The organism is Clostridium sp. (assembly GCF_050717535.1).
GTDB lineage: Bacteria > Bacillota > Clostridia > Clostridiales > Clostridiaceae > Clostridium_AD.
In genome coordinates this window covers 1-57,671 of the sequence record NZ_JBOITM010000084.1, presented here as the reverse complement: position 1 = coordinate 57,671, position 57,671 = coordinate 1, and the positions used below count along the sequence as shown (strand labels likewise).

55 protein-coding genes and 2 tRNA genes (1 of these 57 running past the window's edge) are annotated in these 57,671 nt (G+C 30.9%); 22 read left to right on the top strand and 35 right to left on the bottom strand.

What is annotated here, in order from left to right; genetic code table 11:
- From ACREVU_RS17980 to ACREVU_RS17965, 4 genes are all read left to right on the top strand, one after another.
- Positions 1-172: the end of a DMT family transporter gene (locus tag ACREVU_RS17980; protein WP_431552973.1), read on the top strand. The gene continues 257 nt to the left of window position 1, outside the view; 172 of the gene's 429 nt are visible here — the last part of the coding sequence; its start codon lies beyond the left edge, outside the window; its stop codon occupies positions 170-172.
- Positions 173-330: 158 nt separating this feature from the next.
- Positions 331-1,236: a selenium metabolism-associated LysR family transcriptional regulator gene (locus ACREVU_RS17975; RefSeq protein ID WP_431552972.1), complete on the top strand. Its 906-nt coding sequence runs from the start codon at positions 331-333 to the stop codon at positions 1,234-1,236.
- A gap of 200 nt (positions 1,237-1,436) precedes the next feature.
- Positions 1,437-2,630 carry a S8 family serine peptidase gene (locus tag ACREVU_RS17970; RefSeq protein ID WP_431552971.1) on the top strand — a complete coding sequence of 398 codons (1,194 nt, stop codon included), beginning with the start codon at positions 1,437-1,439 and terminating at the stop codon, positions 2,628-2,630.
- A gap of 220 nt (positions 2,631-2,850) precedes the next feature.
- Entirely contained in the window at positions 2,851-3,363 is a 513-nt protein-coding gene (locus tag ACREVU_RS17965; RefSeq protein ID WP_431552970.1) for a ferritin, read from the top strand.
- A 90-nt stretch (positions 3,364-3,453) separates the two neighbouring features.
- Here the strand turns inward: ACREVU_RS17965 and ACREVU_RS17960 are convergent, their stop codons facing one another.
- The 7 genes from ACREVU_RS17960 to ACREVU_RS17930 all read right to left on the bottom strand — a co-directional run bounded on the left by ACREVU_RS17960 (position 3,454) and on the right by ACREVU_RS17930 (position 18,510).
- A complete protein-coding gene (locus ACREVU_RS17960) occupies positions 3,454-4,491 on the bottom strand; it encodes a hypothetical protein (protein WP_431552969.1) in 1,038 nt (345 codons plus the stop codon).
- Between the two features lie 58 nt (positions 4,492-4,549).
- Positions 4,550-5,779, bottom strand: coding sequence for a competence/damage-inducible protein A (locus tag ACREVU_RS17955; protein ID WP_431552968.1), 1,230 nt, complete (start codon positions 5,777-5,779; stop codon positions 4,550-4,552).
- A gap of 75 nt (positions 5,780-5,854) precedes the next feature.
- Positions 5,855-6,802: a phosphoglycerate dehydrogenase gene (locus ACREVU_RS17950; protein ID WP_431552967.1), complete on the bottom strand. Its 948-nt coding sequence runs from the start codon at positions 6,800-6,802 to the stop codon at positions 5,855-5,857.
- Between the two features lie 152 nt (positions 6,803-6,954).
- Positions 6,955-9,885, bottom strand: coding sequence for an insulinase family protein (locus ACREVU_RS17945; protein WP_431552966.1), 2,931 nt, complete (start codon positions 9,883-9,885; stop codon positions 6,955-6,957).
- A gap of 201 nt (positions 9,886-10,086) precedes the next feature.
- Positions 10,087-15,537 (bottom strand): diguanylate cyclase, encoded by a 5,451-nt coding sequence (locus tag ACREVU_RS17940; protein WP_431552965.1) that lies wholly within the window; start codon positions 15,535-15,537, stop codon positions 10,087-10,089.
- 534 nt (positions 15,538-16,071) lie between these two features.
- Positions 16,072-16,935, bottom strand: coding sequence for a methionyl aminopeptidase (locus ACREVU_RS17935; RefSeq protein ID WP_431552964.1), 864 nt, complete (start codon positions 16,933-16,935; stop codon positions 16,072-16,074).
- Positions 16,936-17,205: 270 nt separating this feature from the next.
- A complete protein-coding gene (locus tag ACREVU_RS17930; protein ID WP_431552963.1) occupies positions 17,206-18,510 on the bottom strand; it encodes a CapA family protein in 1,305 nt (434 codons plus the stop codon).
- Positions 18,511-18,776: 266 nt separating this feature from the next.
- Here ACREVU_RS17930 and ACREVU_RS17925 point away from each other — a divergent pair, with 266 nt between their 5' ends.
- A complete protein-coding gene (locus ACREVU_RS17925) occupies positions 18,777-19,895 on the top strand; it encodes an HD-GYP domain-containing protein (protein ID WP_431552962.1) in 1,119 nt (372 codons plus the stop codon).
- A gap of 124 nt (positions 19,896-20,019) precedes the next feature.
- Here ACREVU_RS17925 and ACREVU_RS17920 read toward each other — a convergent pair whose 3' ends face one another.
- From ACREVU_RS17920 to ACREVU_RS17895, 6 genes are all read right to left on the bottom strand, one after another.
- The gene (locus ACREVU_RS17920) at positions 20,020-20,277 is read right to left on the bottom strand and encodes a hypothetical protein (RefSeq protein WP_431552961.1); all 258 of its coding nucleotides are present in this window, start codon (positions 20,275-20,277) and stop codon (positions 20,020-20,022) included.
- A 236-nt stretch (positions 20,278-20,513) separates the two neighbouring features.
- Positions 20,514-21,209 (bottom strand): response regulator transcription factor, encoded by a 696-nt coding sequence (locus ACREVU_RS17915; protein WP_431552960.1) that lies wholly within the window; start codon positions 21,207-21,209, stop codon positions 20,514-20,516.
- A gap of 9 nt (positions 21,210-21,218) precedes the next feature.
- Positions 21,219-22,661 (bottom strand): sensor histidine kinase, encoded by a 1,443-nt coding sequence (locus ACREVU_RS17910; protein WP_431552959.1) that lies wholly within the window; start codon positions 22,659-22,661, stop codon positions 21,219-21,221.
- Positions 22,662-22,704: 43 nt separating this feature from the next.
- A complete protein-coding gene (locus ACREVU_RS17905; RefSeq protein ID WP_431552958.1) occupies positions 22,705-23,457 on the bottom strand; it encodes an ABC transporter permease in 753 nt (250 codons plus the stop codon).
- On the bottom strand, positions 23,444-24,169 hold the full coding sequence (locus ACREVU_RS17900) for an ABC transporter ATP-binding protein (protein ID WP_431552957.1): 726 nt from the start codon (positions 24,167-24,169) through the stop codon (positions 23,444-23,446). Before ACREVU_RS17900 ends, ACREVU_RS17905 begins: the two co-directional genes overlap by 14 nt.
- A 98-nt stretch (positions 24,170-24,267) precedes the next feature.
- Positions 24,268-25,515 carry a hypothetical protein gene (locus ACREVU_RS17895; RefSeq protein WP_431552956.1) on the bottom strand — a complete coding sequence of 416 codons (1,248 nt, stop codon included), beginning with the start codon at positions 25,513-25,515 and terminating at the stop codon, positions 24,268-24,270.
- 290 nt (positions 25,516-25,805) lie between these two features.
- Here ACREVU_RS17895 and ACREVU_RS17890 point away from each other — a divergent pair, with 290 nt between their 5' ends.
- On the top strand, positions 25,806-26,189 hold the full coding sequence (locus ACREVU_RS17890) for a BlaI/MecI/CopY family transcriptional regulator (protein ID WP_431552990.1): 384 nt from the start codon (positions 25,806-25,808) through the stop codon (positions 26,187-26,189).
- Positions 26,190-26,194: 5 nt separating this feature from the next.
- Positions 26,195-27,955 (top strand): M56 family metallopeptidase, encoded by a 1,761-nt coding sequence (locus ACREVU_RS17885; protein WP_431552955.1) that lies wholly within the window; start codon positions 26,195-26,197, stop codon positions 27,953-27,955.
- A gap of 159 nt (positions 27,956-28,114) precedes the next feature.
- On the opposite strand, the gene proC is transcribed toward ACREVU_RS17885, so the two are convergent.
- Positions 28,115-28,924: a pyrroline-5-carboxylate reductase gene (proC, locus tag ACREVU_RS17880; RefSeq protein ID WP_431552954.1), complete on the bottom strand. Its 810-nt coding sequence runs from the start codon at positions 28,922-28,924 to the stop codon at positions 28,115-28,117.
- Between the two features lie 233 nt (positions 28,925-29,157).
- Here proC and ACREVU_RS17875 point away from each other — a divergent pair, with 233 nt between their 5' ends.
- Positions 29,158-29,304 carry a small, acid-soluble spore protein, alpha/beta type gene (locus ACREVU_RS17875; protein ID WP_216161130.1) on the top strand — a complete coding sequence of 49 codons (147 nt, stop codon included), beginning with the start codon at positions 29,158-29,160 and terminating at the stop codon, positions 29,302-29,304.
- Positions 29,305-29,393: 89 nt separating this feature from the next.
- Here the strand turns inward: ACREVU_RS17875 and ACREVU_RS17870 are convergent, their stop codons facing one another.
- The 14 genes from ACREVU_RS17870 to ACREVU_RS17805 form a co-directional block, all read right to left on the bottom strand.
- Positions 29,394-30,275, bottom strand: a complete 882-nt coding sequence (locus tag ACREVU_RS17870) for a DegV family protein (protein ID WP_431552953.1) — start codon at positions 30,273-30,275, stop codon at positions 29,394-29,396.
- A 155-nt stretch (positions 30,276-30,430) separates the two neighbouring features.
- On the bottom strand, positions 30,431-31,381 hold the full coding sequence (locus ACREVU_RS17865) for an acetyl-CoA carboxylase carboxyltransferase subunit alpha (RefSeq protein WP_431552952.1): 951 nt from the start codon (positions 31,379-31,381) through the stop codon (positions 30,431-30,433).
- Between the two features lie 30 nt (positions 31,382-31,411).
- Positions 31,412-32,272, bottom strand: a complete 861-nt coding sequence (gene accD / locus ACREVU_RS17860; RefSeq protein WP_431552951.1) for an acetyl-CoA carboxylase, carboxyltransferase subunit beta — start codon at positions 32,270-32,272, stop codon at positions 31,412-31,414.
- 64 nt (positions 32,273-32,336) lie between these two features.
- The gene (locus ACREVU_RS17855) at positions 32,337-33,683 is read right to left on the bottom strand and encodes an acetyl-CoA carboxylase biotin carboxylase subunit (protein WP_431552950.1); all 1,347 of its coding nucleotides are present in this window, start codon (positions 33,681-33,683) and stop codon (positions 32,337-32,339) included.
- Between the two features lie 29 nt (positions 33,684-33,712).
- Positions 33,713-34,162, bottom strand: coding sequence for a 3-hydroxyacyl-ACP dehydratase FabZ (fabZ, locus tag ACREVU_RS17850; RefSeq protein WP_431552949.1), 450 nt, complete (start codon positions 34,160-34,162; stop codon positions 33,713-33,715).
- 69 nt (positions 34,163-34,231) lie between these two features.
- On the bottom strand, positions 34,232-34,750 hold the full coding sequence (accB, locus tag ACREVU_RS17845; protein WP_431552948.1) for an acetyl-CoA carboxylase biotin carboxyl carrier protein: 519 nt from the start codon (positions 34,748-34,750) through the stop codon (positions 34,232-34,234).
- A gap of 2 nt (positions 34,751-34,752) precedes the next feature.
- The gene (fabF, locus tag ACREVU_RS17840; RefSeq protein ID WP_431552947.1) at positions 34,753-35,994 is read right to left on the bottom strand and encodes a beta-ketoacyl-ACP synthase II; all 1,242 of its coding nucleotides are present in this window, start codon (positions 35,992-35,994) and stop codon (positions 34,753-34,755) included.
- Between the two features lie 52 nt (positions 35,995-36,046).
- On the bottom strand, positions 36,047-36,790 hold the full coding sequence (gene fabG, locus ACREVU_RS17835; protein ID WP_431552946.1) for a 3-oxoacyl-[acyl-carrier-protein] reductase: 744 nt from the start codon (positions 36,788-36,790) through the stop codon (positions 36,047-36,049).
- A gap of 101 nt (positions 36,791-36,891) precedes the next feature.
- Entirely contained in the window at positions 36,892-37,848 is a 957-nt protein-coding gene (gene fabD, locus ACREVU_RS17830) for an ACP S-malonyltransferase (protein ID WP_431552945.1), read from the bottom strand.
- Between the two features lie 47 nt (positions 37,849-37,895).
- The gene (gene fabK / locus ACREVU_RS17825) at positions 37,896-38,828 is read right to left on the bottom strand and encodes an enoyl-[acyl-carrier-protein] reductase FabK (RefSeq protein WP_431552944.1); all 933 of its coding nucleotides are present in this window, start codon (positions 38,826-38,828) and stop codon (positions 37,896-37,898) included.
- A 176-nt stretch (positions 38,829-39,004) separates the two neighbouring features.
- Complete coding sequence (gene acpP, locus ACREVU_RS17820) at positions 39,005-39,235, bottom strand: acyl carrier protein (protein ID WP_216161095.1); 231 nt, start codon at positions 39,233-39,235, stop codon at positions 39,005-39,007.
- Positions 39,236-39,255: 20 nt separating this feature from the next.
- Positions 39,256-40,239: a beta-ketoacyl-ACP synthase III gene (locus ACREVU_RS17815; protein WP_431552943.1), complete on the bottom strand. Its 984-nt coding sequence runs from the start codon at positions 40,237-40,239 to the stop codon at positions 39,256-39,258.
- Between the two features lie 18 nt (positions 40,240-40,257).
- The gene (locus tag ACREVU_RS17810) at positions 40,258-40,710 is read right to left on the bottom strand and encodes a MarR family winged helix-turn-helix transcriptional regulator (protein ID WP_431552942.1); all 453 of its coding nucleotides are present in this window, start codon (positions 40,708-40,710) and stop codon (positions 40,258-40,260) included.
- Between the two features lie 165 nt (positions 40,711-40,875).
- Complete coding sequence (locus ACREVU_RS17805) at positions 40,876-41,949, bottom strand: NAD(P)H-dependent flavin oxidoreductase (protein ID WP_431552941.1); 1,074 nt, start codon at positions 41,947-41,949, stop codon at positions 40,876-40,878.
- Between the two features lie 332 nt (positions 41,950-42,281).
- On the opposite strand from ACREVU_RS17805, the gene corA reads away from it, so the two are divergent.
- The 3 genes from corA (at position 42,282) to ACREVU_RS17790 (ending at position 44,459) form a co-directional block, all read left to right on the top strand.
- Positions 42,282-43,235, top strand: a complete 954-nt coding sequence (gene corA / locus ACREVU_RS17800; RefSeq protein WP_431552940.1) for a magnesium/cobalt transporter CorA — start codon at positions 42,282-42,284, stop codon at positions 43,233-43,235.
- A 112-nt stretch (positions 43,236-43,347) separates the two neighbouring features.
- A complete protein-coding gene (locus ACREVU_RS17795) occupies positions 43,348-43,647 on the top strand; it encodes a zinc ribbon domain-containing protein (protein WP_431552939.1) in 300 nt (99 codons plus the stop codon).
- Positions 43,648-43,964: 317 nt separating this feature from the next.
- Positions 43,965-44,459 carry a TspO/MBR family protein gene (locus ACREVU_RS17790; RefSeq protein ID WP_431552938.1) on the top strand — a complete coding sequence of 165 codons (495 nt, stop codon included), beginning with the start codon at positions 43,965-43,967 and terminating at the stop codon, positions 44,457-44,459.
- Between the two features lie 47 nt (positions 44,460-44,506).
- On the opposite strand, the gene ACREVU_RS17785 is transcribed toward ACREVU_RS17790, so the two are convergent.
- Positions 44,507-44,953, bottom strand: coding sequence for a staygreen family protein (locus ACREVU_RS17785; RefSeq protein WP_431552937.1), 447 nt, complete (start codon positions 44,951-44,953; stop codon positions 44,507-44,509).
- Positions 44,954-45,282: 329 nt separating this feature from the next.
- Between ACREVU_RS17785 and ACREVU_RS17780 the strand changes: the two genes are divergently transcribed.
- The 6 genes from ACREVU_RS17780 (at position 45,283) to ACREVU_RS17755 (ending at position 48,504) form a co-directional block, all read left to right on the top strand.
- Positions 45,283-45,468, top strand: a complete 186-nt coding sequence (locus tag ACREVU_RS17780; protein ID WP_431552936.1) for an LITAF-like zinc ribbon domain-containing protein — start codon at positions 45,283-45,285, stop codon at positions 45,466-45,468.
- Positions 45,468-45,848: a DUF2085 domain-containing protein gene (locus ACREVU_RS17775; RefSeq protein ID WP_431552935.1), complete on the top strand. Its 381-nt coding sequence runs from the start codon at positions 45,468-45,470 to the stop codon at positions 45,846-45,848. The genes ACREVU_RS17780 and ACREVU_RS17775 overlap by 1 nt, the downstream gene beginning before the upstream one ends.
- A 111-nt stretch (positions 45,849-45,959) precedes the next feature.
- Positions 45,960-46,439: a hypothetical protein gene (locus ACREVU_RS17770; protein ID WP_431552934.1), complete on the top strand. Its 480-nt coding sequence runs from the start codon at positions 45,960-45,962 to the stop codon at positions 46,437-46,439.
- An 87-nt stretch (positions 46,440-46,526) separates the two neighbouring features.
- Positions 46,527-47,339: an AAC(3) family N-acetyltransferase gene (locus ACREVU_RS17765; RefSeq protein WP_431552933.1), complete on the top strand. Its 813-nt coding sequence runs from the start codon at positions 46,527-46,529 to the stop codon at positions 47,337-47,339.
- 50 nt (positions 47,340-47,389) lie between these two features.
- Entirely contained in the window at positions 47,390-47,815 is a 426-nt protein-coding gene (locus tag ACREVU_RS17760; RefSeq protein ID WP_431552932.1) for a hypothetical protein, read from the top strand.
- Between the two features lie 56 nt (positions 47,816-47,871).
- Positions 47,872-48,504: a tRNA-uridine aminocarboxypropyltransferase gene (locus tag ACREVU_RS17755; RefSeq protein WP_431552931.1), complete on the top strand. Its 633-nt coding sequence runs from the start codon at positions 47,872-47,874 to the stop codon at positions 48,502-48,504.
- A 32-nt stretch (positions 48,505-48,536) separates the two neighbouring features.
- Here the strand turns inward: ACREVU_RS17755 and ACREVU_RS17750 are convergent, their stop codons facing one another.
- Complete coding sequence (locus ACREVU_RS17750; RefSeq protein ID WP_431552930.1) at positions 48,537-48,851, bottom strand: demethoxyubiquinone hydroxylase family protein; 315 nt, start codon at positions 48,849-48,851, stop codon at positions 48,537-48,539.
- Between the two features lie 236 nt (positions 48,852-49,087).
- Between ACREVU_RS17750 and ACREVU_RS17745 the strand changes: the two genes are divergently transcribed.
- From ACREVU_RS17745 to ACREVU_RS17735, 3 genes are all read left to right on the top strand, one after another.
- Positions 49,088-49,969, top strand: coding sequence for a radical SAM/SPASM domain-containing protein (locus ACREVU_RS17745; RefSeq protein WP_431552929.1), 882 nt, complete (start codon positions 49,088-49,090; stop codon positions 49,967-49,969).
- 119 nt (positions 49,970-50,088) lie between these two features.
- The gene (locus ACREVU_RS17740) at positions 50,089-50,733 is read left to right on the top strand and encodes an undecaprenyl diphosphate synthase family protein (RefSeq protein WP_431552928.1); all 645 of its coding nucleotides are present in this window, start codon (positions 50,089-50,091) and stop codon (positions 50,731-50,733) included.
- Positions 50,734-50,870: 137 nt separating this feature from the next.
- A complete protein-coding gene (locus ACREVU_RS17735) occupies positions 50,871-51,056 on the top strand; it encodes a uracil-DNA glycosylase (protein ID WP_431552927.1) in 186 nt (61 codons plus the stop codon).
- A gap of 41 nt (positions 51,057-51,097) precedes the next feature.
- On the opposite strand, the gene ACREVU_RS17730 is transcribed toward ACREVU_RS17735, so the two are convergent.
- The gene (locus ACREVU_RS17730) at positions 51,098-51,325 is read right to left on the bottom strand and encodes a hypothetical protein (protein WP_431552926.1); all 228 of its coding nucleotides are present in this window, start codon (positions 51,323-51,325) and stop codon (positions 51,098-51,100) included.
- Positions 51,326-51,508: 183 nt separating this feature from the next.
- Positions 51,509-52,708: a M23 family metallopeptidase gene (locus tag ACREVU_RS17725; protein WP_431552925.1), complete on the bottom strand. Its 1,200-nt coding sequence runs from the start codon at positions 52,706-52,708 to the stop codon at positions 51,509-51,511.
- A 249-nt stretch (positions 52,709-52,957) separates the two neighbouring features.
- Here ACREVU_RS17725 and ACREVU_RS17720 point away from each other — a divergent pair, with 249 nt between their 5' ends.
- Together ACREVU_RS17720 and ACREVU_RS17715 are read left to right on the top strand one after the other, a co-directional pair.
- Positions 52,958-53,944: a DnaD domain protein gene (locus tag ACREVU_RS17720; protein WP_431552924.1), complete on the top strand. Its 987-nt coding sequence runs from the start codon at positions 52,958-52,960 to the stop codon at positions 53,942-53,944.
- Entirely contained in the window at positions 53,937-54,917 is a 981-nt protein-coding gene (locus tag ACREVU_RS17715; protein WP_431552923.1) for an ATP-binding protein, read from the top strand. The genes ACREVU_RS17720 and ACREVU_RS17715 overlap by 8 nt, the downstream gene beginning before the upstream one ends.
- A gap of 172 nt (positions 54,918-55,089) precedes the next feature.
- On the opposite strand, the gene ACREVU_RS17710 is transcribed toward ACREVU_RS17715, so the two are convergent.
- The 3 genes from ACREVU_RS17710 to ACREVU_RS17700 form a co-directional block, all read right to left on the bottom strand.
- Positions 55,090-57,267, bottom strand: coding sequence for a 5'-nucleotidase C-terminal domain-containing protein (locus ACREVU_RS17710; protein WP_431552922.1), 2,178 nt, complete (start codon positions 57,265-57,267; stop codon positions 55,090-55,092).
- Positions 57,268-57,435: 168 nt separating this feature from the next.
- Positions 57,436-57,510, bottom strand: a tRNA-Thr gene (locus ACREVU_RS17705).
- Between the two features lie 9 nt (positions 57,511-57,519).
- Positions 57,520-57,596: transfer RNA gene (locus tag ACREVU_RS17700), tRNA-Asp, on the bottom strand.
- Between the last annotated feature and the right edge of the window lie 75 nt (positions 57,597-57,671).

The window sequence follows — 57,671 nt, the reverse complement described above, 5'->3', positions numbered from 1 at the left end:
TTTAGGACCAACTTACTCCATTGCAACTATATTAATAGCTCAACTTTTAACTGCAGGTATAATTGATAGCTTTGGAATATTTGGTGCGGAGCAAATTAAATTCACCTTATCTAAGTTTATAGGAATTGGTATAATGATAGTTGGTATAGTAGTCTTTAAATGGAAAGGGTAATATTCTCTTTCTGTTTTTTCTGTAAATAAGTGTTATTTTTTTAACTTACCTATTGAAATTAACCAAAAACGCCTTCATAATTATAGATGAAAATCATTCATGTTAAATTTTAGAAAGAACTACTATTTATATATATTTATTATGCAAGGAGGACCCTTATGGATTTCAAACAGATTGAAGCTTTCATTAGTGTAGCCAGGTTTAAAAGTTTTTCTAAGGCCGCTAGTACAATTTTTTTATCTCAACCCACAATAAGTTCTCATATAGCTAGTTTAGAAAGAGAATTAAATGTTCAACTTTTTGACAGAACCTCTAAAGAAGTTTACTTAACACCTGCTGGAAAATCTTTTTTAGAATATGCAATTAATATAGTAAACACACGTAATAATGCTATTTCTAATCTTTCTAATTTTAATACTGTAATATCAGGAAATCTAAATTTATCAGCTAGCACTACCCCCTGTAACTCATTAGTTCCAGATCTTATAAAGAGGTTCAGCCATCTTTACCCAGATGTTCGTTTTAATATTACGGAACAAAGTTCTGGAGATATAATAAGAGAAATTTTAGATCTTAACTGCGAAATTGCAATAGTTGGAACTACAATTAAAAATTGTAAAATAAAAAGTTATAAACTTATGGAAGATAATTTAGTTTTAATTTCTAGTACTGATATGAATGTTCCTGACGAAATATATTTAAAGGATTTATTAAAATATAAATTTATAATTAGAGAGAAAAATTCAGCAACTAGAAGTACCCTTGATGTGGCTCTTGAATCAAAGGGTATAAATCCCGAATTGTTAAACGTATTTTGTGAAGTAAATACGTTGGACAACCTTCTTCAATTTGTAAAACTAGGAACAGGAGTATCTATTATTTCCGAGAAAATATCTTTGGATTATATTGATACTAGTAAAATTAAAATAAGTAAAATTAAAGATTTACTCTTAAAAAGGAATCTGTATTTGATTATCAACTCAAAGCGTACCCTGACCCCTATTGCTAATGCTTTCTTTAACATGTGCAAGGAAATGTTTTCACTTGTAGAATATGAAGAATAAGAATTAAAGTTTTGTAATTCTTATCCTTGAAACCCTTAATAAAAGTATATAATACTGAAATTCATTTTAGTATTATATGCTCTTTTTTTTTAAATCATATCCTTTCAAGCTACTTATAATTCTCAATGTAAAAATGTTGTTAACATATTTTGAAAAATTACATATACTATAATAATGTAACAATACATTAGGAGGCATACATGTTTTCCTTTAAAAACAAGTTAGATTCCAGTTTGAGACATGCTTTGACAAGTAACCTATATGAAAACTATAGGGTAATAATATACTGCAAATCCCTTGAAAGTAAAACCATTGATAAAATTAAATCCCTAAAATGTGATATTCTAAGGCATATTCCAGGAGTAAACTGTATTTGTGCTATCTTAACCTCTGTTGCTATTGATAGATTACTAGAATATCCACAGGTATCATATATAACTTTTGATTCCTATGCATATTTATGTGGCAATAGCATCCTGGCCTCTAATGGTGTATCCTTCCAAACTAACTATGACCTTACTGGAAAAGGTATTGGTGTTGGAATAGTTGATAGTGGGGTGTATCCCCATTGTGATTTATTAAATCCTAATAATAAGATTAAAAAATTTGTGGATGTTGTTAACAATTCAAACTATCCTTATGATGATAATGGTCATGGTACCTTTATGAGTGGACTTATTTGTGGGAGTGGCTATGGATCAAAAGGTATGTACAAAGGGGTTGCTAGTGGTAGCCATATTTATATGATTAAGGCCTTTAATAAACTAGGAAAGGGCTTTATATCTGATATTTTATTTTCAATAGATACTTTAATTAACGAGTGCAATGATTTTAATATCAAAATTCTTCTCCTTCCTTTTGAAACCATGGAAACTGATGAATTTGTGCTTTCATTGTTTTCAAAACTTTTTGGCCTTGCTATTTCAAAGGGTCTGGTAGTAATCCTTCCTAGTGGAAGTAATAAAAATATTAAAAGTTCAATAAGAGGCATAGCAACCCTTAGTAATTGTATAACTGTAGGTGGCTATGATAGTATAGGAATTCCAAAAATATATGACTATTCTTCCTGTGGTCCTTTTAAAAAACAGGATAAGCCAAATTTAATTTCTGCCTGTGTTAATATATGTTCCTTAATATCAGACACGCAATTTGTTTCTGAAAAAAACGGTATGAAGCTTTACCCTACTCATATCACTAATTTATATACCACCTACTCAGGAACTTCATGTTCAGCTGCTTTTATAAGTGGTATATGTGCTCTGCTCTATGAAAACAATAATAATTTATCTTTCAAAGATATCCTAGCCTTACTAAAAGTATCATCCAGTTTAATAAATTCTCCCAAATATATGCAAGGTGCCGGAATTATAGATTTAGAAAGATTACTGCCTTAAATCTTCCTTATGAAAGTAATATATTAATATATTTTTAACATTTGGCAATAATATATACAGTGTAATTTATTAGGTGTATAATAATGTTATTCTTTAATATTGATAATTAATTAAAAATAATTATCAATACAAAACAATATTATATACTATTTAAAATACACGTTTTAAAGGGCATAATTATTATTTTGTGCCACAGAGGAACACGAGGAGGATTATTATTATGATAAGCGAAAAATTACTCTATGAAATAAACAAGCAAATAAACTTCGAATTTTATTCTGCACACCTTTATTTAGCTATGGCTGCTTACTGTGCCGCAGAGGATTTTGATGGCTTTGCTAATTTCTTTAAAGTTCAAGCTGAAGAAGAAAAATTTCATGCTATGAAATTTTATAATTATGTAAATGAAATGAACGGAAGGATAGTTCTAGAAGGTATGCCTGACCCTCAAAATGAGTATAAATCACTTCTTGATGCTTTTGAAATATCCTATGCTCATGAGAAAATTGTAACTAGCAAAATCTACAATCTTACTGATATTGCTACGCAGGAGAGAGAACATGCTACAATAAGCTTACTTAAATGGTTTATTGATGAGCAAGTAGAAGAAGAAGCCAACTTTAGTCGCATAATAAAAAGACTCCAAAGAATTAAAGATGACCCTACAAGTCTTTATCTACTAGATACAGAAATGGCAGCAAGAGTTTTTGTTCCACCTGTTACTACTAGATAAAACGTATAAATTCATACAAGTAACATATATAACTAAATTAGTTTAGTTATTGTTTAAGGCACATATCAATGTTGATATGTGCCTTTCATTTTATAAATTCTTTATAAGTGTAAGTAAATCACTATATATACCATAAGCAGTTTGTTGAATTTCAGGATTTTTTTCTATTACTTGTATTTCTCCCATTAAATCTGTTGTGATAGCTAATATAGAAGAGGTAGCATCTATATTACTAAAGATATCGTCATAGTTTATGTTAGCAGGATGAACCTTGCCTTTTACTATATTATCCTCAATATATCCTTCACATAAAAGTTTAATTTTGCACTGTTTTTCTTTGGACTTTTCAATATCTTCTAAAGTAATATGTGATATTCCTTGTCTATCTATTTCTGTAGGATTTATATTTGCATCCATTAACACATTTAGTAAGGCTGAAGTTTTTGCAGCGGCATCCCACCCATCAATGTCCATTGATGGGTCAGCTTCTGCAAATCCTCTTATTTTAGCCTCTCTAATAGCCCCTTCATAACTGCTTCCACTTTCCATTTCTCCCAATACAAAATTGGTGGTAGAGTTTAGAATTCCTCTAAAGGATAAAACTTTGCATCCAGGTAGTGTTTGGTTAACAAGATTAAAAATAGGACACCCATCCATGACAGTGGTTTCATATAAAAATTGAAGACCTCTCTGCTTTGAATTATCACGAAGCTTTTGATAATTCCATGCTATAGGACCTTTGTTTGCTGTTATAACATGCATGCCCCTCTCAAAAGCAGCTTCTATATGAGCTATTGCTGGCTGTCCATCATAAATAGATAAACTGCTTAGTTCAACTAACAAGTTAGCATTGCAGTGCCTTATAACTTGTAATGTTTCCATAGTCACGCTATCCTCTGCAGTAGGATTAAAGCACCCCCTATTTTTTTCATCTCTTAGGATCCTCGTAAGGTCTATTCCTTTGGCATTAATAATTCCGCCTTTAGACTTACCTGCAATAGCTGTCACTTTAATATCATATCCAGTACTCTCTTTAAGCTCTAGGTTTTTAGTTATTAACATTCTACAAAATTCTTGCGCTACATTTCCAAATCCCACTAAGCATATATTTATTTCTTTATTATGCATTTATATCCCACCTTTTATTGGCATGTAAATAGTAGCTTCTATAGCTTATATTTATAATTTATAATAGTTCTCGTCTAACCCAATCTAAAAGTTGCATAGTCGCTCTTTCTCTTATTCTCTGTCTATCTCCAGATAATTTGAACATTTTTGTTTTAACTTCACCCTTCATATATAGACCTACATATACAAGTCCCACTGGTTTTTCATCGCTTCCACCATCTGGGCCTGCAATTCCCGTGGTAGAAATTCCAATATCAGTGCCTGCAGTTTTTGCTATGCCTTGTGCCATCTCTGCTGCTACTTCACTACTTACTGCACCATACTTATCTAAGGTTTCTTTGGAAACTCCTAATCTATTGATTTTAGCTTCATTGCTATAAGTCACGGCACCATCCATAAACACAGAAGATATACCTGGGTAATTTATAAGTTTTGCTGCTACCATACCTCCTGTACAGGATTCAGCAGTGGCTATGGTTAGCTTTTTATCTATGAGCATCCCTCCAAGTACATTCTCTAAGGTTGTATCACCTTCCCCATAAATGTTTGTGCCTAACTTGCTACGTATTTGTGCTTCCATAGGCTCCAAGAGCTTTATACCTTGCTGCTGCGAATTTGCCTTTGCTGTCATTCTAAAAATCATTTCTCCATCTTTAGCATAAGGTGCCACAGTAGGATTGCTTTGATTATCTAATATATCTTTAATCATTTCTTCGGCGCTGCTCTCTCCTACTCCAATAACCCTAAGTACCTTTGAAACTAGTACCCCCTGCTGATACTCTTGAAGATAAGGAACTACAGCCTCCTCAAACATAGGCTTCATTTCTCTAGGTGGTCCAGGTAAAAGTACAACCATCTTCCCATTTTCATCAATTATGCATCCTGGCGCTGTGCCATTATTATTAGGAAGAATAACTGCATCTACTGGGAAATATGCCTGTTTAATATTACTTTTAACCATTGGTCTATCCATAAATTTAAAATAATTTTCAATAATTTCTAGAGAAGGTTTATGAACTACACTTTGTTTTCCAAAATATTCAAAGGCTACTTCCTTTGTTAAATCATCCTTTGTAGGTCCAAGTCCCCCAGTAGCTATAACTAAGTCAGCTCTACTAAATGCTAGTCTATATGCCTCAAATAGTCTTTGTGGATTGTCTCCAACTACTGACTGATGGTAAACTGATATTCCTAAGTCTGCAAGTCTCTTAGCAATGTATTGTGCATTTGTATTTACTATATCCCCTAATAATATTTCCGTTCCTACTGCCAATATTTCTGCTTTCATAACTTTCTCCTTCTGGTGCCACCCACGTGGCAAGTGGCAAGTTTCAAATAAATGCCACTGCTACCACGTAGTATTTTAGTACCCTTTTTTTAGATTTACTACATTTATTAACTCTTCACTTTGTGCATATTTTTTCATATTCCTATAGATAAGGTCAAACCTTCTCTCATTTCTCATCTCTGAAATCCAGGAATTATGGGAGGTTAATATAACATTATTTAAATCCCATAGTGCATTATTTTCTTTTAAAGGTTCTTCTTCATACACGTCTAAAGCCGCTCCTGCTAATTTCCCATTTTTCAAATTTTCTATTAGACATACTTCATCTACAATATTTCCCCGAGAAACATTTATGAAATAAGCTCCTTTTTTCATTGCCACAAATCTCTCTTCATTAATTAAATGATGGGTTGCTTTTGTATATGGTATCGTACCTACAACGACATCGCATAATTTAAGCATTTCATTTAGATCTGACATTGCATAACATCTATTAAAATGTTTAATATCTCTACCATCTGTATTCACCCCTACAATGTTTACCCCAAAGCCCTGAAATCTTTTAGCTGCTTCCACCGCTATAGTACCTGTTCCAACAAAACCAATAGTCTTTCCATATAACTCCATAATGCTTGTATCTATTTTCCATTTCCTATTGGTTTGATTTTCATATAGCCCCATACTATTCTTAAATAACTCTAGTGCTTTTAATACAATCCATTCGCCCATAGGTATGCTATAACCACCTTTATTATTAGTAATCATAATAGAAGTGTTTTTAACATAATCAATAGGTAGCTGATCAATTCCTATGCTAGATAATTGAATCCATTTTAGCTTTTTCATTTTCTCTATTTCTAGGGTTTTAAAGGGGTCATAACAAATTAAAACCTCTACATCATCTAAATCATCACTATAAATTAAATCTTGCTCTTTAACTACTTTTATATCATATCCAAAAGTTTCTATATCTTTCATTTTCTCTCCGCCGTAGTTATATGTAAAAAGTGCCTTAATTGCCATGGAAATTGCCCCCTTATATTAAACTATTACTTTATAATATACTACACATAGAACCGGTTACCTCCTATATTTTATGAAAATTCATAAAAACTTTTCTGGTTTTTAAAAAAAAGATGCCACTTGCCACGTGGGTGGCACCAGGCATCTTTTCATTATTTAAATACATTCACTAAACTCGTGAATATATCTTTGTTGTCTTTAAGTTTTGTCTCATTTCCCAGTACACAAAAACAATTTTCTTTTATAATGTCATCTAATAGTGATTTAAAAGACTTAATGTCCTCTGACTTTGTGCTTAATACTTCGTCTCTTTCCACTTGTCTTTGCGCCTCTGAAATACCTCTTATATAATATGCTGTAGCCCTCTCACCCTTCATAGAAGGTGATAAAGGTGAATCAAGCTCACTTATTGTTCCTATTATATATTTGGTCATTTCTCTTTCAGAAGCTTCAAAGCTTCCTATATAATCACATATTCCGTCGTAAGCCACTAGTGTCTCTTTTACATTAGGATCTCTATAAGATACAAAAACAATGTTACCACTCCTAGCTAAGTTTGCAAAACCGCCATAGGCTCCACCTTGCACACGTACTCTATTCCATAAATAGTCTAAACTTGCTATAGTTTTAAGTACTAGCATTTTACCTGAATAAGAATAGCCCTTCTTAATGAAGTTATATCCTTTAGCTACATACTGAACATCTGAGGAAGATAATAATCCTTCGTTGTTTTTATTAAGTTCAAAATTATACTCTGCATCTGGTAATTTTTCTTCTCCTAATATACTTATAATCTTAGGTAATTCCACAGCAAAAGCATCATATACATCCTCTTCTCCTGTAACACTTATCATAAGATTGTTCTTGTTGAATATAAGCTTTGATACCTTTTTTAAGTTTTCAATAATATCCTGCGCTTTATTATCAAAGTCTCTTTCTATTCCACTTATGAATTCATAAAAAGCTATTCCTGTAGTTTTTTCTATATAAGCTGAAGCTGGTGAAAAGTAAGAAGTAAGTCTTCCAGCTGCTGCCATATGTCCTCTATCAAGGATTTTCATTTCCTGCCTTGATTTCAATTGCTGAATTAGTTCCTTCAAACGCTTCTTATCATCAAACACAGTGGTATTAATTATCTCTGCCATAAGATCAAATAGTTTAGGAAGCTTTGGAACTAATGCTTTAGTTTTTACTACAAGCTTTGGACTGTATTTTTCAAAATTTTTATTATCTCCATATATCTCTGTTGTAAAATGAATTCCACCTGTATGGATATTAATTTCATTAGATAAATCTGAATATTTAGTATTTTGGGTACTTACTCTTCCTAAAAGAGTTGATAGTAAAGTTACATAAGGTAATAACGTCATATCTACTTTTTTAGCGTCAAATAACACATTTATATAAGCTATTTTATTAGTAAATATATTATGAGATAATACCTTTACTCCCTTTTCATCCTTTTCCTTTAAAGGTAAGTGCTCTACTGGAACTTCAATATCTGAAAGTTCAAGTAGTGGTATTGTTTCTAGTACTTCCACAGTATCTGGTGTCATTTGTCTTTCTTTAAGAGCTTTAGTTCCTCCTATTATTTCATCTATTTGTTTTTCTGAAAGACTCGCCTTATACTTAGCTAGCTTTTCTTCTACTGCCTTTGACTTTTGCTCTGCTAGGCCCTTTTTACCATTCAAAATAACAAATGAACTATGTGCATTATTTATTAGGTACTCCTCTATAAGGCTTTCAAAATAATTAGTAGTTAATGCAGCTTTTATTTTACTTAAATAACTTTCATATTCTAAATGCATAGTTGGATCTTTATCATAAAGCCAACTGTCCATACTAGTTATATAATAGAATAATCCTTTTGGAAAACCTCCTAAATCGGCTTCCCTTAACTTAAATTCCGTAATATTTATACATGCTTCTATTAGCTTTTTATCTAAGCCGTCTTTAACTAAATTCTTTAGAGTTGTAAACACAACTTCTTTAAATTTTTCCTTTTGGCTTTCATTAGAGTTTTTTACTACTATACTAAAAACTGGTTGCAAGATGCTGTTATCAAAGCTTCCAAATACATCTTTTCCAAGGTCTGCTTCTACAAGCGCTCTTTTCAAAGGCGCTGCAGCACTTTCTAGCAATAAATATTCTAAAATTTCAAAGGCTAAATGATGTTCTGGCTTACTAATATTATCCCCACATACAAAGTTCATACTCAAGAAGCTTTTGTCTTTCTCATCATCATCTGATGAAATAGGATACTCTATTTTAAGTTCTTTCATACTGCTAAAAGGTTTTTGTAGGGCAATAGCTGAATCTACAACAATTCTATCAAAATCATTTAAATATTTTTCACTAATAAATTGTAGCTCTTTATCAATGTCTCCATCTCCATATAGGAATATATAACTATTTGAAGGATGATAGTATTTTTTATGAAACTCTAAAAACTCCTCCTGAGTTAAATCCGGTATAAATTCTGGATCTCCACCAGATTCAACACCATAAGAGGTTTCTGGAAATAAAGATTCTTGAACTTTACGCATAAGGCATCCTTCCGGAGAAGAAAAAGCACCCTTCATTTCATTATAAACTACACCTTTATAAGTTAGTTTATCTTCCTTCTTTTCCAATTCATAATGCCAACCCTCTTGCATTAATATTTCGGGTTTAGAATAAATATTAGGATGAAAAACTGCATCTAAATATACATCCATAAGATTGAAAAAATCTTTTTCATTTTTACTAGCTAGAGGATATATTGTTTTATCAGAAAAAGTCATAGCATTTAAAAATGTATTTAACGATCCCTTTATGAGTTCAACAAAGGGTTCCTTTGTTGGAAATTTTCTTGATCCGCAAAGTACTGAATGCTCAAGAATATGTGGAAGTCCATTACTATCTTTAGGTGGTGTTCTAAATCCAATAGAAAACACTTTGTTATCATCATCATTTTCTAAATGCATTAGTCTAGCTCCACTTTTTTCATGTTCAAATACTCTTGTAACTGAATTAATCTCTTCTATTTTTTTCTCCTGGATTAATTTAAAGCCATGATATATACTGCCAATTGTAAACTTCATTTTTGTCCTCCTTATATTTCCTTTGAAAATTTGAAACACTTATGTAATGTTCCATCTCCCGAAAACTTGAACTTGACACTTGCCACGTCAAGGTGCGTGGCACCTAGTATTTAATATTCATTATACACCACTTTATTCCATACTGCTAACAACATAAATCCTTTCATATGTGTATGTTTCCTCATTTTTATCCTGTCTATACTATAGTATTTGAACTATTATCTTTCCCAAAGTATTCACAAAGTTAAAGTCCTCAAAACCAAACTCTTTTGTCACCGTAGATTCTGTTAAATATAATACTCCTTTTACTACTTCATCTTGAATTAGTGGAATAGCCATAACCGACTGCCAATTTGGAACACCTGTAACTGTATCATACTCAATTATTGTATCCCAATCTATCTTGCATACTCCCTGTTTACTATTAACTACAGATTTTATTATTTTTTCATTATAGGTATCTACATCCATCCACTCATTTCTGAAAATCACTCTTGAATATTTATCTTTGATTTTTTCACTGTCCATAATGAACAAAGTGCCCTTTTGCGCCTCTGTGATTTCAATAATTCTTCCAAGTAAACTATATATTTTATCTTCTCTTTCACCCTTTATATTTATAAGCTCAATTAATTCTATCATGGCAAGTACATTTCTATGATCTTGAATTGCATTGCCAGATATTATTCCAGTAAGCTTATCTGTTCTTTTAGCTTTTTTAGAGAATTCACTATTCCAAATAGCATACCTATTTCTTCCTTGTTCCTTTGCCACATATAAGGCTTGATCAACTCGCTCAACTAATTCCTCTTGCCACTCACCATGAAGTGGATAGGTAGCAACCCCCAAACTTACAGTGACATCTCGTCTATTGTCTAGTATTTTTTCTTCTTCTATTTTACATCGTAGTTTTTCAGCTATAAGCTGGGCATCACAAATACCTGTCCCTGGAAGAATAACAATAAACTCTTCCCCACCATATCTACCTACAATATCAGTTTCTCTTAAATTACTCATAACAACATCGCAAACCCTTTTTAATACATAATCTCCTGTGCGATGTCCAAACTTATCATTTACTAATTTAAAATGATCTAAATCATACATAATAAGAGAAAATTCACTACTTATTTGGCTGGATGCTTCAATTTGTTCGCCTAAAGCCTCCTCTAGATATTTTCTAGTAAGAGTTCCTGTCAATTTATCAATAGACGCACTTAATTTAAACTTGTATTTTTCAATTATTATACCTATAATTTTGCTAAGCTCCATACATTTTTTCATGCTATCCTTATTAATATTATTTAATTCCCTTTGTGATTCTATATATATATATCCAATTACATGCTTACTATCCTGAATGTTTTTTCTTCTTTCATTTTTAATAAACCCTTTTTCATTGGCATTTTCCATAACAATGGGAATACAAATAAAAGCTTTTAAAGTATTATGAATATTATTTATATCTCCATTTATATTTCTCTCTAGAGAATAGTCCGTTACTAGAACTGGTGTCTGCACACTTAGAATTTTAGATAATCCTTCTTGGTCTTGTGGAAGCTCATATCTTCTATCACTAGATGCAATAACTTTATATTCTTTATCATTGTCATCACCATTTATAATAATAGTTCCCCTTGTTGCTAGTGTTGTATAGCATAAATAATCCAGTATAAGTTCCAAGTTTTTAGAATTATCACCTTGTAAATTTTCTAGCACATCACTTATGTCATGGATATCTTCGTGAAGGGAAGATGAATATATCTTTTTTATAGATTTTATAAAATTCTTATTTTTTAAAATGTCTTTATGATTTACTCTCTCTAATAAATCTAATAACCCACCTTCATCACTTACATTAACGGGTTCAAATTCTAACATCGAACTATCTTTATTTTGCTTATAATGATTATTAATAATTAAAAATTTATTGAAAGGCTTCAAGGCATTATTTAACTTAACATAAGTCAATCTATATTCTGCTGGTAATTTAAAAATTATATCCTTTAATATTCCACAGGCCTCAAAATAATAAATTACCGCATATAAATAATCTTTTTTATCAAAATAATAATCACCCATTGAAGAGTATATTCTCCAATATACATCAACTTCTTTATATTTTTTCGAATATTTCAAGGCTTCACTGAAAATTTTAATGTTCTTCTTTTTTTCAATTAAACCACCAAGATAAAGTTTTTTAACATACAATCTATTGTCTTTTAAGTCAATATCAATATTTTTAATTTCACTAAGAAAAACAGATGCATATTCTTTTTTATCATTTTCATATAAATAAATTGCAACCTCGTAGAAAATATTAAGTTTGCTAGTCAATGAGGCTATTTTATCAACAATAGTTATAATGTTTTCAAGACTTTCAATTAATTTTGCATCATTTTTTTCTAAATGAAATTTTATATATTCATTTAAAACCTGTGCGTTCCATTTAAAAATACATTCATCATGATCATATATATCTAATGTTTTATTTATATAAAATTGGGCCTTGTTCAAATCCCCAAATTTATAATTAATCTGGGAAGCTACAAAGTAAAATTCACCTATTTCTTTTCCTTGGTTAGGATAATTCTCTAACTCTTTAAGGCAAAGTTCATAATATTTATATGCATTATCATAATAACCTAATTTCAAATTTGCACTAGAAATTGAACTATAACAATAAAACACATGGAATTCATCATCATACTTTTTGCATGTTTCTAGTGTCTCTATAAAATACTGTAAGGATATTTCATACTTTCCCATTGAAAAATATGTAGCACCTATATTTATTAAAGCAAGTACCACCTCTGAGCTCATATTATTTTTTTCACAGATATCCTTCATCTTTATAAAATATTTTATGGCTTTATTATCATCTTGATAGTAATCTCCATAAATAACACCTATTCTATTTAAAGATTTTATTATGCCCCTAATATTATTATATTTACTACATACCTCTATATTTTCTTCAAAAATCGCTAATGCTTTGTCAGCTCTACCACTTCTTAAATAATATAAGCCCTTATAGTTATAAAATTTAGTTTTCAGTTCTTCATATTCCCCAGTGCAAAGCTCTAAACAAGTGTTACATATAGTTTGTACACTTTTATAATCCTGCTTTATGTCATATACAGCAGCTAGGATTCCTTCACATCTAAGCATCCCTGAAACATAATCTACTTTGGAAAGCATAACCTTAATTTCTTCAATATAATATACAGTACTTTCTATATCATTTTTATTTAGATATACTTTTGCTACTTTAATTAAGCTATCTATTATGTACTTATGTAGCGCAGCATGCTGCTTATACTTTCCTATTGATAAATAGTATTTTATAGCTAAATCAATATGACCTTCTTGTTCGTGTAAATTAGCAAGATCCATAATGAGCTTTATATTTTTAATCGAATCAAAAGAATAGTCTAAAATAGATTCAGCTTTAGTTAAATTTTTTATTGCATCACTTCTATTTTTTAGAAGTTTCATTTTTTCAGCATTTTCAATGCAATAATCAATAATCTTTCCCTCTTGATTAGATTTTTCTAAATGATAAATTAGTTCATAAACATATTCTGTTCCACCCTTTTTATATTGATTTTCAAGTGCTACTGAGGCTAATCTATGCATAACTTTTCTATCTTCAAGCCTAATTTTCTCATACATAAGGCTTTTAAGAAATTTATTGTAAAAATCAAATACAAATCCTCTGTCCTCAATTTTTTTGCATAATATTCCCGAGGAAATAAGCCCTTCGATAGCTTTCTCTAAATCATTATTCTCATTTTTAATAAAGCTCTTAATTATTTCTAAAGAAACAGCGCTATTAAATATAGATATTACTGTTAAAATATTGTAATTTGTTTCTTCCATTTCTTTAACTTGATTTAATAATACTCCATGCATATCTGTAGGCACTATAAATTTAGAATATTCACAATCCCTACTCCAGCATCCATCTTCACTATCTACATAAATATACTTTTCATTAAAAAAGCTCTTTATAATTTCTTGCACAAATAACGGATTTCCCTTTGTCTTTTCATATATACTATCTGTAAACTTATAGGGTATTTCAGGCATACATAAAATATTTTGAATCATCTCACCTACTTCTTTTTCACCTAGTTCTTTTAAAAAAATATTAGTTTCACCACTATTGTGTGATATATTTTTTGTAAATTCTATAAATTTCTTATTTACTAAACATTCTCCATCACAATAGGATAATATGGTCATTATATTTTTATTAGGTGATTTTTTCCTTATAATATATTCCATTAGTTCTATAGTAAAATCATCCGCTAGGTGAAAATTATCAATAATTATAACTATAGGTTTACTGTTTATACACTCTTCTATAAATCCCATTGCGGAATGTATAAGTCTAAATTTTTCTTTATCACCACTTAATGATTCAGATGGAATTATGTTTTTTTTACCACCAAGTTCAGGTAGGAATTTAACTAATTCCGACTCATATCTTTCTAACACTTCTCCTTGGCATTCAGAAATAAATTGCTTTAATATATCTATAAAAGCCTTATTACTATCTTTAGTAGATGCATCTAGAGTAAAACTGCTATAAGCATTTACTTTTTTTAAAGAAAAGAGATATTTTAGTGAATCAAGAAAACGAGTTTTACCAATACCTGATTCTCCATGGATTAAAATAGTAGAATTATAATTGTTTTTATTTTTAATAGATTCGTAAATATCCATAATTTTATTAACTTCTTCATCTCTGCCTATCATTTTCAAATTAAAGTTCAATTTTTCTATTTCTTTTTTTCTATGCGGTACATACTGTTTATTAAAAATCATATTTATATCCATTACTAATTCTGAAATACTTCTATATCTTTTATCAGCATCACTATAGGTCATTTTTTCAATAATATTTTTAAAATCCACATTGAAATCCTCATTACTATTGAATATTTCTTCAAGTTTTACATCATCGAAAGATTTAATTTCATCATTAATGGAGATATTATAATCTTTACTTTTCATATACATAACAAATAATAATACTCCTAGAGAATATATATCGCTAAAAACACTACATATTTCCCCTTTTGATATTTCTGGTGCCTTAAAATAATCCACCTTATTTTCGTCCTTCCAAAACTCCTGCTTTTCAAGTTCAACTGTAGCAAAATCTTTAAATTTAATAGAAATTTTTTTATTAAAAACCGTATTTGAAACTATAATATTAGATAAATTTATATTTCCATAAATAAAACCCTTTAAATGAATATAATTTATACTTTGGCAAATCTCTATAAATAAATCTAATAATTCTTCACTTTGCATGTCCCCTACAATATCTAAAATACTAGTGTTATTTTGAAGGTATTCATTTGTGTAAAAATACACTTTATCATTTAATTTTTTATTATCTAAAAGATTAACCAAATTAAAATCATACACTGATATCATATTTTCACAGGATAGGTTAGTTAAACTCATAAACTCTTTTGTATAGAATTCTATTAATCCCTTTTGTAAATATTCTGAATTAAGAATATTTAATTGTATAGTATCATAATTTTTTATTATGTCATTAACTGCATAACTGGAAACTACTCTGTTTTGTTTTATACATTTTACTACTCTATACCTATTATTAATAATCTCCATTTCAATCACTTCCTCAATATCAATTAAATATTTACATTAATTCTAAAAATACACTTAATAAACTAAGCTAATATAAATAAACCATATTTCTTGTATATTATTATAAATTTAAATAAAAATATTCTATTTTTTCAATATTTTATAATGCCTTTAAAATTTGTACTTATCTATCATTATACCAAAGTAATATATGCTTTATCTTTTTTTATTATATAACGTCAAATATCAATACTAAAACAACATTTACAATGATATTGTTACATGAATAAAAAAAATATTAAAGAGACAATAGTAAGAATTATAAATATACTAGGTGGCCATCATCAGATTATTGGGAAGTTCAAGCCTTTAAAATGCGGTGAATGCAAAATACACTTTGCTTATTATAAAATTTGGAAAAAAGAACCTATACCCATAGATGAAATTACCTACTTTATAAAAGTAGAATAGTTTTTTTATATAAAAAATTCAGCTCTCATAAATATACTAAAAACACCCCCACTAATGGAGGTGTTTTTAGTATATAATACTGAGTTATGTTAGTATTTCATACCCGGTTTCAGTAACAAGTATGGTATGTTCCCATTGAGATGATAATGATCCATCTGTTGTAACTGCTGTCCAATCATCTTCAAGTACATCAGTTTCTGGACTTCCAATATTGATCATGGGCTCAATGGTAAAGGTCATATTAGGTAATATTATCATACCTTCTCTCCTTTTGCCTATATGAGCTACAAAAGGGTCTTCATGAAACTCAACCCCAACTCCATGGCCGCCATAATCATATACCACAGAATATCCAAGGCTCTCTGCATGCTCTTGGATAGCATTCCCTATATCTCCAAGAGTATTGTAAGGTTTTACCTGCTGCATGCCGAGTTCTAGGCATTCCTTTGATACACGGACTAAATCTATTGCTTCTTTAGAAGCTTCTCCTATTATAAACATTCTACTGGCATCCCCATAATAGCCATCTAGTATGCAAGTCACATCTACATTAACTATATCGCCGTCTTTTAAAACCGTGTCATCAGGTATACCATGGCATATTACATTATTTATTGACGTACATACACTCTTAGGAAAACCACCATAGCCTAGTGGTGCTGGATATGCATTATGCTCAACAGTATACTCATGCACCCAAGTATTTATTTCATTAGTAGTTACTCCAACTTTTATTCTCTCAGAAACCATGTCAATTACATCATGCGTTAGTTTACAACTTTTTCTAATACCATCTATTTGTTCCTCTGTTTTCATGATGTCCCTCGGTATTTTATAACCTACTTTTTTCTCTATATTACTTATAAATATATCCTGATCCATGTGACATTTTTTATATTTTTTACCACTGCCACACCAACAGATATCATTTCGTGTTAAAATAGTCATTATATTTCCTCCCAATTAGAATTATTCAAATATCAATGTTAACTACATTTATTTTTATATCCTAAGACATATGTTTATTTCTAAGCAAGCACAAATTTCAATGTTACATGCTATATTGATATTCTCACTTTTAATTATAGTTTATAATTGCAAGTATTCAACCTTATTATGCATATTTTTTTGTAAATCACCTTAATATAATGTATAAAATAATCAAATAAATAATTCCACCTATGCAATTAACTTAACATCTAATCATAATATGATGATTTAATTCATAACTGCTTTTACACCTGCCTCTATTATTTCATTACTGCCCCCCATTAGCATTCGGGTACTCTTCTCAGAATTTTCAGCTCTCCATACCGACCCACTCTCATTAAGATTATATTTCCCTTTGCTTGCTAATGCATCAGTTAACGGTAAAACTTCATAAACAAACTTATTATTATCAGTATATCTATGCACCCAAGTAGGTATATACGACACCTCACTTATTGTAATATCATTAGATAACTTACTCTTCTTAATTTCTATATTTACAATAACCCCATCCTCCGTGTATCTATTATTAGTTCTCTCATATTGCTGATTGGAAATAAAATTCCCCATTGAGTAAACCACCAAAGATCTTTTACCTGTTTTTTCTGAGGTTATAAATTCCATAGGTTGAACAACATGTGGATGACTTCCTAAAATAACATCTACCCCATAATCACATAGTGACCTTGCAATACTCTTTTGATGCACATTGGGCACTCTCTCATATTCATTACCCCAATGAATAAAGAAGATAATTGCTTGTGCGCCTTGACTTTTCATTTCATCAATTTGTGTTTTTATTTTATTTAAATCCTCATCAATATGTTCATAACTAAACGTATTTAATAAATTTACAACGTCACTAGGTATTTCTATTGCGTTTAGTGTCTTCCTTTCTCCCTTTCTTGGTGTTTCATAACTATAGCTTATAAATCCCATTTTTATGCCTTTAACCTCTTGTATTAGGTAAGGCTTTTTATCTACACTTTCCCTTGCTCCAATTTCTTTAATATTTCTCTTTTGAAGTTCTGACATAGTGCTAAAAACCCCCGCACTACCCCTATCTATAGTATGATTATTAACTATAGATAAAATATCAAAGCCACTGTCTACCATTGCATCTGCTATGCTACTTGGAGAATTAAAACTAGGATATCCTGTATACTTCTGGTTTTCTCCAGCTAAAGTGGTTTCTAAATTTGCTAAAGCAATATCGCCTGAAATTATATGTGATTTTACATATTTAAAATTATTGTAGAAATTATACTCTCCTGTAGCCTCATCTAATTGTGCTTTTAACTGATCCTCATGAATTATTATATCGCCTACCGCTACAATGTTTGCAACATCATATTCTAGATTTTTATTTACAGTTAAATTCTCTTTAACCTCTAGATCTTTAATCTCTTGCTTTTTAATACCCTCATTTTTGCTTATTTGATAATTATCACCTTGGATATTGATAATTAATGTACTGATAATGGAGGCTATAAAGATGCATATGATTATTAGTATTTGATTTGATTTTTTCATAATATATCACCACTTTACAAATTAATTAAATGAAAATTAGTTATAATTAACATTATACCATTTTGTAGCATAATTGTATAATATTTGTAAATATATTTATTTCATATTTCGAACAGTATTGTATATATTTTTACTAAAAAATACATATTTTGTTTTAAAATATATTATATGTATGTTCTTTGTAATTAATAGTGTGATTTTAAATATAAATGGTGTAAAATATATTGAAATGACTTAATTTTTTATGCTAAGGGTGTGATATATTTATGCGACTTGTACCAATCGAATTTGCAAAACCAGGAAATTATTTGGCCAAAACTATATTTGATAACGATGGACGGGTTTTATTAAGAGAAGGTGTTATATTAACGGAAACTTTCTTAGTAAAAATTAAACGGTTACAGATTTATTCTGTATATATTAATGATGAATATAGCGAAATTATAATTGAGGATATTATAAAGCCTGAACTCCGTCAAAATGCTATAAAAGCTATAAAAGAAACCTTCTATAGTTTTGAAAAATATGATTTATATTCAAATAATATAAATTTCAACGAAAAAAAATTTGCGAAAGAAAAACATGCCTATTTTGAATCTATAGGAAGTATTGCTAGAGATATAATTGACGAAATTATAAGCAAGAAAAACGTAATGATTAATTTAGTAGACATTAAAAGCATGGATAATTATACCTACCAACATAGTGTAAACGTAGCTGTAATATCTCTAGTGTTGGGTGTTCAATTACAGCTAAATCAAAATGACCTTTATACTTTATGTATGGGCGCATTAATACATGATATAGGTAAAGTTCTTATTCCAGTAGATATAGTACTAAAGCCTGGTCCCTTAACTGATGAAGAATTTGAAACTATAAAAGAACATACTACAAAAGGCTATGATTATTTAAAAGGATGCTTAGATATATCTGCACCCTCTAGAATCGTGGCACTTCAGCATCATGAAAAAATGAATGGATCCGGATATCCAGATAATATAAAGGATAAATCTATAAACAGATTTGCGAGAATTGTTGCTATTGCAGATGTATATGATGCACTTACTTCGGACAGGCCTTATCGAAAAGCCATGAATCCTAATGATGCTGTAGAATACATACTTTCCCATGGTGATACTCAATTTGATTATGAAATGGTTAAAGCATTTTCAAAGGCAGTTGTTCCTTACCCACCTGGAACACTAGTAAGACTAAGCACTGGTGATATAGGTGTGGTAACAGCTATATTCCCTAATTTTGCTTTAAGACCTCAAGTTAAAATCATAAAGAAGGGAACCAATGTCAATGCACAAGAGATTGGTGAAACTGTTTCATTGATAAAACAGTTAGATATTGTAATCGAAAATATTGAATTTGTAATTTAATATTTGTATGTAATATTTGTATTTAATATTTGTATGTAATATTATAGAGGATATTCTGAAATATCATAATATCCTCTATAATATTAAAAATCATTAATTAATTTGCTTTCCTATATATTACTGATTATATAATCCTTTTAAGATACTCATATTTATTAGTACCTGCATTAGCTACCAAGTTATTATTAGCTATTTCAGTAGCTTCTTCCATATTTTTCGCCTTAAACGTTATAGTTCCACCATTTCTATTGTACCTTCCCCCACAAATTAAATACTTAGAAGAATGATTAACCTTATTAGTACTAGCAGTATACGTTATTGCTAAACTATCACTACCCTCTTGCGAATAATTTATCTTAACCCATAAATCCTTTGTTTCCATATTGTTTTACCCCCAGTTAAATAATCCACTAAAGTGGTGCTTTAAAAATACAGCTTCTCTGTAAATTCATGCTGTTATAAAATACAATATATATATATATTTAAAATACTTTACAGGTATTTTTACTTTTAAAACTATATTCATATTATAGCGAACGTTTGTTCGCAAGTCAATAGATTTTATAAATTTTTAATAATAGTGAATAAAAATTAATAGGCACAGGTTTAAAGTATGTTTTATACCCTAAGCCTGTACCCAGTTCCCCAAACAGTTTCAATATATTGAGGAACAGACGTAGATACCTCAATTTTCTCTCTAACTCTACCAATATGTACTGTAACAGTTGCAGTATCTCCTATAGCATCAAATCCCCAGATTCTTTCAAATAATTCCTCTTTGCTAAATACTCTATTAGGGTTTTCGGCCAGATACAGCAATAGTTCAAATTCCTTTTGTGCTAGATTTATTTCAATGCCGTTCATAAATACTTGTCTGCAGTCTTTCCTTATTTCTAGGCCTCTTATTATAACTGTACTATTAGGGGCTTCACTCTTAAATTTGTTTTTTATTCTTTCATAATTCCGAAGATGCGACTTAACTCTAGCAACTAATTCGCTGGGGTTAAATGGCTTTGTAATATAGTCATCCGCACCAAGACTAAGCCCCTTTATTTTATCAATATCTTCTTTTTTTGCAGAAACCATCAAAACCGGAATATCCTTTTCCTCTTGGAGACTACGTAGAATAGTATATCCATCAATTTTAGGAAGCATAACATCAAGAATTAACAAATCAAATTTGTTTGTTTTTAATGCATTTAACCCATCCACACCATTGTTACAGATTTTAACTTCAAATCCCTCAATCTCTAAATAGTCTTTTTCAAGTTCAGCAATGCTTTCATCATCTTCGACTATTAAAATTCTCTTCATATTAATCCTCTACCCTTCTGATATTTTTCCAAATGACATCAAAATACTTGTACCCTTGCTTTCATGGCTTATAGCCCATATTTTCCCTTTGTGTCCCTCCACAATTTGTTTTGCAATGGCAAGTCCAAGTCCACTTCCATTCGCTTCACTCCTTGCAGTATCTGCTCTATAAAACCTGTCAAAAATTTTATTTGCATCATTCTTATCAATGCCAGAACCGTTATCTCTTATCTCAATAATAATACTAGAATTAGTTTCCCTAAGTAGTATAGTAATTTCACCTTTCTCTTTATCCATATATTTACGAGCATTATCAATAATGTTTAGTATAACCCTCATCAGTCTTTCTCTATCAATCTTAACGTATATTGATCCTTTTAAGTCATTTATCAAAGAAATCTTTATATTATATTTTTCAAGTTCAATTGTACTTTCATGAATACAGTAATTAAAGTAATCTATAATATCTGTTTTTTCAAAGTTAAAGGGAAGCTGACTTAAATCTAATTTTGAATATAAAAGTAAATCATTAATCATAACATCCATACCCTCAGCTTTAGAATAAACAGTCTTTAAATATCGTTCTGCTTTTTCAGGAGTATTTGCCACTCCATCCAAAATACCTTTAACATAACCTTTTATTGAAGTTAAAGGAGTTTTAAGATCATGGGATATACTAGAAACTAACATCTTCCTATTATCATCATACTTTTTTTTCAAACTAACAGCATCCTTAAGTTGTATTCTCATCTTTTCAAAATCAGCGCATAACTCCACAATTTCTTGGTCTCCAGCTTCAATTATTTCCAGACTTAAATCCCCTTTACTAATATCTCCAACCGCTGTCTTTAAAAGTGATAAGGGTTTTATTATTCTTTTTGAAAGCAGATAAGACATAAATATGTTGACCCCTATAAAAGTAACAAGGAATACACCAATGATAAATATAATAAATATTTCAAGGATACCTGCATACTCAAAAGTTGGTGCCAATAATATGGCACTACCTAACGCCTCATCCTTGAACCTAATTGGTGCTACTTCAACTCTGTAATCAACAGCATCAATTTCAACTACTTTTCTTTGTGATTTAACTTTAGATTCTAATAAACATTTTTCTATATCTATTTTATTTACATCCTTAGATGTGAAAATAGCAGTATTGTTTTTAAGAATTATGAGCTCTCCATCGATATTGGACAGCTTTTGGTACAAATACTTCTGATAGACTGGATCTTCCATATCCTCAGAATTTTGTTTCCATATAGCACTTTTAGTATTAGACAGTTCCGTTTTTATAAACATAAATTTTTTAAAATTATCATAACTTACATCCTTATTAAAAACTCTTGAGGAAACAAAAACAAATAAGAATGCTGCTATAATAGTAATGAAAAAAGGAATTACTATAGTTATAGTATTAGAAAGAATTAACCGTTTTTTTATATTCATTTTTCCACCTCAAAAATCCACTGAGTTCACTTAAAAGCGACTTCTAAAATTCTTTTTTATCAAATAAATAATATCCTGCTGTAAAAAATATTATACCATAACTGAGCATCATCATAAACTGAAGAAAAATTTTAAAAGTTGGAATAGTTTCCATAATAAATAGTGTATACCAACTCATCATAGATGTAATAAACACCCCCGAAAATCTATAGAAAATTATCCCTAATCCTTTAAAAGCGACGAAAACAAAAATTGACAGAAAAAATACACCTATACCACTTCTAATTATGTTTGCAAAAAATGCAATAATTATTGATAAAATCACCATAGGTAGCAGTGTAACAATATAAGAAATCAGGATTTTAATAACACTACTAAATGTGAAGGAATTTGAATTAAAAAAGCACCCAGCGAGTATTGAAAAAATCATTAAAAATAAAAGGTTTGCAAGGATGAATAACATAATTGCAGTTAACTTCGCCGTATAAAATTTTAACCTTGTGATGGGCCTTGTAAGTGCAATTTTCATAGTGTTTTGTGAAAATTCTCCCGAAAAACTTTCTATTGTTACAAGTGCCGTAAATAGGGGAAGAATTGTATTAACAACTATAGATAGTACAAGTATAGGAAAATCCATACTTGAGACCCCTCGAAGTCCAAAACCAGTTCTTAATACTAGCATAGACAACTGCCCTAGTATTATGAAAATAAGTGATATAATTACTGCAACTAAAACTTTTTTCCTTTTATATAATTTTTCAATTTCATTTAATAAAGTAGCTTTAAATTCTACCATTTCTTTCTACCTCGCTAACAAAATAATTTTCTAGTGACGAATAATTATTTAATATATTTTTCATTGTGTCTACATTAAGCATTCGTCCATTATATAATACACCAATATGGGTACAAGTAAGTTCAACATCGTGGATAAGATGGCTTGAGATAAAAAATGTGGCATTTTCTTTTTCTACCAAATCTTTTATTATATTTCTCATAGATATCATACCTTCAACGTCAAGCCCATTTAGTGGTTCATCTAGAATAATTACTTCTGGCCGTGGTAAAATTGCAGCAGCTATTCCTAGTCTCTGCTTCATACCAAGCGAAAATTTTCTTGGTTTTTCATTTTTGTATTTTAACATTCCTGTCATTTCTAAAACTTCATGGATTCTCTCTTCATCAACATCTTTATAATATCTCGAAACTTGTTTTAAATTTTCATAAGCTGTTAAATAAAGATAGGATTCTGCAGTTTCTATAATACAACCTACGCTTTTCATTACTTTCTCGTATTCTTCCAAAACACTATGCCCCAGTATTTTGACATCGCCACTGTCTGGTTTTATAAGTCCAGTCATTATTTTCATAGCAGTAGTTTTACCAGCACCATTAGGTCCTAAAAACCCAAAGATTTCACCTTTATGTATATCAATATTAATATCTGTTATCCCTCTTCCATTCTTATATACCTTGGAAAGGTTTTTAATTTCAATAACTTTCTCCATTTATATACCCCCAAAATTACTGCCACATTTAAATAAATAGTAAGTCAGTTTTTTACTGTATTTGACTTGCTATTTATTTTCATATGCCTTATTTATTATTAGTTAAAAACTTTACTGTATTGATCGTTAAATAACATGTTGCCACTTCTGCTTTCATTTATGTTAAAATATATTTGTGCTGAACCTTGGTCTATTGATATATTACCTTTGATGGTATCATTTGAAGAGTCTTTTGCATTAAATGCCCCATTCAACTGCTGATCCTTTTCGAATTTTACATCAAACTTAAAGTCTTTTTTATTCGTTGCGTATTCTTCGTATCCCTTCGTATATTCTTCATAATATCTTCCACTAATACTGTTGTCGTCTACTGTAGTAACATCTATGAATTTTTCGCCTATTTTTACGAATTTATTATCCTTTTCTATTAAAATATTTGTTTTATATTTTCCTATATATTTTTCTGGATTAGATAATTTGTTATAATCTTTTTCTATATTTTTTTCTACTTTTTTACCAGTAAGATTAGGTTTACTAACTTTAGTTGAGTTGACATTGGTTAATTTTCCTAATATCTCGAATGTTAATTTGTGCTCTTTGCCAATTGCATCTTTACCAGAAATCACTCCACTGCCAAGAATACTTTGAATTAATCCATCTTTAGTTGTTACCATATTTCCCTTAACTTCTTTTATAAATATATCATTTGTTATTTTAGGCATACTACTCTCATTATTAGGATTATTATTATCAAATGCCTGCTTAGACGAAAGCGATACCACCGCATTAATAAGTGCCGGTATTTGAGTTTCACTTAAAGAGCCAGATAAAGTCTTCGTTCCATCTGCATTTTCAGTAACTACAACGGCATCTTTTAAATTACCCACTATAGCATCTGCAATTTTTTCTATATCTCCTGCTCTTTCTTCTTTAAAAGGGTTTTTTGATGTTGCATTTTCATGAGGATTTATAAATTCAGTTGAATAATAAACATTTTGTTCGCTACCTTTATATATAGAACCTTTTTTATCAGAGTAATTATAACTTTCTGTCTTTTTCGAACCATCAAGTCCTGTTGTTAGAGTTTCCTTTGCTCCAGTTGATACATCAACTTTATAAAGTGCATCCTCAGAAAAAATAACATTACCATTGTCCTTTAGACTAACTGACATGTCAGCAGTATAACTTGAAAGTTTAGTGGTGCAACTTTCTGCTGTATATTTAAATGAATCTTTAAGTTGATCATATCCACTTTTGGTTAATACTTGAGCCATAGCTGTAGTTGTAAACATTATAGTACCTATAGCAAAACTTATAATTGTTGCGGTTTTCTTTTTTAATTTCATTATATAAAATCCCCTTTTGTTTTAAATTTGCTTTTGAACATGGAAGCCTTCCATAATTCTATTTTAAAGTACATGTCTCTACTTTTCATAAACAAATTATAAACAAAGTATAAACTTTATTACTATTTATGGCAAAGGATCTCTAGTTCCTTTTATAACTATAATAAATAAGAAAATAAAGCAATTTAAATTGTAGATTTAAATAAAAATGTAATAATTATTATATTGAAGAATATAGTATATAAACAATGCAAATTACAATTGTAATTGAAATGGAGGATGATATAACAATGGTTGAAATTCCTAAAATATCAAATGCTGAATGGGAAGTAATGAAAATAATATGGAATAATCCCGAAATCTCATCAATCAATATTATGCAGCATCTAAAAGATAAATCCCAGTGGAAACCAGCAACAGTTAAAAGCCTGATAAACAGATTGTTAAATAAAAATGTAATTGGATTTAATAAATTAGGTTATGAATACTTCTATTTTCCTTTGATATCAGAAGATGAATGCATAAAATTAGAAAGTGTGTCCTTTGTCAATAGGGTATTTAATGGCTCTATTAAATCTATGCTTTTAACCTTCGCCCAGTCAGAGGAAATATCCGAAACAGATATAGCAGAATTAAAAAACATACTAGAACAATCAAGTAAAACGAAAGGTTGATGTGTATGGTTATAGTAAATATATTTGATAAGATTGTACTTTCATCTTTAATTGGTGGTGTAATCGTACTAATAATATTAATTGCTAAAACAATATTTAAAAATAAATTAAGTCCAACTTTTCATTATTATATATGGTTAATCTTGCTCATAAAATTAATAATTCCTTTTGGACCACAAACCCCTTTAAATATTTCTAATCTATATGAAAATTCATATGTGCAGTCCACAATAAATGAAAGCAACCAGAAATCACAAATTAACTGTTCAGAGCAACTTATTAGTTCTAACTTAGGGGATTCAATATCAATAAGTGCTTTTGAGACTTCAAATAAAAGTTTAATTAAGCAATCTATGAATATACCTTCAAACACCAATATTAACATGAAAAAAATATTCTGTACAATATGGTTCTCTGGGATTTTGTTATTAATATGTATATTATTTGCAGGACATAAAAAGCTCAGAAAAATCATTAGAACTTCTATAAAAACTGTAACTATCGCACATAGTGAACTCCTATATGACTGCATGAAAACTATGAATATAAGAACTGAGGTAGAGCTCTCATATTCTACAAAAATAGTCAGTCCTTCCTTATGTGGACTAATTAAACCAACGATACTAATTCCATTGAGTGTAGAGGTTAATGTTTGTGATGAGGAATTTAAGTATATAGTAATGCACGAATTAACCCATTTGAAAAACAAAGACATGTTTATAAATTGGGTTATAACACTGTTGTCAATTATTTACTGGTTTAATCCAATTTTACTCTATGCCTTTCATAGAATGAGACAAGACTGTGAGTTCTCCTGTGATAGTGGAGTGATTTCACTTTTAGAGCAAGGTGGTCATCTGGAATATGGTAATGCATTAATACGAGTATTAGAGCTGGCTCGCAGCAGTAATAGACTTATTGGGACTACCCCAATGGTTATGAATAGTTCAGAATTAAAAAGGAGGATTATTATGATTTCAAAGTATAAAAAGATAAATATTAAGGGTATATTACTTGGTTCAGTAGTTGTCATAATTATAGGAAGCCTAGGAATTGCACTAAACTCTTCAAATATAAGCTCAGATAAAAATATCGGTAAAGCTACAGTATTGAAAGTGAAAACGCCAGTGGTATCTTCTAAAATTACAGTTAATAGTACACCAAATGCGTCAGCACTTACTCTAAAAAAATCATCAAAAGCTAATACAAATCCTATAGTACCATTTTCATCTGACATAGTGATTTATAATAGTCATCCTGATGAAGCTTACCCCTCTGGAATAAAAGTAACTGATGTAGGTGCTTTACTCAATGATAAGCTTATTAGTGAAGGTTTTAATAGCCATTTCATAAAAATTGACCCATCTACAGATTATAATAAATCATATCAAACTTCACGTGACTTAATAACAAAAAATGTAAAGTCATATTCAAATACTATTTTATTAGACATACATCGTGATATAACGGTAAAAAACAAATCTGATGCGGTAAAAATACATTTTGACCTTACTAAAAAGAGCCCTCACTATAAAACAAATAAGAAACTCGTAGACAACCTAATAGCCAATATTAAAACTACAAGTGGAATTAAATCAGAAATATACTTGTATACCTTTGGAATATCTTATTTTAATCAAGATTTATCTAACAATTCGGCTCTTATTGAGCTTGGAAATGATAAATCCAGTGACAGTGAAATTGAAGCCTCTGTAAATGCACTGGTTTCTGCATTAAAGATTACTCAAAAGATTTCATCTAACTAATTATAATTTACTAGGCAATGAGAAAGCAGCAGTTATTGAGTTAGGCAATAGCACTAATATTATTGAATAAGCAAAAAATAAGCAGTCTTTCAAGCGTATTTGAGGTGTAATAATTTTATTACACCTCTAAATTATTTCTTATTTTATTTTTATGAAGTATTATTTTTCCCCCATTTTAATTATTTTTTCTGTACAACTCTCCATAGCTGAAATAACTGAGCCCCTAAAATTATTTTTTTCTAAATTATATACTGCCGCTATAGTAGATCCCCCTGGTGAGCATACATTATCTTTAAGTTTTCCCGGATGCTCTCCAGTATCAAGCACCATTTTAGCTGCCCCTAGCACTGCTTGAGCTGCCATTCTATATGCTTTATCTCTTGGCATACCTTGGAGCACAGCCCCATCGCCTAATGCTTCAATAAACATATACACGTAAGCAGGAGATGAACCGCTTACCGCAGGAACTACATCAATAATATTTTCCTCTAATATTTCTATTTTACCAAAGCTTTCAAATATATCTATTACCTCTTGTAATTCTTCTTTAGTTACATTTTTATTAGCACACAACGCACTCATTCCCTCACCTACAAGCGCAGGAGTATTTGGCATAGTTCTTACTACCTTCGCAGAGGCTCCTAGTGCATCCCTCATACCATCTAGTGGTATACCTGCAGCTATTGTTACTATAATTACATCCTTCTTTAAATATAGTTTTATTCCCTCAATAACCTCAAAATACTTTTCAGGCTTTATAGCAAGTATTACTATATCAGCATACTTTGCAACTTCTACATTATCATTAGTTACTAAAATATTATATTCTTCTTTTACCTTATCTAAGTTCTTATCTGATGGATTACTTGCTATTACCTTTTCACTAGGAACTAAATTCGATTTTACTATCCCACCTATCATAGCTCGCGCCATATTTCCACAGCCTATAAATCCTATTGTTTTATTCATCTACCCACTTCCTCATAAGTAATTTTTTAAAATAATACTAATTATATCACTAAATAGTACATTAAAATAAATAATAGACCATCAAAATAATCTATTTATTAAATTATTATAAAAACATATTTTTTGCATATATTTTATAAATTTGGTTATATTATTATTGAAATGTAAAATAGAAATAGGAATAACAATTAATAATTGTTACTACCCTTAAACGATACAAGGAGGTTTATTCAATGTCACATAAAGATAACAAAAATAGCAAAGATAATAAAAAGGCTAATCCAAAAACAAAACAAGAATTATCTAAAATGAAAATGGAAACTGCCAATGAAATAGGAGTTTCTAAAGAGTCCAAGAAATTAGGAAAAGAAACAAAGTAGTTTTAAAGGGAGATGTATCGTGGGCATCTCCCTTTACTTTATTAAATAAAATTATAATTACAATATTCTTCCCCTTAATATAAGTGCGCTTATCTTTCCTTAGCTATAAAATATAATCCTAATATTTCTGGTCCCGTATGAGATCCTATTGCCGTTCCTACATAATTTAAAATGACATCTTCAACATTTCCATTTTCGCGAACCAACTCCTCCAGAGTCAATGCATCTTCAATGCAATCCCCATGGCCTATGGCAATAACTTGTTTTACATTTGGGTCTGATCTTTCTATGAATTTTTCAGCTAAGGTGTGTATTGCCTTTTTTCTTCCTCTACATTTAGAAAAAGGAATTAGTCGTCCATCATTATCCATAAACAAAACAGGTTTTATATTAAGCAAAGTACCAACTGTTGCAGCAGAACTTGAAATTCTTCCACCTCTTTTTAAATGATTTAAATCATTAACTGTAAACCAATGGTTAATTCTAAGCTTGTTTTCCTCTAGCCAGGTAACTATTTCATCTTTTGTTTTTCCTTTTTTTAACATTTCATAAGCATAATAAACTAAAAGTCCTTGCCCAAGACTTGCACATTTACTATCAACTATACTTATATTAGAATCAGGGAACTCTTCAAGTATAGTTTCTTTTGCTAAATTTGCACTATTTATAGTTCCGGATATTCCAGAAGACATAACAATATATATAATAGGCTTTCCTTCCTTCACATACTTTCTAAAAACCTCTTGATATCTTTGGCTATTTATCTGTGAAGTAGTAGGCATTTCTCCTTGCCTTAATGCATCATAAAAGTCTTTACGAATAAATTTTTTACCAAAGTCATCCTCTATTGTTTCACCTTTAAAATTGCACACTAAACCTATGGGTACTATATTTTCTTGCCCTATATAATCTAAAGGTAAATCGCATCCTGAATCTATTACTAAAATTGTGTCACTAAGTGTTTTACTCATAACTTAATTCCCCTTTACCCTTCTCATAAATATTATTCTCTACTCTATTATGTATGATTTATACATACACTTCAATACCAAAAAAAAAGAAAAGCATATATACTTTTCTTAAACACCTAGAAATCAGCCTTTTATTCAACCTTTAATCTTATTAATTATTCTACTACCTTGCCAATCTTTCTAAATTTGTAGTATCTCTTAGTAAGTAATGATTCTATAGGTTCCCATATTAATCTATTAATTGATTCCTCTAAATTACGTTTAATGCTGGCTGCCATCTCATCTACATTTGTATGCGCTCCACCTAGAGGTTCTTTTATAATTCTATCTATTATTCCAAATTCAATTAAATCTTGAGCTGTTATTTTCATTACATTGGCTGCTTCTTTTGACCTACTCGCATCTTTAAATAATATAGAAGCAAAACCCTCTGGTGATAAAATAGAATAAATCGCATGTTCTAACATCCAAACCTCATCTGCTACAGCCATTGCTAAAGCTCCACCACTTCCACCCTCTCCTATAACTATTGAGATTATTGGGGTTTTTAATGTTGACATCTCCATAAGATTTCTAGCAATTGCTTCTCCTTGGCCTCTTTCTTCTGCACCAAGTCCACAATATGCCCCTGGGGTATCCACAAGGCAAATAACAGGTCTGCTGAATTTTTCCGCCTGTTTCATAAGTCTTAAAGCTTTTCTATATCCTTCAGGACTAGGCATACCAAAGTTTCTCTTTATGTTTTCCTTAGTATTATTTCCCTTTTGTTGAGCTATAACAGTTACAGGAATACCACTTAAATATGCAATTCCACCTACAATAGCCGCATCATCTCCATAATATCTATCTCCATGTAGCTCAATAAAGGAGTCAAAGATTAGGTTTATATAATCAAGAGCAGTAGGCCGCTCTACAAGTCTTGCTATACTTACCTTATCCCAAGCAGTTAAATTTTTATAAGCTTCCTTTTGCATATTATAGAGCTTAACTTCCATTTGCCTTATTTCTTTTTCTAAATCCAAATTTTGGTCTGTTGCTAAATTTTTTAATTCATCTATTTTACTCTTAAGTTCGTACATGTGCTTTTCAAAAGGTAAAGTAACCATAAAATCTCACTCCCAACGTGTTACTATTAGCTATGAATGAATTTTTAGTATCTCCGTTAAAGTATCCTTCATAGCTTTTCTATCAACTACCTTATCTATAAAACCCTTTTCAAGCAAAAATTCTGCCCTTTGAAAGCCCTCAGGCAATTGCTGCTTTATTGTTTGTTCAATAACTCTTTTACCTGCAAAACCTATTAATGCATTAGGCTCAGCTATTATTATATCTCCAAGCATTGCAAAACTCGCTGTAACTCCTCCGGTAGTTGGATCTGTAAGAACAGTTATATAAAGGCCGCCCTTTTTATTATGCCTTGCAATCGCCGCACTAGTTTTCGCCATTTGCATTAGAGAGTATATGCCTTCCTGCATCCTAGCCCCCCCTGAAGCTGTAAATATAATAATTGGTTTTTTGGTTTCTGTAGCTTTTTCAATAGCCCTTGTAATTTTTTCCCCAACAACAGATCCCATACTTCCCATCATGAAATTACTATCCATTACTGCAATTATTGTATCCTGACCATTTATCTTTCCTTCTCCAGTTATTACAGCTTCATTTAATAATGTTCTATCTCTTAACTCTTGAAGTTTTTCTTCATATCCATCAAAATCTATTGGATTATCTGAAATCATATTCTTATCGTATTCTATAAAAGTTCCACTGTCTATGGTGTAATTTATTCTTTCTCTAGAACCAATTCTGAAATGGGTTCTACAATTTTCACAGGTCATTATACTGTTTTCTAAATCCTTACTGTAAAGTATCTTACCGCAAGTTTCACATTTAACCCACATTCCGGTGGGGATATTAGGTTTTTTTTCGCCATCTTCATCTTCTGTGTTTTTAACCTCAATATATCTACTCTTTTTAAATATACGGTTAAACTCAAACATATAACTACCCCTTTCTAAAAACACACTACACTACCTACAATGGATGCATGCATTTAGCTACTTTTTAAAGATCCTTAAATTCTTTACTTATAAAACTAGTATCAAATTTTCCTTTAATAAAGTTTTCATTATTTATTATTTTAAATTGGAAATCTATATTAGTATCAACACCTTCTATTATAAATTCCCCTAAGGCCCTTCTCATTTTACATAGCGCCTCGTTTCTATCTCTTCCATGAACAATAAGTTTCCCTATCATAGAGTCATAAGTAGGTGGAATTTTGTATCCTTGATATGCCGCACTATCAATTCTTACTCCATTTCCTCCAGGAAGATGAAGTGATTTTATTTCACCTGGACAAGGCATAAAATTTCTATTAGGATTTTCTGCATTTATCCTACATTCTATAGCATGCCCCTGAATTTTTATGTCCTCTTGTTTATATTTGAGCACTTGTCCCGAAGAAATGTTTATCTGTTCTTTAACCAAATCTACCCCAGTGATCATCTCTGTTATTGGATGCTCTACCTGTATACGAGTATTCATCTCCATAAAATAATATTTTCCATGCTTATCTAATAAAAACTCTATAGTCCCAGCATTTTTATAATTAATAGATTTAGCCGCCTTAACCGCAACCTCACCCATCTGTTTTCTAAGTTCTCGGGTCATTGCAGCTCCTGGCGCCTCTTCTATTACCTTCTGATTTCTCCTTTGAACAGAACAATCACGTTCACCAAGATGAACAATATTTCCATGCTCATCTGCAAGTATTTGAAACTCTATATGTCTTGGCTCTTCAATAAATTTTTCCATGTACATCGTGTCATCACCAAATGCAGTTTTTGATTCTGCTCTTGCGGTATTATATGCAGGTATAAGATCTTCTTCTTTTGTAACAACCCTTATCCCACGTCCGCCTCCACCTGCTGAAGCCTTTATCATTACAGGGTATCCTATTTTTTGCGCAGAACTTATTGCTTCTATTTCAGAGTCAATTGATCCATCTGACCCAGGAACTACTGGCACACCAGCTATTATCATAATTTCTCTTGCCTTTAACTTGTTACCCATATTATCAATATTCTGGGAACTTGGCCCTATATATTTTATATTACATTCCTCACACATCTGTGCAAACTTACTATTTTCAGATAAGAACCCATAACCCGGATGAATTGCCTCTGCACCTGTAAGCACTGTGGCACTTAAAATGTTTTGCATATTTAAATAACTATCCTTCGATTTAGCAGGTCCAATACAAACTGCCTCATCTGCCATTTGTGTATGAAGAGCAGTTTTATCAGCCTCAGAATATACTGCCACAGTTTGAATACCCATTTCATGACAAGCCCTAATTATTCTTACTGCTATTTCGCCTCTATTAGCAATTAATATCTTCTTAAACATATTATTTACCTTCCCTGCACTCAAAATTATTATTCAATCCCTACTGCAAACGTAATTTCAGCTTCTGCAACCTTTTCTCCATTTACTGTAGCTACTGCCTTACCAATTCCAACAGGTCCCTTCATTTTGATTATTTCTACTTCCAGTCTAAGCACATCTCCAGGAACAACTTTTTTTCTGAATCTAGCTTTATTTATTCCACCAAAGTAAGCAATTTTACCTTTATAGTCTTCCATACTTAAAAGTGCCACTGCTCCAACCTGTGCTAGAGCTTCAATAATTATGACTCCTGGTAGTATAGGCTCCGCTTTAAAATGACCTTGAAAGAAATACTCATTCATAGTAATATTCTTATAGCCTACAGCTCTTTTTCCTGGCTCTAATTCCTCTATTTTATCCACAAATAAAAATGGATATCTATGAGGGATAATCTCTTGAATTTGTTTTATATTTAAAGTAGTACCTTTTATATCTTCCATATACATTCTTCCACCTTTCTAAAAATTAAATCAATGGACAACTGATATTTTAAAATTGACTTTTAGCACCTATTTTTTACGTATTTTAAATAGTGGCTGTCCGTACTCTACCATATCTTCATTTGAAACTAATACTTCTACAACTTCTCCATCTACTTCACTTTCAATCTCATTCATAAGCTTCATAGCTTCTAAAATACAAAGAATATCTCCCTTTTTAACTACAGAACCAATTTCAACAAAGTTTTGTAATTCTGCGCTAGGTGAAGAATACACAGTCCCAACAATAGGTGATTTAACTATAAATATATTTTTATCTGGTATTATCTCGGCTACATTTTCAATAGCACTAGCTGTTTTGCTATCTAGGTTTTCTGCTATCATTGGATTGGTAGCTATATTTTTGCTAGTTATTGAATCCTCAATAACTGATTTAGCAGGCACTTCCGATGCAGGCGCTCTCTCTACCACTACCTGCTTCTCTTTTTTCTCCATCTTTATTTTAATACCTTCTGTCTCAATTTCAAATAATGTAAGCTGTGAATCACTAACGGTTTTTATTAACTCTTCAATATTTTTATAATCCATAATTATTTACCATCCCATTTTTCAAATAATATTGAAGCATTGTGACCACCAAATCCTAGTGAATTTGACATTGTATATTTAAGCTGCTGCTCTCTTCCAATGTTTGGAACGTAATCTAAATCACAATCTTCATCTGGAACACTATATCCTATAGTTGCTGGTATAAAACCTTCTTCTAAGGCTTTTATACATACTATGGCTTCTATTGCTCCTGATGCTCCAAGTAGGTGTCCAGTCATAGATTTTGTTGAACTTATAGGTATTTTATATGCAGATTCTCCAAAGGCAGATTTTATAGCTACAGTTTCAAACTTGTCATTGTATGGAGTACTTGTTCCATGTGCATTGATATATGATACTTCGCAAGGCTTAACATCTGCATCTTTAAGCGCCATTATCATTGCTCTTGCTGCACCATCGCCATCTGGTGATGGTGAAGTAATATGATAGGCATCACAAGTTGCACCATAACCCTTCATCTCAGCATATATTTTTGCATTTCTTTTTTTTGCATGCTCTAAAGATTCAAGTATAACTATACCTGCGCCCTCTCCCATAACAAAACCAGACCTTTCTTTATCAAAAGGAATAGATGCTCTTAGTGGATCTTCACTTTTAGTTAAAGCTGTTAAAGAGGTAAATCCCGCCAGTGCAAGTGGTGTTATTGACCCTTCTGCCCCTCCAGCTATTATTATGTCTGCTCTTCCATCTTGAATGAGGTGAAAAGCATCTCCTATTGCATTAGTTCCTGTGGCGCAAGCCGTAACTACACTTGAGCACATACCTTTAGCACCATACTTTATTGCAATGTTTCCAGCTGCCATATTGCCTATTATCATAGGTATTAAATATGGAGATACTCTGCTCGGCCCTTTTTCCATAAGCTTTGCATGCTCTTTCTCAATAGTTCCAATTCCACCTATTCCTGATCCAACTATTACTGCTAATTTTTCACTATCTATAGCTTGTAGGTCAAGTCCAGAATTTTTAACTGCTTCATCAGCAGCCACCATTGCATATTGACAATATTTATCCATTTTTCTAGCTTCTCTAATGCCAAGTGCAACTGTTACATCAAAGTCTTTGACCTCTGCACCCATTTTACATTTGTATTCTGAAATATCAAAAGACTTAATTATATCTATGCCACAAGTGCCTAGTTTTACATTATCCCAAAAATTAACTACATCATTTCCTATAGGAGTAACTGCTCCCATTCCTGTTATAACAACTCTATTTTTCATAAAATGAAACCTCCTTTAATATCACCTATAAGTGCTATATTAACCGTCTTTTCTACTGCATTACCATTCCGCCATCTACATTTATAACCTGACCTGTTATATACGCCGCTTCCTCTGAGGCTAAAAATGCTACTGCATTTGCTACATCTTCAGGCATGCCAAGTCTCTTTAGTGGAATAGTGCTCATTATAACATCCACTACTTTCGCAGGCAAAGCCACAGTCATGTCTGTTTGAATATATCCTGGTGCTACTGCATTACAAGTAACTCCGCGACCCCCAAATTCTCTAGCCACAGCCTTAGTCATTCCTATTACTCCTGCCTTAGCAGCGCAGTAATTTACTTGGCCAGCATTACCTGTAAGTCCAGACACTGAGGATATATTTATTATTCTCCCACTTCTTTGTTTAAGCATTATGGATGATACATGCCTTGTGCAATTAAAAGCACCCTTTAGATTAATATCTATAACACTATCAAAGTCCTCTTCCTTCATTCTCATTAAAAGCCCATCTTTTGTTATGCCAGCATTATTAACTAGAATATCTAAACTTCCGAATTCTTCAATACATTTTTTCATCATAAACTCTACATCACTATAACTACTTATATCAGCCTGAACAGCTAGTGCTTTAACTCCAAAAGCTTCTATTTCTTTAACTACTTCCTGCACCGCATCTACACTATTTCTATAATTAACAACTATATTTGCTCCAAGTTTTGCTAGCTTTATTGCTATGGCTCTTCCAATGCCTCGACTAGCTCCTGTTACTACTGCTGTTTTTCCCTTTAACATATATCCGTGCTCCTTTACATGTTTATAGTGATTTTATCTCTTCATTAGTTGTGCTTATTAAACAGTTTTGTTAATTAATGAATTTTGGAATTTAAGTAATTCTACTGTTTATGTAATTGTACTACTTTATTTAATGTGGAGACAGCTTTGTCTAAAGATGCCATATCTTCTACATTCACCACTGTAAGTTTTCTATCTATATTTTTAATAAAGCCACGTAATACCTTGCCTGGTCCTATCTCTACGAAGGTATCAACACCATCCTTTATCATATTTCTTATAATTGTTTCCCATAAAACAGAACTCATAACTTGAAGTTTTAAATTAGATTTTATATCGCCCTTACTCTTTACATAATCACCGTTTACATTTGACATTACTGGAATAGTCATTTCTTTAAGATTTATATTTTTAAGCTCAATTTCCAATTTTTCTGCTGCGGGTTTTAACATAGAAGTATGAAAAGGTGCACTTACTGGTAAAATAACTGCTTTTCTTGCACCTTTTTCTATTGCTGCTGCGCAAGCATGTTCTACCGCAACTATTTCCCCGGCAATTACTATTTGCCCTGGGCAATTTAAATTAGAGATCTCTACTATGCCAGAAGTTCTAGCCTCACTACAAATTTCTTCAACACAACCTGTCGTAAGGCCTATTATAGCTGCCATAGTTCCTATTCCTACTGGCACTGCCTCTTGCATAAATTTCCCACGCTTTTTAACAAGTTTTACAGCATCCACAAAATCCATAACTCCACTGCAAACTAGTGCTGAATACTCTCCAAGACTAAGTCCTGCAGTTACATCGCACTTTATACCATGCTGAGCTAATGCCATAAGAGCTGCTATACTAGTAGTTAAAATAGCCGGTTGAGTATTCTCCGTAATATTTAGTTCCTCTTGTGTTCCTTCGAAACAAAGTTTGCTTAATTCAAAACCCAGCTCTTTATCTGCAATCTTAAATATATTTTTACAAACCTCTATATTCTCAAATAATTCCTTACCCATTCCAATATATTGAGCTCCCTGTCCTGGAAAAATAAAAGCAATTTTACTCATAATTTTCCTCCCTTATTATCATCTATGTGAAATAATATCATTATTTTTTATCTAAGTTTTTTTATAGTTTCCTCTGCCTGAGTAAACATCTCTTCTATAATTTCTTTGCAACTTTGTTCTTTCTTTACAAGACCTGCAATTTGTCCTGCCAAAACGGATCCCATCTCGATATCGCCTTCTTTAACTGCCCTTTGTAGACATCCTCGTCCAAGTTCTTCTAAAACCTCTACTGATACATTTTCCTTTTCAAGCTTCTGAAATTGTCTTGATAACTTATTTTTTAAAACCCTAACTGGGTGGCCTGTAGGTCTTCCTGTAACCACAGAATCTATGTCCTTTGCTCCTAATACCTTTTTTTTGTAATTCTCATGAATTGTACACTCATTTGCTACTAAAAATCTTGTTCCTACTTGAACTCCCTGTACTCCAAGCATAAATGCTGCTGCCACGCCACGCCCATCCCCTATGCCACCTGCTGCAATTACTGGAATATTAACTCCATCAACAACTTGAGGAACTAGTGCCATAGTAGTAAGTTCACCTATATGTCCTCCAGATTCACAACCTTCTGCAATGACTGCATCTGCTCCAGCTCTCTCCATACGCTTAGCCAATGCTACAGAAGCTACTACTGGTATTACCTTAATCCCATGTTCTTTCCAAAGATCCATGTATTTTCCTGGATTACCTGCCCCTGTAGTTACTACCTTAACCCCTTCTTCGCATACAAGATGTGCAATTTCTTCTGCGTTATCACTTAGTAGCATTATATTCACACCAAAAGGTTTATCTGTTAACTTCTTTGCTTTTCTAATTTCATCTCTTATATAATCAGTGGGCGCATTTGCTGCTGCTATAATACCGAGGCCCCCTGCATTAGATACTGCTGATGCCAAACTACTATCTGCAACCCAAGCCATTCCACCTTGTATTATTGGATACTTTATACCTAAATCTTCAAAAAATACAGAATTAAACATTTTACCCCTCCTTTGATTCCTTAAAACCATATAGTTAGGGCTAGATAATTATAGAAAAAAAGTATATATTACCGAACTACATTTAATGTAATATATACTTTTTAACATACTGAAAAAAACTAAATTTTATTATACTTAGTAGTTCAGCTCTATAATTATCTAACCCACAATTTCTATTATTTAAGTTTTGCTTCTATATATTTAACAATTCCTTTTACATCATTAATATTTTCTATATCTTCATTTGGTATTTCAATCTCAAAAGCTTCCTCAAGTGACATTACAATTTCAAATATTTCAAGAGAATCTACTCCTAAATCATCTGCAAAATTTGCCTCCATTGTAACCTCTACCTCATCTATTCCTAATTGTTCAACTATTACCTTTTTAACTTTTTCAAATACCATTATTAATTCCTCCTAATATTTTATTTGTTAATTGTCCATTCTATTAATGAAGCTCCGTAGGTTAATCCACCACCAAAGCCTACAAGTATAATTTTATCTCCAGCTGTAAGTAAATTTGTTTTATTCATTTCGTCTAATGCTATAGCTATACTTGCTGCTGAAGTATTTCCATACTTATCTAAGTTTACAAAGAACTTGTCTTTGTCAGCTTTCAATCTTTTTACAACAAAATCTATTATTCTGAAATTTGCTTGATGGCAAACCACATATTTAATATCTTCTAAAGTATAATTATTATCATTTAAGATTTTATTTATACTTTTTACAATAGTATTTACTGCAAACTTAAAGATTTCCTTGCCATCCATACTTATTGTAGCTTTAAAATCTTCATGTCCACTTGTAAAAGTATTTTTCACATCTACAGTTGAACAAGTTAAAAAATGAGATTTTTGTCCTTCTGAAGCTGAATCCACGGAAATAATTCCTCTTACACTACCTGCTTCAAGTACTGCTGCTCCTGCACCATCCCCAAATAGTATACAAGTATTTCTATCTGTCCAATCAACAATCTTTGATAATACCTCTGCACCTATTATTAATGCGTGCTTACGGTTACCAGTTTTTAAGAATTGCATTGCTATATTAAGAGCAAATATAAAACCTGTGCATGCTGCTGATATATCAAAGGCCATAGCGTTAACAGCTCCTATATTCCCTTGAACTATGCATGCAGTAGCTGGAACAAATTGATCTGGGGATGTACTTGCAAGGATTATTAAATCTATATCTTCAGCTTTAATATTAGCATCTTTTAATGCCTCTAATGCTGCTTTTGTGGCTAAATCAGAAGTGTTCTCCCCTTGTGATATATGTCTTTGCTTGATGCCGGTTCTTGAAATTATCCATTCATCAGAAGTATCTACAATTTCTGATAACTGATTATTAGTCATTATATTTAGAGGAGCATAACTTCCTGTACCAATTATTTGTACCTCATTCATTACTTAGCGCTCCTTTCATTAACCTTCTAATTTGTATTTTTCTTTGAAGAAATTGTTTAATTTTTCAAGAGATTTTATTAATATCTCTTCTTCTTCATCATTAAGACCATCTATAGTTGCATGCACCATATTTGAATGAAATTTGTTATGTATTCTATAGGCTAGTTTTCCTTTTCTAGTAAGAGCAATCATTACTGATCTTCTATCTTCTTCGCCTCTTTTTCTATCTACATAACCCTTTTTCATAAGTTTGCTTATAGCTGTAGTAAGAGTGCCTAAAGTTATTTTAAGATCTTGGGATACTTGTGTCATAGTTCTAAATTCGTACATTCCTATAGCATCAATAGTATGAATTTCTGTTATTGATAAATCATTAAGTACCCCTTCTTTAAGAGCCTTCTGTTCTATTTGCATTATATCATTAAAGGTTTCTACTAGAAGTTCATTGACAACTCCAACACATTTGCTCATGTTTATCACCATTTCCTATACTTTGATTTTCAAATACTTTGATAATCAAAGTATATCTGTATACCAGTTATTTGTCAATATTTTTACTTTAAACATAAAAATATCACCATTTATTTAAAGTTTTAATATCTAAAGAAAATTTAATTCTTCTGTGCATATGTGCTGTTAAAGAGCAAGTTCTGCTTCTGTTACTAATTCACTCATAAGTTCTTTAACAGAAACAATCTTTTCTACCTTGGCCGCGTTGCTTCCTACAAAAATAAGTCCCTTATCTAAGTTTCCTTTTACCGCTTGTATAAGCGCTTCTGTAATACAATAAGGGGTTTGTTTTGGATTACAGTCCTTAATGCATAAATAGCATTTATCTACCTTACAACCATTTTCCTGAACACTCTTCATAAAATTATTATTAATAGCTCTTCCAGGCATGCCTACAGGGCTTTTTACTATCTTTATATCTTCTTTTTTTGAATTAATATATGCCATTTTAAATGCTAAACTAGCATCACATTCATCAGTAGCAACAAATCTAGTAGCCATTTGTACTCCTGCAGCACCGATTTTTATAAGTTCTGCAATATCAGCTCCAGTATATACTCCACCAGCAGCTACTACTGGTATTTTTTTATTATACTTCTCTTCAAACGGCTTAATTGCTTCAATAACTTCTTTGACTATGTCCAATAAGTCTTGAGCTTTGTTTTCTATAAGTGACTCCATAGAGAACCCAAGATGTCCTCCAGCTTCTGGCCCTTCTACAACAATTAAATCTGCGGCGCATTTATCTTTTCTATCCCACATTTTCGATATAACTGTAGCTGCCTTTGCTGATGATACTATAGGCGCAAGTTTTGTTTTGAATCCTTTAGCTATTTTAGGTAGATTAAGTGCAAGACCTGCGCCAGATATTATTATATCTATGCCCTCTTCTAAAGCAACTGTTGTTAATTCCTCATAGTTATTCATAGCTACCATAATATTTATTCCTATAATTCCTTTAGGACTTAACTCTCTAGCTTTTATAATTTCATTTCTTAATGCTCTTTTGTTTGCCTCTTTTGCATCAGTTCCAAAGTCTTTTTCCCTATACCCAATTTGAGCAGTAGATATTATCCCAATTCCACCTTCATTTGCAACTGCTGATGCTAATGAGGACAGAGATACTCCCACACCCATACCACCTTGAATTATAGGAACACGTGCTATTAATTCTCCAATTTTTAAAGGAGGTAACTTCATAATTATCCTCTCCCTTTACTTTGATTTTCAAATAGTTTGATAATCAAAGTATATATATTTTTATAGTATATGTCAAGATAAAAGTATTTTATAACTATCTTAGTAGATTAATTAAAATAAAGTTTTATCTTTCCATACTTCTTAGTATTTACTATGTTTTGAAAATTATTTATTAGTACATATTTTAATTGTTTTTAGTAATTATTGTATTATAATTAAATTGTTATGAAATAATTATTGTTCATATTTTCGTATAACCAAAAAATATTAAGTTTTTAATATGTAGATTATTTGTATTGAAATTAAAAACACTATAGAAAGGATGGATTTATTTGATTCGCGTAATAGCCATTACAAAAGATTTAAAGCTGGTTTGTGATTTACCTTTAGATGATCTATTAAAAGATAACATAATGTGGTATTGGATGGATTTTAATAATCCTACGGAAGAGGAAATATCCTTATTATCAACCCATTTTCATTTTCATCAGTTATCCATAGAAGATTGTGTTTTTTCTTTTAATAACCCCAAACTAGATTATTATGATAATTATAATTATTTTGTGCTTAACGCACTAGATCAAAATACTTTAGCTCCAGTAGAAATCTCGCTTTTTGTAGACAATAAATACATTGTCTCTTATCACACTACTGAATTAAATGAACTAGATGAAGCTTGGAAAAATATAAAAACAGATAATAAAAATTGGGATAAGGGACCTTCTTATATTGCCCATAAAATATTAGATAATATAGTTGATTACTTCTTTCCCGCAATTAATAAAATTCAAGATAAATTAGATGAAATCGAAAATAACGTTTCAAGAAAACATATTCGAAACCTTCTAGATGAAGTTTTTGATATAAGAAGCGACTTGTTAAAAATGCGCAGAACCATAAATTCTATGCGTGACTTATTATATAGAATAACAAACTCCGAAAGGTTAATAGGCTTTTTTGAGCATAAATTATATTTTTCTGATATTTATGATCACTTAGTTAAACTGTCGGATATGATAGCTTCTAACAGGGAACTAACCTCGGATATGCGTGACAATTACTTATCCGTAAATTCATCTCGGATGAATAAACATATGATGGTTTTAACTGTTATATCAAGTATATTTATACCATTAACATTTATAGTAGGGGTTTATGGTATGAATTTTGAAATCATGCCTGAACTTACCTGGAAGTATGGTTATTTAATAATTTTATTGATTATGGCTATTATTGCAGTAGAAATGTTTTTATGGTTTAAACGTAAAGGATGGTTTGATAACTAGCTTTTTTAATAAATCATAAAATCCTATAGATTTATATATTAAAGTTACATATTATAAGCTAAAATGTGATTAACAGTTTAATTTATATATTAGAGATGGGGAGTGAACTATTATGAAGAAATATGTCAATTGTCAAAGTTGTGGAATGCCTTTAAATAAGGATGAAAAATATGCAGGAACTGAAGCTGATGGTAGCTTAAATGAAATGTATTGCCTTCATTGCTATAAAAATGGTGAATTTACTTTACCTGATATAACTGTGATTGAAATGAAAGAAATAGTGACTAATAAAATAATAGAAATGAAGCTTCCTAAATTCGTGGCAAAATTTTTAACAAGAAATACTTATAAGTTAAAAAGGTGGAAAACTGTAAAACCAGCTAGGCCCACTTCAAAAAATTCTAAAAAATAAAAGTCCCCTTAATATAGTTTATAATAATTTCAACTATATTAAGGGGACTTGTTCTTATATTCTTTGAAATACAGTCTTTCCTTCATCATGTATATGCTTTTTGATGTTATCATTTGATATATTCTCATAATGAAGTATGTCAAAAAATACGGCAAAATAAGAATTTCATTTAAGTAATCATCAAGTCTAAAAACAACTTCCTTAGTTATTACCGGTATATAATAGCTCCTAAATAAATATATTATAAAGTATGTAGTTAAAATGTTTTATTTTAGCTATTAACTCTATTTAAATATTATTAGAAAGGATGATAAAATATGTTTAATATTTTCAAGGTAAACGGTGAAAAAAACATTGTTGCTCTTATTATTAGCATTCTACTGGCACAAGGTGTAGGTTTACTAAGTGGTCTTTTGAGTATGACCGCCTCTAGTGATTATACAAATTTCAATAAACCACCTTTTTCACCCCCTGGCTGGGTTTTTCCTGTAGTATGGACAATTCTATTCTTTTTAATGGCTGTAGCTGCTTATAGAATTTGGATGAAAGGTAAAGCCGGAGAAGATGTATCAAAAGCATTAACTTTATATTGTGCTCAGTTATTTTTAAACTTTCTTTGGTCTATTATATTTTTTAGATTTAGGCTATATGCAATAGCTTTCTTAGAATTACTTCTATTATTAGTATTAATTCTTTTAACTTGTTTTGAGTTTTATAGGATAGATAAGACATCTGGTTATCTTATGATCCCTTATATAGTTTGGGTCTCCTTTGCTGGAGTTTTGAACTATGCTATATGGATGATGAATTAAATCATCACCTATCGCTTTGTAATATTAACAATCTACGACGAATATTTCTACTTGTAATCTGACAACGTTCCCCATAGTTCTAAACGATTAAACACGGGATAATCAGAATTAAATTTCACATAAATAGGTGTCTTGTATAAAAATGAATTAGTTTTTAAAAGCTCCCTATCGCCATAAATGATTGCCTCCAATGCTAAGGGGAGCTCTCTTACAAAAATATCATTGCGAATAGCTGACATTACTGGATTCCTCTCATTATCTACCATGACATTAACCATCAAGGCATAGTCATCATTAGCCATAATCCATTCTGCTAGCACCTCGTCCCTCATATCGGTGATTTTCTCATAATCATATTTTTCCGCAATAGTTAAAAATAACTCTCCCGTAATATCTGAATGAGTAAGGGTATATTTTCTAGGAATAATTGGTTCTGTCTTATTTGCCCCAATTCCAAAATTAACACTTAAACTTTGAGGATTTAATTTTTTCAAAGCATTCCCTCCATAATATAAATATATTATGTATATTATGAATCTAAGTATTGTTATGTTCTGTTTTATTTGTAAAGCCTTCTATACCTTCTTCATACTGAACAGCTTTTAAGATCTCACCTTTAGCTCCATATCTAAATTATTAATAGTATCCATATTATAAGCCCCAACTTATTGGGTTCGATTTACTAGTGGTTATGGTAAAATCAAACAAAAATATGAGCAATATTCTTTAATACAATTTTAAAACTTTTAGAGAATTATGAAGGATTTTTTGACTATCTATAGAATAGTTCTATATAAAATGGAATTTTAAGGGGGAACTTGTCATGGCATGTCCTAATTGTGGTAGTGAAAATATTCAAGTAGTATCTAAATCAAAAGGTTTTGGGGCTGGAAAAGGTTGTTGTGGATTCATAATCTTTGGATGGGTGGGCTTATTATGTGGACTTTGCGGTATGGGAAAAAGTAAAATAAAACGAGTTTGTGCTAATTGTGGCCATGTAATGGATTAATGAAATTCATTGACTATCCAAATTATATTAAAAAGACATGGCTATTTCTTTATAGGCTAGGAGCTGCAGGTGGATGTCACCAGATGCCCGAAAGAAGTTTTCGCTCCTTTGATATGCAATTTCCAGTATGCGCAAGGTGTACAGGTGTCTATCTTGGGCAAATTATTGCAATACCATTCTTTTTAACAAATACAGTTTTGAAATTAAATATTTGTTTTTTATTTTTATTTATTATGTTCTGCGATTGGTTAATTCAATTTTTAAATATTAAGCAGTCTACAAATTTCAGAAGGTTTATTACTGGCAGTATTGCTGGTATAGGGCTTATGGGCTTATATTTTAACATGTTTAAATTTTTATTGGCATTAATACGTTTATAGATTTTTTTGCTTTGGTTGGATAAGAAATATAGAAAATATGAACCACTTACAAAAATATGGTAAGAATTCTTTAAATTATAACTTAACTATTATTTCTTAGGGGGGAATTTCTTGGTAAAAAATAATCTAAAATCATTATTAATACACATAATAGTAAGTATTATTTCCATGTTTGTATTTATAATCTTTAATATGGCACAAGCAAAATGGGCATCTGAAGCAGCGGCAAGAAACCATCACTATAATATGATGTTTGTAGCAGTTATTACAATTGCTGTAGCAGTCATTTCATACTATTTATTAGCAAGAAAACACTTAATTAATCAAGGAACCGTATACAATAATTTATTTTCTGTTAGCTTAACATTGATACTAGGAGTATTGCTTTGGGCGAACGCATTTACTATGGATAGGATAGGTCCAAGCAATCATTTGTTAAATTCTCAATTATGGCAACATTATACTATGTATAATGGATATTCCTTTTTTATCCTTAATGAAACTGGAAACAATAATCCCTATGTATTTTTAATTTTTAATTTTATGCCCTTTATGGCTATGTTGTCTGGAATAAGGAGCCATCGGAGTTAAGATGTATTAAAAGATGGCTAGACAATTTAGCCAATCCGTAGACAAATTGACAAGCTACATATAGAATAAAATAAGGGGATGATAATATTGAGTGAACAAAGTGTAATTCAATTAACTCAAAATATGTATACAGTGGATACTATACATAATGATTTATTAAATCTCGGTGTTGAAGCTTGCGATATTCTATTGGTACATTCTTCTCTATCCAGCATTGGTTGGGTTTGTGGAGCTGCTCAATCAGTTATAATTGCACTTAGAAAAGTTCTTAATGAGAATGGAACATTGATAATGCCCGCCCATAGCGGAGCAATCTCAGACCCAGCAGAATGGGAAAATCCACCTGTTCCTAAGGAATGGATACAACCAATATATAATAGTATGCCAGCCTTTGATGTAAATCTCACACAAACTAGGGGCATGGGTAGTATTGCTGAATTATTTAGAACTTTGCCTGAGGTATATAGATCCAATCACCCACAGGTTTCCTTTGCAGCACAAGGCAAATTTGCATTAGCCATTACAAATAATCATAAATTAACACCTCAATTTGGAATGGAATCTCCCTTAGGTAAAATGTATAATTTAAATGCAAAAGTACTTCTACTGGGAGTAGGATTTGATTCTTGCACATGCTTTCACCTTGCAGAAGCGCTAAATGAAAAAATGCCAACAACAAAAATGGGAGCGGCAATTATTGAAAACAATAAAAGAATTTGGAAGTGGTTTGAAGATTTCGATTATAATTCAGATAATGATTTTGAGAAAATAGGCAAGGCATTCGAAGCAACAAATAACGTAACACTTGGTAATGTTGGCAATGCCCAATGTAAGTTGTTTCCTCTGAAAATAGGGGTTGATTTTGCAAAACAGTGGTTACAAATTAATAGATTTAACTAAAATCCTTTTAATAAATTTAAATACTAAAAAAACACAAAGGGGAGTTATATATGTTAAATGATGAAAAAATTGAAGCAATGTTATCTGAATACACAGGGTACAAGCTAAAACCCTACTATTATTTCTATTGTGTTATAACTGCTAACTTTAGCAAGACAATGCTTCTTGGTAGCTTGGCTGGATTGGCAAATAAATCTTATATTGTAGGTCTTAATGAAGATGAGTTAGTACTAATAGGTTTGAGTATGTCAGGCAAACCAAATGGATTTAGCATTGTACCAAGGTCAAATGTTAAATCAACAAAAGTATCTAATTGGATGTTTGGAATAGGTAAGAAATTGTATTTCACTTTGGAAGATGGTACAAAGTTAAAATTAAAGGCCAACAAAGTTTGTATGGGAATTAAAAAACAAAAAGAAAATTTATTATCAATACAAGGGCTTGTAAATAGAATAGGGTACGGATCTCAAATGTAAGCTATTAAAGTCGAAGATTTACGTGTACAAAAAAACTAAAAGTTTTAGGAGGAAATATGAATTCAGTTTACAAAGTTAAACAAATAACAAGTCTATACGATAGTTGTAACACATGTGGCTTACCAATTATAAATTGCCTTTGTGATAAAGCTCCTAAAATAAAAACCCATGCAAAAATTTGGATTTTATCTACAGAAAAAGAATTTTACAGACCATCTAATACTGCAAGGATATTAAAACTAGTCAATCCAAATTCCACAGAGATTTTTCTTTGGGAAAGAACAAAATCACCAGAAAAGTTAATTGCAAATTTAGATAATGAAATATATGAGCCCTTCTTGCTTTTTCCTATAGAAACACATGAAACAGCCAGCCGTAAAGTTGAATATAAGAATACAGGAAAAATCCCTGCATTTATTATTATAGATGGTACATGGAAAGAAGCACGAAAAATATTTAGAAAAAGTGCTTACCTAGAAAAACTACCAATCATTTCATTAGAGCCAAATTTTAAGTCTAATTATAATTTAAGAAGAGGTGTAGTAGATGGTAATTTATGCACAATAGAAGTTGCAATTGAAGTATTAAAAGTAAATGGAGAACTTGAAAGTTCGCAAGTAATAAATGAGTTTTTCAATCTATTTTTAAAGAGTTATAAAGCGGGGTCAAGTGGGCACAAAGTTAAGTGAAAATGCCATCCAAAAGGATGGCTAAAACCCAACTACTGCATTGGGTTTTGAAAATTTTGAGCCTTTTGATCTTTAATTTTTTGTTTACCTTCCTCCATAAACTGGGAGTCCTTTGGAGATAACATATATAAAACTTCTTCCAATTCTCCAACATGTCTTCTTTCTTCATCTGCGATGTGATTTAGTACCTTTTTAACCCTTTCATCATCTGTAGACATTACATGAGCTTCATAACCTATTATAGCCTCAAGTTCACCAGAAATGTCCACACGAATTGCTTGCGCTAACTCCTCATTTGACATTTTTCTAGGTACATTTGCAATAAATGGATTTCCTAATAAAGCCATATTTCCTTCCTCCTTTTGAATTTCAAATATATTTTTATCTTTATACTAAATTATTATTCATATATAAATTTAGAGCCTTATTAAAATCAAAAGTTATATTGATTTTCTTATAATGCATAATAGTTGAATTTTCTATATAATACATTCTATAACGATTTTATGTTAAAATCAGTAGGATACTATTTATATATTTAATGTGAATCATCTAAAGTTTATTTATGATTGGAGTATGTCAAATGAAAAGATTTAAAAAATTTTATATAGAAATTACTAATGTATGTAATCTTTCCTGCAGCTTTTGTCCACAAACACAAAGGGCCCCTGAGTTTATGACCCTAGATACCTTTAGCAAAATACTAGATCAAATAAAACCTCATACAGAATATATATATTTTCATGTTAAAGGCGAACCACTTTTACATCCGAAATTAGATGAATTCTTAGATTTAAGTTATGAAAAAGGTTTTAAGGTCAATATAACCACCAATGGAACACTAATAAACAAAGTTTGGAAAAAAATAATCTTAAAGCCCGCTTTAAGACAAATTAATTTTTCTTTGCACAGCTTTGATGGCAATGAAGGCGGATCTAATAAGGATGAATATATTAATAATATTATTTCCTTTGTGAAAGAAGCCATTAATGTAACTGATACTTTGTTTTCCCTAAGGTTATGGAACCTCGATGTAGATAATGCCACAAATCTTCAGGCTAATAAAAATCGTTATTTACTGTCTGTAATTGAAAAGGCTTTTAATTTGCCTTATAAAATAGAAGAAGAAATACACCCAGGTCACGGTATTAAGATTTGTAATAAAGTATATTTAAATCAAGACCATGAATTTCAGTGGCCAGATTTATCCGTACAAGAAGACAATAGCCCCGGTTTTTGTTACGGTCTTAGAAACCAAGCAGCCATATTAGTTGATGGTACCGTAATACCTTGCTGCCTTGATGGAGAAGGTGTAATTAACCTAGGCAATATTCATGAAACTCCTTTTTCTGAAATAATTGAAAGTCAAAGGGCTAACAACATTTACAATGGTTTTTCCAGAAGAGAAGTTGTTGAAGAATTATGCAGAAAGTGCGGCTACAGAAAGCAATTTAACGATATTTAAAGTACAGTCATTGATTACTTACCTATAATAGATTTTCAATAAAAAACATGGATTAATATAGTAATAATGGGGATACTATGATTTATATACATTAAAAATTATAAATAAAGGGTGATGAGATGAGAATACCAAATCATATTGGAGTAATTCCCGATGGAAATAGAAGATGGTGTGTAGACAATGGACTATCAAAAGATAAAGGATATACTTTTGGATTAGATCCCGGTTTATCACTATATAAACTTTGCAAAAGTTTAGGAGTAAAGGAAATAACTTATTATGGTTTTACTACTGATAATACAAAAAGACCTCCCCTTCAGAGAGAAGCTTTTGTTAAAGCCTGCGTTGATGCAGTAAAACTTTTAAGTACGCAAGATGCCGATTTATTAGTTGTTGGAAATAGTGATTCACCTATGTTTCCAAAAGAACTGCTTCCTTATACCACGCGAAAAACCTTTGGTAAGGGTGGAATAAAACTAAATTTTCTTGTAAACTATGGTTGGGAATGGGACCTAAGTAATTTAAACAAAAATAAAAGCAGTAAAAGAAGTAATATAGTTGATTGCATAAAAACTAAAGATATTTCTAGAGTAGATTTAATTATTCGTTGGGGTGGACGAAGGCGTCTTAGTGGATTTTTACCGCTACAATCCATATATTCTGATTTTTATGTTATAGATGATTTTTGGCCTGATTTTAAACCCGAACATTTATCAGCGGCTTTAATTTGGTATAACGACCAAGATGTGACCCTTGGTGGTTAGCTTAATTTCCTTGTTCCATAATAGATATAAGTTTTAAATAACATATATCTATTTTTTTATTTACTAAAATATGCTATTATTGAATTGATTTACTGTGTTTTATTTTCATATATATACTTTTAATAAAGGAGTGTTTTATGGTTAACGAAAAAATAAATTGTTATAAATGTCAGTATTACTATATAACTTGGGATGCTGCATTCCCTAAGGGCTGTAAATTTTATGGTTTCAAATCTATGAATTTACCTTCAATCCTTGTAAAGCAATCCTCTGGTTTATCTTGTATTAAATTTACACCAAAACAAAACAGAGCACCTAGCTAAAATTTACAACTAAGCTATATGCTCTGTAATTCTTTTTACTATTAATCTATAAATCCTTTGTTTTGGTCAACTATCTCATATGCGTAAGGCTCAATTTTTTCTTCTCTTATGGTACCATCTTCATTAAGCCCTGTAACTATTGTAGGTATATTTACTAGCTTACTGTGCATTCCTTGAATTTTAACATATCTATCTAATACATCTATATCCTTAACGCCTTCTTCGTTATTGTCCTCCTCGTTACCTAATTTTCTTCCCTTAAAACGCATACACTTATCTCTCCTTTTAAATATTATACTATCCATATATAAATGCATATATACTCGCAAAATATTAAAATATTTTTTTCCTAATAAATTCTTATGAAAAATAAAAAGAGCATAAAGCTCTCTATTAAAATCCTTTAAATTATATTTTTTACTGTTAACATTATTTTATTCATACATACATTTTTACTTTATGTATTTTTCAGGATTTATAGCCTCCCCATTTTTTCTTACTTCAAAATGAACATGAGGTCCTGTACTGTTACCGGTACTTCCTACTTCTCCTATTTTTTCGCTGGTTTTTACAACTTCACCCTTTTTCACAGTAATAACACTACAATGTGCATAGATAGTTTCTATTCCATCACCATCATTGATTTTTATTACATTACCATATCCGTCCTCCCAAGCTGCATAACTAACTGTTCCATCTAATACGGCACTTATTGTAGCCCCATAGCTAGCTGCTATATCTATTCCCTTATGCATTTTTCCCCATCTCATACCAAAGTTTGAACTTATCCTCCCTCTTGATGGGCTATTCTTATATGTCAGTTGATCTACTTTTGGTTTATAATTTCCCACGAATATCTCTTTGCTTTGCGCCGGAGTTATAATTTTCGTCTGTAAAACCCTCTCAGATAAGATAGTCTTATTTACAACTATTACCTCCGTAGTAACTTTTTTTATTCCGTCTTTTCCCTCACAAATGGTTTTGTTAACACCATTCATTAGAGTACTCGAAGATTTTATAACCGTAGTAGCATATATGGTTTGTTCTTTACTTACGTTACCTATTACCTTAATAGTTATAAGTGGTTTTTGTACTCTATTGTTATACTCTATTAATGCTTTTACAATTTCAGAATTTTCATATAGATTCCCGGTTTTAACCACCACAGCCTCATAACTTATTTTATTTAAAATCTCCACTTTAGTAATACCATTTAATTTTGATCCCTTAGAATAATAATCTTTTAGAGAATTCAAAATTTCTGTACCTTGTTTATCATTCATCACATATGCCAATTTTTTATTATCTGATTTTATTACAAATGCATTTACTACTATGTTGAATTTTTTAAACATTGTTTTTTTAAGATCCTCACCACTAATAAACATAGCAATGTCATCTACTTTCACTTTATTTAATGCGAAATCCTCTTTTGTAATTACCTTGCTATATCTCGATTTAACTTCTTTAATTAACTCCATATATGCTTTATTAAATTCACTCTTACTTTTTACATATGTTATAGTATTATTTCCTATGGAAATACTATAACCACTAAATCTATAAATATTGAAATACATAATGGTAGCTGTAAGTATTAATGTTATCAATATCACTGCTACCTTGCTTTTGTTTCTTTTTAAAATGTTCACTATCATACCTCCTATGGTACTTACTTAATATACCCTTTTTATCTAATTTTAAACATTAATGAAATATATTTTTTTAATTCTATGTTTAACTATATGGTATACTATAGGTTGAACAATGAAATTTCTATATACTAATATACTGTGTATACTATATTAAGTAAATTATATGAATAAGCCAGATATAGATAACCTACGATTTTACAGTTTAAAATCATATTTCTATAATATAAAAAGAAAGGTAGTGACTTTATGAGTACTTTCATGTTTAAAAATGAAAATTATAGATATACTCCCGTGAGTAATATTTTTATAGATAAATTTATGCCAAGAGCTAGGGGAGAATTCGTTAAAGTTTACCTTCTTGGTTTAAAGTATTGTACATGTGGAGAAATAGGTGCCACCTCTTCAGTTATAGCCAATACTCTTGGACTTCTAGAAACAGATGTTGTTAATGCTTGGAACTATTGGAATGATGAGAACCTAATTAAAATGACTCCTATTGATAATATGGGCAACTTTAATATTGAATTCTTGGATTTATTAGATATCCCCGATGAAAATATTCAAAATATAAATCTTATTGAAGAATTAACCAATTCTTCAATAAAAGGTATGCTTCAAGATATTGAAAAACTATTAGCTAAACCCCTTTCACCAAAAGAAATGACAATGTATTTAAGCTGGCAAAAGGATTATAGTTTTCCTCCTGAGCTAATACTTCTCTTAATTCAATATTGTGTATCAAAAGGTAAAGTTGACTATAGATACATTGAGACCATAGCAATTGCATGGCATGATGCTAATATTAGAAATATTGAAGATGCCCAATCCTATATAAAAAAACATGAGGATAAGTGGATAAATATTAGGAAAATATTAAATTACCTAGGAATAAAAGCCCCCGAAATAATGAAGCCTCAAGAGCAAATATTAGACAAATGGATAAATGTCTATAAATTTTCTTTAGAAATTATATTTAAAGCTTGTGATATCTGTTTTGCAAGACTTAACAGAGCTGATTTTAAATATATTGATGGCATTTTAAATAGTTGGTTTAAAGATGGTATAAACTCTTTAGAAGATATTGAGAAAAAAGATAAAAAAAGACTACTTTCTACTAAAGGAGTTACTGCTGGTGCAAAACCTGCCAAAGGAAGTTTCAATGATTATGAACAAAGAGCCTATGACTTTGACGAGCTAGAAAAAAAATTGCTAGGATGGGATAAGAATGATTAAAGGATATCAAACTAAAATATTAGATTTATATGATAAAATAAGACAAGAAGAAGAATCATACTTTAGGCAAAGAAAAATTCATATAGAAAAGACTCATCCTGAAATTATTGAACTTGATCACAAAATAGGGCGGCTATGTATCGAATTATCTATTAGCGCTTTAAAAAGTATTACTAATAGAGATCAATATTTACATGATCTGCGAGAAAAAATAGTAGATCTAAGAGTTAAAAAATCTGAACTATTAGTTTCTAATGGTTTTGATATGGAATACTTGAATTTACATTATAGATGTAACAAATGTAAAGATACAGGCTTTATTGGAAATACTAAATGTACCTGTTTTAAGCAAAAGGTTATAGATGTTTATTACACAGGCTCTGAACTTAAAAGCATGTTAAAAACTCATAATTTCGATAATTTTAAATTAGACTACTATCCTTCTAGAAAAAGTGAACATGCATCAGAATCTCCAAAAAAGAATATGGAAAAGATTTTATCTACATCTATGAAATTTTTAAAAGATTTCAACAACTCTGATGAAAACTTGTTGTTCTACGGAGGTCCTGGGACGGGTAAAACTTTTCTTTCTCACTGCATTACAAAGGAATTAATGGACAAAGGCTCTTTTGTAGTATATAGGACTGCTGAGGAACTTATAAAGGGTTTAAAAGAAATTCGCTTTAATGGTGATAATTCTTTAGAGGAACTACTAATAAATTGTGATCTACTTATTATAGATGATTTAGGTACTGAACAAATTTCAGATTTCACTAAAATGGAAATGTTTAATTTGCTTAACACAAAGTTATTAAAACAAAAGAAGATGCTAGTATCTACTAATTTAACTCTTGGAAATTTAGCAAATACCTATTCTGAAAGAATAACCTCTAGATTACTTGGTAATTTTACTGCTTGCAAATTCTTTTGTGAGGATATAAGAATAAAGAAAAATTTGAGTAAACCAAAATAATATCAAAATTTGTACATTAAGAAAAAAACACATATTACTGAAAATACATTAGTCTTAATTAATTCTAAGACTTATTAAATGCATTTCATGTAATATGTGCTTTTTTATTTTAATGACCTTAGATATTATATTCGTAATTAGAAATTATTACTTTCTAAAAACTAATTTTCTATTAAAGCTTAACATATGAACTATAAACATATCCTACTTTGCCTTTATAGGCGATTTTAATCCACTTGTTTGTCATTCCTAGCACTTCAAGTTTATCCCCTTTAGCAACGTATCCAATAACCTTAGATTTTGCCGAAGCTCCACTTCTAACGTTAAGAGCATATGAAGTTACTACTCCGTATGTTTTATTTATTTTTTCCTTTACTGGAGCTGGTCTTTCTGGCTTAACTATCACCGTCTCAGGATTAACAAGTGAATTTAGCTTATTGTAGAACTCACCCTTACTAGTTCCAGCGGTAAATTTCCCTGGTTCTATATTTGCCTTCTTGCATAGCTGACTTATTTCATCCATCGTTACAGCATCCTTAATATTTATTGATGCTATATTTGTATATTTTCCATCAGCAGTTTTTGCTACCTCAAGTATTCCTGAATTTACAAGTTTAACTATAGCTTTTCTTTCCGATGAAGTTGTATCGACACCCAGTATTCTCCAGTTATCTTGAACACTTGATGTTATAGTACCCTTTTTAACTTCTTTTATATATTTAATTGCGAGATTTCTTATTGTTCCTTGTTCCTCACCAAAAGCAGTTTTATCTGTTGAACTCCAAAGTTTCTTAAATATTTTTCCTTCAAATATTCCACCTTTTCCTATTAATGCCTGCATTCTATAATCATTCATGCCAAGCTTCAGAACTTCATCATTTTTTATTGTAGTTCCATTCATATGTCTTAAATTTACTATTCTGCTTCCTTCTTGATTTGTAAGGTCTACTTCATATTTAACTCCGCCAAACATATCATTTGTGCTATATTTTGATGCACGCCTTTTACTATTAAAACTTACAGTAACATCTCCAAGCCTCGTTGAGTTAAAATAACCAGCAGACCACTCCATATACTCCTTCAACTCTTTTCCTGTTAATTCAAATACCGTTATTTCTCCAGCTGCATACTGATAATTATATGAAATATCCTTTTTCTTTATTGGTCCAACATTAAGCTTTGCTTTGTCATTATCAATTTGCATACCTACTACATCAGCTTTACTGTAATAAAGCATAACTTGTTGAAAGAAATCTGCTAGTGGTGTTTGCCCTATCTGCACCTGAGGTATTCCCTCTATTTCATTCGTTGGAACAAGATCTATTCCCTTTAACTGCCCAACAACTGTATTTGCATCCGCACGAGCAATATTATGAAATGTTTCCAGTGACTTTTCAAGCCCTTTATCCGATTGAACACTACTGTCAATCACTATAGCATCACTAGACTTTTTATCTAATTCAATTTTCCCATTAACTTTCCTAAATGATAAATCTATTTTTGATAAAGCAGATCCATATTTGTTAGGTTCAGTAATTAATACTCCATTTATGGTTTCTTGTTTAACAAGCTTATGCATGTGTCCTGCTATAATAGCTGTTAACTCTGGACAAGCATTTGCAATATCACGTACACCAGTACCTGCAATATTATTCTCATTATCAATGCCCATATGCATAACTCCTACCATAGCATCAACTTTTCCCTTTAGTTCATTAATTACCTTTTTAGTTTCATCTATGGGTTTCATTACTTTAAGCCCTTTAAGATGATCAGTTCCTGCTTCAAATTGAGTAATTAACGGAGTATCCATACCAATTAGAGCAATTTTGACCCCTTCTTTTTCAATAATTGTATATGCGGGAGCAAATCTACTTCCATCCTCTTTATAAATATTTCCTGAAATAGCCTTTCCATTAAACTGTCTAGTTACAGTACTTAGCACATCAAGTCCAAAGTTAAATTCATGATTACCCATATTCCATACATCGTAACCCATTTCATTCAGTGCAACCATAGCTGGGTGCTTTGGCGAATTATTAAAAAGTTCAGCAGAGTTGTCTTGAATTAAATCTCCAGCATCTACTAAAATTGTGTTTGGATTTTCATTACGAATTGATTTAACTTTTGTATAAATTTGTGTCAAACTACCTGTCATGCTTTGCGCATCCATTGAGTAATCCCATGGCATATATCTTCCATGAATATCTGAGGTTCCTAAAATTGTAATCTTTACTTCGTCGCCTGTTACCTCCGCATTAACAGTTTTTGGTGAAATGGTACTAATGAGGTTAATTAACATAAGTACACCAACAACCATACTGAGAATTTTTTTGTTTGTTTTATACATTTTTGTCCCCCTTACTTTTAAACAATTATTTACTTTTACCATATATCATTTTTATAATACTTATTATACCACTTTTAGTATGTTATTCAATTCTTCTGTTGCAAATTTATTCTTACACGTAATTTTTCAAAAAATAAAAAAGTACTAAACAAATGTTTAGTACTTTTTTGGAGCTGGCAATAGGAATTGAACCTACAACCTGCTGATTACAAGTCAGCTGCTCTACCGTTGAGCCATGCCAGCAAAAAAAAATGGCGACCCAGAAGGGACTCGGACCCTCGACCTCCGCCGTGACAGGGCGGCACTCTAACCAACTGAGCCACTGGGCCATATATGGTGGGAACAACAGGGTTCGAACCTGTGACCCTCTGCTTGTAAGGCAGATGCTCTCCCAGCTGAGCTAT

Bases quoted from the DNA above. Each gene is read 5' to 3' on its own strand.
- ACREVU_RS17975 (WP_431552972.1), top strand. From the start codon at position 331: ATGGATTTCAAACAGATTGAAGCTTTCATTAGTGTAGCCAGGTTTAAA.
- ACREVU_RS17970 (WP_431552971.1), top strand. From the start codon at position 1,437: ATGTTTTCCTTTAAAAACAAGTTAGATTCCAGTTTGAGACATGCTTTG.
- ACREVU_RS17965 (WP_431552970.1), top strand. From the start codon at position 2,851: ATGATAAGCGAAAAATTACTCTATGAAATAAACAAGCAAATAAACTTC.
- ACREVU_RS17960 (WP_431552969.1), bottom strand. From the start codon at position 4,491: ATGCATAATAAAGAAATAAATATATGCTTAGTGGGATTTGGAAATGTA.
- ACREVU_RS17955 (WP_431552968.1), bottom strand. From the start codon at position 5,779: ATGAAAGCAGAAATATTGGCAGTAGGAACGGAAATATTATTAGGGGAT.
- ACREVU_RS17950 (WP_431552967.1), bottom strand. From the start codon at position 6,802: ATGGCAATTAAGGCACTTTTTACATATAACTACGGCGGAGAGAAAATG.
- ACREVU_RS17945 (WP_431552966.1), bottom strand. From the start codon at position 9,885: ATGAAGTTTACAATTGGCAGTATATATCATGGCTTTAAATTAATCCAG.
- ACREVU_RS17940 (WP_431552965.1), bottom strand. From the start codon at position 15,537: ATGGAGATTATTAATAATAGGTATAGAGTAGTAAAATGTATAAAACAA.
- ACREVU_RS17935 (WP_431552964.1), bottom strand. From the start codon at position 16,935: ATGACTATTTTAACACGAAATGATATCTGTTGGTGTGGCAGTGGTAAA.
- ACREVU_RS17930 (WP_431552963.1), bottom strand. From the start codon at position 18,510: ATGAAAAAATCAAATCAAATACTAATAATCATATGCATCTTTATAGCC.
- ACREVU_RS17925 (WP_431552962.1), top strand. From the start codon at position 18,777: ATGCGACTTGTACCAATCGAATTTGCAAAACCAGGAAATTATTTGGCC.
- ACREVU_RS17920 (WP_431552961.1), bottom strand. From the start codon at position 20,277: ATGGAAACAAAGGATTTATGGGTTAAGATAAATTATTCGCAAGAGGGT.
- ACREVU_RS17915 (WP_431552960.1), bottom strand. From the start codon at position 21,209: ATGAAGAGAATTTTAATAGTCGAAGATGATGAAAGCATTGCTGAACTT.
- ACREVU_RS17910 (WP_431552959.1), bottom strand. From the start codon at position 22,661: ATGAATATAAAAAAACGGTTAATTCTTTCTAATACTATAACTATAGTA.
- ACREVU_RS17905 (WP_431552958.1), bottom strand. From the start codon at position 23,457: ATGGTAGAATTTAAAGCTACTTTATTAAATGAAATTGAAAAATTATAT.
- ACREVU_RS17900 (WP_431552957.1), bottom strand. From the start codon at position 24,169: ATGGAGAAAGTTATTGAAATTAAAAACCTTTCCAAGGTATATAAGAAT.
- ACREVU_RS17895 (WP_431552956.1), bottom strand. From the start codon at position 25,515: ATGAAATTAAAAAAGAAAACCGCAACAATTATAAGTTTTGCTATAGGT.
- ACREVU_RS17890 (WP_431552990.1), top strand. From the start codon at position 25,806: ATGGTTGAAATTCCTAAAATATCAAATGCTGAATGGGAAGTAATGAAA.
- ACREVU_RS17885 (WP_431552955.1), top strand. From the start codon at position 26,195: ATGGTTATAGTAAATATATTTGATAAGATTGTACTTTCATCTTTAATT.
- proC (WP_431552954.1), bottom strand. From the start codon at position 28,924: ATGAATAAAACAATAGGATTTATAGGCTGTGGAAATATGGCGCGAGCT.
- ACREVU_RS17875 (WP_216161130.1), top strand. From the start codon at position 29,158: ATGTCACATAAAGATAACAAAAATAGCAAAGATAATAAAAAGGCTAAT.
- ACREVU_RS17870 (WP_431552953.1), bottom strand. From the start codon at position 30,275: ATGAGTAAAACACTTAGTGACACAATTTTAGTAATAGATTCAGGATGC.
- ACREVU_RS17865 (WP_431552952.1), bottom strand. From the start codon at position 31,381: ATGGTTACTTTACCTTTTGAAAAGCACATGTACGAACTTAAGAGTAAA.
- accD (WP_431552951.1), bottom strand. From the start codon at position 32,272: ATGTTTGAGTTTAACCGTATATTTAAAAAGAGTAGATATATTGAGGTT.
- ACREVU_RS17855 (WP_431552950.1), bottom strand. From the start codon at position 33,683: ATGTTTAAGAAGATATTAATTGCTAATAGAGGCGAAATAGCAGTAAGA.
- fabZ (WP_431552949.1), bottom strand. From the start codon at position 34,162: ATGGAAGATATAAAAGGTACTACTTTAAATATAAAACAAATTCAAGAG.
- accB (WP_431552948.1), bottom strand. From the start codon at position 34,750: ATGGATTATAAAAATATTGAAGAGTTAATAAAAACCGTTAGTGATTCA.
- fabF (WP_431552947.1), bottom strand. From the start codon at position 35,994: ATGAAAAATAGAGTTGTTATAACAGGAATGGGAGCAGTTACTCCTATA.
- fabG (WP_431552946.1), bottom strand. From the start codon at position 36,790: ATGTTAAAGGGAAAAACAGCAGTAGTAACAGGAGCTAGTCGAGGCATT.
- fabD (WP_431552945.1), bottom strand. From the start codon at position 37,848: ATGAGTAAAATTGCTTTTATTTTTCCAGGACAGGGAGCTCAATATATT.
- fabK (WP_431552944.1), bottom strand. From the start codon at position 38,828: ATGTTTAATTCTGTATTTTTTGAAGATTTAGGTATAAAGTATCCAATA.
- acpP (WP_216161095.1), bottom strand. From the start codon at position 39,235: ATGGTATTTGAAAAAGTTAAAAAGGTAATAGTTGAACAATTAGGAATA.
- ACREVU_RS17815 (WP_431552943.1), bottom strand. From the start codon at position 40,239: ATGAATGAGGTACAAATAATTGGTACAGGAAGTTATGCTCCTCTAAAT.
- ACREVU_RS17810 (WP_431552942.1), bottom strand. From the start codon at position 40,710: ATGAGCAAATGTGTTGGAGTTGTCAATGAACTTCTAGTAGAAACCTTT.
- ACREVU_RS17805 (WP_431552941.1), bottom strand. From the start codon at position 41,949: ATGAAGTTACCTCCTTTAAAAATTGGAGAATTAATAGCACGTGTTCCT.
- ACREVU_RS17795 (WP_431552939.1), top strand. From the start codon at position 43,348: ATGAAGAAATATGTCAATTGTCAAAGTTGTGGAATGCCTTTAAATAAG.
- ACREVU_RS17790 (WP_431552938.1), top strand. From the start codon at position 43,965: ATGTTTAATATTTTCAAGGTAAACGGTGAAAAAAACATTGTTGCTCTT.
- ACREVU_RS17780 (WP_431552936.1), top strand. From the start codon at position 45,283: ATGGCATGTCCTAATTGTGGTAGTGAAAATATTCAAGTAGTATCTAAA.
- ACREVU_RS17775 (WP_431552935.1), top strand. From the start codon at position 45,468: ATGAAATTCATTGACTATCCAAATTATATTAAAAAGACATGGCTATTT.
- ACREVU_RS17760 (WP_431552932.1), top strand. From the start codon at position 47,390: ATGTTAAATGATGAAAAAATTGAAGCAATGTTATCTGAATACACAGGG.
- ACREVU_RS17755 (WP_431552931.1), top strand. From the start codon at position 47,872: ATGAATTCAGTTTACAAAGTTAAACAAATAACAAGTCTATACGATAGT.
- ACREVU_RS17750 (WP_431552930.1), bottom strand. From the start codon at position 48,851: ATGGCTTTATTAGGAAATCCATTTATTGCAAATGTACCTAGAAAAATG.
- ACREVU_RS17745 (WP_431552929.1), top strand. From the start codon at position 49,088: ATGAAAAGATTTAAAAAATTTTATATAGAAATTACTAATGTATGTAAT.
- ACREVU_RS17740 (WP_431552928.1), top strand. From the start codon at position 50,089: ATGAGAATACCAAATCATATTGGAGTAATTCCCGATGGAAATAGAAGA.
- ACREVU_RS17735 (WP_431552927.1), top strand. From the start codon at position 50,871: ATGGTTAACGAAAAAATAAATTGTTATAAATGTCAGTATTACTATATA.
- ACREVU_RS17730 (WP_431552926.1), bottom strand. From the start codon at position 51,325: ATGCGTTTTAAGGGAAGAAAATTAGGTAACGAGGAGGACAATAACGAA.
- ACREVU_RS17720 (WP_431552924.1), top strand. From the start codon at position 52,958: ATGAGTACTTTCATGTTTAAAAATGAAAATTATAGATATACTCCCGTG.
- ACREVU_RS17715 (WP_431552923.1), top strand. From the start codon at position 53,937: ATGATTAAAGGATATCAAACTAAAATATTAGATTTATATGATAAAATA.
- ACREVU_RS17710 (WP_431552922.1), bottom strand. From the start codon at position 57,267: ATGTATAAAACAAACAAAAAAATTCTCAGTATGGTTGTTGGTGTACTT.